The sequence below is a fragment of the Marinifilum flexuosum genome (assembly GCF_003610555.1).
In the GTDB taxonomy this organism is placed as follows: Bacteria; Bacteroidota; Bacteroidia; order Bacteroidales; family Marinifilaceae; genus Marinifilum; species Marinifilum flexuosum.
This window is the reverse complement of the sequence record NZ_RAPQ01000014.1, coordinates 57,672-110,226: the sequence shown is the minus strand read 5'-3', so window position 1 is coordinate 110,226 and position 52,555 is coordinate 57,672. Positions and strand designations below refer to the sequence as shown.

General features: G+C 36.0%; 44 protein-coding genes (1 of these 44 running past the window's edge). 31 read left to right on the top strand and 13 right to left on the bottom strand.

Annotated features, from left to right (window positions below; all coding sequences use genetic code 11):
- Nucleotides 1-165: 165 nt before the first annotated feature.
- The 5 genes from BXY64_RS20695 (at nucleotide 166) to BXY64_RS20675 (ending at nucleotide 5,253) form a co-directional block, all read left to right on the top strand.
- Complete coding sequence (locus BXY64_RS20695; protein ID WP_120241870.1) at nucleotides 166-1,353, top strand: toxin-antitoxin system YwqK family antitoxin; 1,188 nt, start codon at nucleotides 166-168, stop codon at nucleotides 1,351-1,353.
- Between the two features lie 229 nt (nucleotides 1,354-1,582).
- Nucleotides 1,583-2,584: a hypothetical protein gene (locus tag BXY64_RS20690; protein ID WP_120241869.1), complete on the top strand. Its 1,002-nt coding sequence runs from the start codon at nucleotides 1,583-1,585 to the stop codon at nucleotides 2,582-2,584.
- A gap of 154 nt (nucleotides 2,585-2,738) precedes the next feature.
- Nucleotides 2,739-3,311, top strand: a complete 573-nt coding sequence (locus BXY64_RS20685) for a hypothetical protein (RefSeq protein ID WP_120241868.1) — start codon at nucleotides 2,739-2,741, stop codon at nucleotides 3,309-3,311.
- 420 nt (nucleotides 3,312-3,731) lie between these two features.
- A complete protein-coding gene (locus tag BXY64_RS20680; protein ID WP_120241867.1) occupies nucleotides 3,732-4,856 on the top strand; it encodes a hypothetical protein in 1,125 nt (374 codons plus the stop codon).
- A gap of 4 nt (nucleotides 4,857-4,860) precedes the next feature.
- On the top strand, nucleotides 4,861-5,253 hold the full coding sequence (locus BXY64_RS20675; protein WP_120241866.1) for a DUF3795 domain-containing protein: 393 nt from the start codon (nucleotides 4,861-4,863) through the stop codon (nucleotides 5,251-5,253).
- 14 nt (nucleotides 5,254-5,267) lie between these two features.
- On the opposite strand, the gene BXY64_RS20670 is transcribed toward BXY64_RS20675, so the two are convergent.
- Nucleotides 5,268-6,161, bottom strand: a complete 894-nt coding sequence (locus BXY64_RS20670) for a LysR family transcriptional regulator (RefSeq protein WP_120241865.1) — start codon at nucleotides 6,159-6,161, stop codon at nucleotides 5,268-5,270.
- A 137-nt stretch (nucleotides 6,162-6,298) separates the two neighbouring features.
- On the opposite strand from BXY64_RS20670, the gene ftcD reads away from it, so the two are divergent.
- Nucleotides 6,299-7,999, top strand: a complete 1,701-nt coding sequence (gene ftcD, locus BXY64_RS20665) for a glutamate formimidoyltransferase (protein WP_120241864.1) — start codon at nucleotides 6,299-6,301, stop codon at nucleotides 7,997-7,999.
- A 255-nt stretch (nucleotides 8,000-8,254) separates the two neighbouring features.
- Here the strand turns inward: ftcD and BXY64_RS20655 are convergent, their stop codons facing one another.
- Nucleotides 8,255-9,577, bottom strand: coding sequence for a M48 family metalloprotease (locus tag BXY64_RS20655; RefSeq protein ID WP_120241862.1), 1,323 nt, complete (start codon nucleotides 9,575-9,577; stop codon nucleotides 8,255-8,257).
- 864 nt (nucleotides 9,578-10,441) lie between these two features.
- Between BXY64_RS20655 and hutH the strand changes: the two genes are divergently transcribed.
- Together hutH and BXY64_RS20645 are read left to right on the top strand one after the other, a co-directional pair.
- The gene (hutH, locus tag BXY64_RS20650; RefSeq protein ID WP_120241861.1) at nucleotides 10,442-11,932 is read left to right on the top strand and encodes a histidine ammonia-lyase; all 1,491 of its coding nucleotides are present in this window, start codon (nucleotides 10,442-10,444) and stop codon (nucleotides 11,930-11,932) included.
- A 10-nt stretch (nucleotides 11,933-11,942) separates the two neighbouring features.
- Nucleotides 11,943-13,940 (top strand): urocanate hydratase, encoded by a 1,998-nt coding sequence (locus tag BXY64_RS20645; protein WP_120241860.1) that lies wholly within the window; start codon nucleotides 11,943-11,945, stop codon nucleotides 13,938-13,940.
- Between the two features lie 711 nt (nucleotides 13,941-14,651).
- Here the strand turns inward: BXY64_RS20645 and BXY64_RS20640 are convergent.
- Nucleotides 14,652-15,737 carry an acyltransferase family protein gene (locus BXY64_RS20640; RefSeq protein ID WP_120241859.1) on the bottom strand — a complete coding sequence of 362 codons (1,086 nt, stop codon included), beginning with the start codon at nucleotides 15,735-15,737 and terminating at the stop codon, nucleotides 14,652-14,654.
- A gap of 81 nt (nucleotides 15,738-15,818) precedes the next feature.
- On the bottom strand, nucleotides 15,819-16,406 hold the full coding sequence (locus tag BXY64_RS20635; RefSeq protein WP_211334568.1) for an ankyrin repeat domain-containing protein: 588 nt from the start codon (nucleotides 16,404-16,406) through the stop codon (nucleotides 15,819-15,821).
- A gap of 257 nt (nucleotides 16,407-16,663) precedes the next feature.
- Here BXY64_RS20635 and BXY64_RS20630 point away from each other — a divergent pair, with 257 nt between their 5' ends.
- Entirely contained in the window at nucleotides 16,664-18,715 is a 2,052-nt protein-coding gene (locus tag BXY64_RS20630) for a helix-turn-helix domain-containing protein (protein ID WP_120241858.1), read from the top strand.
- 45 nt (nucleotides 18,716-18,760) lie between these two features.
- Here BXY64_RS20630 and BXY64_RS20625 read toward each other — a convergent pair whose 3' ends face one another.
- Nucleotides 18,761-19,456, bottom strand: a complete 696-nt coding sequence (locus BXY64_RS20625) for a Crp/Fnr family transcriptional regulator (RefSeq protein ID WP_120241857.1) — start codon at nucleotides 19,454-19,456, stop codon at nucleotides 18,761-18,763.
- 360 nt (nucleotides 19,457-19,816) lie between these two features.
- Between BXY64_RS20625 and BXY64_RS20620 the strand changes: the two genes are divergently transcribed.
- From BXY64_RS20620 to BXY64_RS20580, 10 genes are all read left to right on the top strand, one after another.
- Nucleotides 19,817-20,350: a rhodanese-like domain-containing protein gene (locus tag BXY64_RS20620; RefSeq protein WP_170150723.1), complete on the top strand. Its 534-nt coding sequence runs from the start codon at nucleotides 19,817-19,819 to the stop codon at nucleotides 20,348-20,350.
- Nucleotides 20,351-20,409: 59 nt separating this feature from the next.
- Nucleotides 20,410-22,287 (top strand): rhodanese-like domain-containing protein, encoded by a 1,878-nt coding sequence (locus tag BXY64_RS20615; RefSeq protein WP_120241855.1) that lies wholly within the window; start codon nucleotides 20,410-20,412, stop codon nucleotides 22,285-22,287.
- A gap of 90 nt (nucleotides 22,288-22,377) precedes the next feature.
- Nucleotides 22,378-23,418 (top strand): porin, encoded by a 1,041-nt coding sequence (locus tag BXY64_RS20610; RefSeq protein ID WP_120241854.1) that lies wholly within the window; start codon nucleotides 22,378-22,380, stop codon nucleotides 23,416-23,418.
- 64 nt (nucleotides 23,419-23,482) lie between these two features.
- Entirely contained in the window at nucleotides 23,483-24,328 is an 846-nt protein-coding gene (locus BXY64_RS20605; protein WP_120241853.1) for a sulfurtransferase, read from the top strand.
- A 188-nt stretch (nucleotides 24,329-24,516) separates the two neighbouring features.
- On the top strand, nucleotides 24,517-26,751 hold the full coding sequence (locus BXY64_RS20600) for a molybdopterin-containing oxidoreductase family protein (RefSeq protein ID WP_120241852.1): 2,235 nt from the start codon (nucleotides 24,517-24,519) through the stop codon (nucleotides 26,749-26,751).
- Nucleotides 26,748-27,281 carry a 4Fe-4S dicluster domain-containing protein gene (locus BXY64_RS20595; protein ID WP_120241851.1) on the top strand — a complete coding sequence of 178 codons (534 nt, stop codon included), beginning with the start codon at nucleotides 26,748-26,750 and terminating at the stop codon, nucleotides 27,279-27,281. The genes BXY64_RS20600 and BXY64_RS20595 overlap by 4 nt, the downstream gene beginning before the upstream one ends.
- Before the next feature lie 160 nt (nucleotides 27,282-27,441).
- On the top strand, nucleotides 27,442-28,383 hold the full coding sequence (gene nrfD, locus BXY64_RS20590) for an NrfD/PsrC family molybdoenzyme membrane anchor subunit (RefSeq protein ID WP_120241850.1): 942 nt from the start codon (nucleotides 27,442-27,444) through the stop codon (nucleotides 28,381-28,383).
- 99 nt (nucleotides 28,384-28,482) lie between these two features.
- Nucleotides 28,483-28,854 (top strand): hypothetical protein, encoded by a 372-nt coding sequence (locus tag BXY64_RS20585; RefSeq protein WP_120241849.1) that lies wholly within the window; start codon nucleotides 28,483-28,485, stop codon nucleotides 28,852-28,854.
- 250 nt (nucleotides 28,855-29,104) lie between these two features.
- Nucleotides 29,105-29,302 carry a hypothetical protein gene (locus tag BXY64_RS21495; protein ID WP_147376065.1) on the top strand — a complete coding sequence of 66 codons (198 nt, stop codon included), beginning with the start codon at nucleotides 29,105-29,107 and terminating at the stop codon, nucleotides 29,300-29,302.
- A gap of 93 nt (nucleotides 29,303-29,395) precedes the next feature.
- A complete protein-coding gene (locus tag BXY64_RS20580) occupies nucleotides 29,396-29,983 on the top strand; it encodes a TetR/AcrR family transcriptional regulator (RefSeq protein ID WP_170150722.1) in 588 nt (195 codons plus the stop codon).
- 91 nt (nucleotides 29,984-30,074) lie between these two features.
- Here BXY64_RS20580 and BXY64_RS20575 read toward each other — a convergent pair whose 3' ends face one another.
- From BXY64_RS20575 to BXY64_RS20550, 6 genes are all read right to left on the bottom strand, one after another.
- Nucleotides 30,075-32,189, bottom strand: a complete 2,115-nt coding sequence (locus BXY64_RS20575) for a M3 family metallopeptidase (protein ID WP_245996721.1) — start codon at nucleotides 32,187-32,189, stop codon at nucleotides 30,075-30,077.
- 209 nt (nucleotides 32,190-32,398) lie between these two features.
- On the bottom strand, nucleotides 32,399-34,372 hold the full coding sequence (locus BXY64_RS20570) for a peptidase U32 family protein (protein WP_120241846.1): 1,974 nt from the start codon (nucleotides 34,370-34,372) through the stop codon (nucleotides 32,399-32,401).
- A gap of 118 nt (nucleotides 34,373-34,490) precedes the next feature.
- Nucleotides 34,491-35,081 (bottom strand): DUF4251 domain-containing protein, encoded by a 591-nt coding sequence (locus tag BXY64_RS20565; RefSeq protein WP_120241845.1) that lies wholly within the window; start codon nucleotides 35,079-35,081, stop codon nucleotides 34,491-34,493.
- Nucleotides 35,082-35,212: 131 nt separating this feature from the next.
- Nucleotides 35,213-35,662: a DUF3592 domain-containing protein gene (locus BXY64_RS20560; RefSeq protein WP_120241844.1), complete on the bottom strand. Its 450-nt coding sequence runs from the start codon at nucleotides 35,660-35,662 to the stop codon at nucleotides 35,213-35,215.
- A 99-nt stretch (nucleotides 35,663-35,761) separates the two neighbouring features.
- Nucleotides 35,762-36,241 (bottom strand): S-ribosylhomocysteine lyase, encoded by a 480-nt coding sequence (locus tag BXY64_RS20555; RefSeq protein ID WP_120241843.1) that lies wholly within the window; start codon nucleotides 36,239-36,241, stop codon nucleotides 35,762-35,764.
- A gap of 15 nt (nucleotides 36,242-36,256) precedes the next feature.
- On the bottom strand, nucleotides 36,257-36,955 hold the full coding sequence (locus BXY64_RS20550) for a 5'-methylthioadenosine/adenosylhomocysteine nucleosidase (RefSeq protein ID WP_120241842.1): 699 nt from the start codon (nucleotides 36,953-36,955) through the stop codon (nucleotides 36,257-36,259).
- A 222-nt stretch (nucleotides 36,956-37,177) separates the two neighbouring features.
- Between BXY64_RS20550 and BXY64_RS20545 the strand changes: the two genes are divergently transcribed.
- Together BXY64_RS20545 and BXY64_RS20540 are read left to right on the top strand one after the other, a co-directional pair.
- The gene (locus BXY64_RS20545; protein WP_120241841.1) at nucleotides 37,178-38,125 is read left to right on the top strand and encodes a hydrogen peroxide-inducible genes activator; all 948 of its coding nucleotides are present in this window, start codon (nucleotides 37,178-37,180) and stop codon (nucleotides 38,123-38,125) included.
- Entirely contained in the window at nucleotides 38,122-38,439 is a 318-nt protein-coding gene (locus tag BXY64_RS20540; protein WP_120241840.1) for an antibiotic biosynthesis monooxygenase family protein, read from the top strand. Before BXY64_RS20545 ends, BXY64_RS20540 begins: the two co-directional genes overlap by 4 nt.
- Before the next feature lie 3 nt (nucleotides 38,440-38,442).
- Here BXY64_RS20540 and BXY64_RS20535 read toward each other — a convergent pair whose 3' ends face one another.
- Nucleotides 38,443-38,682 (bottom strand): GlsB/YeaQ/YmgE family stress response membrane protein, encoded by a 240-nt coding sequence (locus BXY64_RS20535; RefSeq protein ID WP_120241839.1) that lies wholly within the window; start codon nucleotides 38,680-38,682, stop codon nucleotides 38,443-38,445.
- Between the two features lie 403 nt (nucleotides 38,683-39,085).
- On the opposite strand from BXY64_RS20535, the gene ovoA reads away from it, so the two are divergent.
- Nucleotides 39,086-41,221: a 5-histidylcysteine sulfoxide synthase gene (ovoA, locus tag BXY64_RS20530; protein ID WP_120241875.1), complete on the top strand. Its 2,136-nt coding sequence runs from the start codon at nucleotides 39,086-39,088 to the stop codon at nucleotides 41,219-41,221.
- A 903-nt stretch (nucleotides 41,222-42,124) separates the two neighbouring features.
- Here ovoA and BXY64_RS20525 read toward each other — a convergent pair.
- The gene (locus BXY64_RS20525; RefSeq protein WP_120241838.1) at nucleotides 42,125-43,042 is read right to left on the bottom strand and encodes a carboxypeptidase-like regulatory domain-containing protein; all 918 of its coding nucleotides are present in this window, start codon (nucleotides 43,040-43,042) and stop codon (nucleotides 42,125-42,127) included.
- Nucleotides 43,043-44,505: 1,463 nt separating this feature from the next.
- Between BXY64_RS20525 and BXY64_RS20520 the strand changes: the two genes are divergently transcribed.
- From BXY64_RS20520 to BXY64_RS20480, 9 genes are all read left to right on the top strand, one after another.
- Nucleotides 44,506-46,233 (top strand): caspase family protein, encoded by a 1,728-nt coding sequence (locus BXY64_RS20520; protein ID WP_120241837.1) that lies wholly within the window; start codon nucleotides 44,506-44,508, stop codon nucleotides 46,231-46,233.
- Between the two features lie 185 nt (nucleotides 46,234-46,418).
- The gene (locus BXY64_RS20515) at nucleotides 46,419-47,489 is read left to right on the top strand and encodes a transglutaminase domain-containing protein (protein ID WP_120241836.1); all 1,071 of its coding nucleotides are present in this window, start codon (nucleotides 46,419-46,421) and stop codon (nucleotides 47,487-47,489) included.
- Between the two features lie 93 nt (nucleotides 47,490-47,582).
- A complete protein-coding gene (locus BXY64_RS20510) occupies nucleotides 47,583-48,290 on the top strand; it encodes a DUF4241 domain-containing protein (RefSeq protein WP_120241835.1) in 708 nt (235 codons plus the stop codon).
- 212 nt (nucleotides 48,291-48,502) lie between these two features.
- Nucleotides 48,503-48,958 carry a hypothetical protein gene (locus tag BXY64_RS20505; RefSeq protein WP_120241834.1) on the top strand — a complete coding sequence of 152 codons (456 nt, stop codon included), beginning with the start codon at nucleotides 48,503-48,505 and terminating at the stop codon, nucleotides 48,956-48,958.
- A gap of 63 nt (nucleotides 48,959-49,021) precedes the next feature.
- A complete protein-coding gene (locus BXY64_RS20500) occupies nucleotides 49,022-50,113 on the top strand; it encodes a hypothetical protein (RefSeq protein ID WP_120241833.1) in 1,092 nt (363 codons plus the stop codon).
- A 3-nt stretch (nucleotides 50,114-50,116) separates the two neighbouring features.
- A complete protein-coding gene (locus tag BXY64_RS20495) occupies nucleotides 50,117-50,461 on the top strand; it encodes a hypothetical protein (RefSeq protein WP_147376064.1) in 345 nt (114 codons plus the stop codon).
- Nucleotides 50,454-50,777: a hypothetical protein gene (locus tag BXY64_RS20490; protein WP_120241831.1), complete on the top strand. Its 324-nt coding sequence runs from the start codon at nucleotides 50,454-50,456 to the stop codon at nucleotides 50,775-50,777. The genes BXY64_RS20495 and BXY64_RS20490 overlap by 8 nt, the downstream gene beginning before the upstream one ends.
- Nucleotides 50,778-50,862: 85 nt before the next feature.
- Nucleotides 50,863-51,999 carry a hypothetical protein gene (locus BXY64_RS20485; protein WP_120241830.1) on the top strand — a complete coding sequence of 379 codons (1,137 nt, stop codon included), beginning with the start codon at nucleotides 50,863-50,865 and terminating at the stop codon, nucleotides 51,997-51,999.
- Between the two features lie 32 nt (nucleotides 52,000-52,031).
- Nucleotides 52,032-52,555, top strand: the 5' portion of a protein-coding gene (locus BXY64_RS20480; RefSeq protein WP_147376063.1) for a hypothetical protein. 247 nt of this gene lie beyond the right edge of the window; only the first 524 of its 771 coding nucleotides appear in the window; its start codon is at nucleotides 52,032-52,034; its stop codon lies beyond the right edge, outside the window.

Genomic DNA, 52,555 nt, shown 5'->3' with positions numbered 1-52,555 from the left:
ATCCTTTATTTGGAATTATTCTGCGAAGAAAATTCAACTCTCTTAATAATGTTTTGTTAATTTTATCAAACGAAAGGATAAAACACTTTTACGTTAGGGGCAATTTCGATATGTATTTCAATAAATATTGTCTAGTTAACTAAAGAATTAAAAAATACAACAAATATGAAGATGAAAATGAAATTTTGGATAACGCTTGGCTTTCTGATGTATTCAACTATAATCTTTTCACAAAACAATAGTAATCATATATTTTTCAAAGTTATTGATAATAAAATACATTTCTATTTAGATAATGTTGGAGATATCACAACAAAAGATAAAGCACAATATCATAGGATATCGCAACTGGATGACCAGTTTTCTTATATTGGAAAAATAGAAGACTATTTTTCAACTGGCAATCTAGCTTATGAATGCTACAAGGATTCTAATTGTATATTTTATAAAGCGAAAGCATATCATAATAATGGTAAATTGCGCTATGAAGGATTTTTAAACCAATCTTATCCTGATAGTTTATGGACTTATTTCTATGATAATGGAAATTTGCAAAAAAAAATCATATTTAAAAACAACCAACCTCTTGTTTTAGAGTTTTATAAGCGTAATGGGAAGAATGTTTTTACTAATGGAAATGGAAAATATAAGGATAAAATATTTGCGGTTAGAAAACAACCCATACAATATTATATTTGGGGGAAAATTAAAGATGGTAAGATTCATGGGAAATGGTCTTGGAAAGGAAACTCAACTGGTGGTTATGACTTTTTTAAAGATGGAAAATATGTAGAAAAAGAAGAAATATATGGACTTAAAGATTCGAGATTTATTTCATTATTGGGATTTGATATTCACGAAAATATTGATGTTTTTAAATTTATAGCTATTCCAACTAAAAATTACAAGAGCACAAAAAAAGCATCTCTTGTTCCACAAGTACCAATAGAATTTAGTAGCTCAACGTTTTCTTTTCACTCAAGAGATCTGAAAAATCAACTTAAGTATAAAAACTCATTAGATCTTGACTCATTATTTATTCAAGATATAAAAGAATGTCTTCATAGAAATATATCTGATAAGAGTAAATTAAACTTTGGCGCATTAATTCAATTTACAGTTAGTAAAGACAATACTATAACTAATATACAAGTACATTGTAATTCCGTTACTATCCAAAATTGCATGACTAATTTTATTTCTACTAACAGACATTTTCAGGCATGTAGAAACGAGAGTGAAACTATTGATTGTCATGTGTATATGTGTATTATAGGTGATAATGGGAAATTATACATTCCTCAATATAATTTTGATAATCAAAGAATAAATATTTCAAACATGCTAAATTAATAAAACTGCCCCTAACAATAAATATAGGTCATTTGGCAGATAGGCCTATATTTGAAATGAGTACAATTAATAAAATATATAGCGGTTTGACAGGTTGGTGTTTCAAAATGCCAAACGCCCCATATTCGAGTCGTTGTGTGTAATATCTTCAAAACAAGTGGTTAGGGAATGATATGAAAGCATAATCAATCACCTACCTCTAATTAAAATTATTGTATAAGGATTTAAGATGGAAATTAAAAAAAAAGAATTTTGGAAACTATTAAGCATTATTACACTAGCTTGTGTAATTGTAAGTTGTAGTTTTGTTGAAAGAAAAAAAGGACCTGAAATCCCTCCCCAAATTAGCAAACCAATATGGAAACTAACTTCTGATTTTTATGTGTCAATAATAAAAGGTGATTTTGCGAAATCAAAACATTTTCTGAATGAGTCAGTTTTTTGCACTAGTAACAATGAAGAATTACAGCCAATATTTTCTAAATTCCAGGCACTTTTGATAAGATTTGAATTTAATACACAGAATAGTTTTTATCAAAAAAGTTTTATTTCAAATTCAGTAGTTAGTACAAATTTTAATGATCCTGAAATAAGCCCCTTTTCAATCAAGTACGTTGCAAACTGTAATGAATCCGCTTTTACAACTGCAATTATAGGTCAGGAAGCTGTTCAAAATTGCTTGACTACTATTATGGGCAAATATGATAATGAGTGGAAAATAGATGCATTTCTTATTGGACTTCTTAAAGTAAATGATAAAGATGCAGATGACTGGTTAAACGAAGCAGAGTATTGGTTTGAACAGGGTGATTATATAATGGCTGATTATTGTTTAAAGCTATCCAGTTGGTTATTAAAGCCTGCAAATGAATTCTGGAAATATGAGAATGAAAAAGAAATTTTGGAATCTTCTCAGATTTTAAGAAGGAAAATTAACAGAAAATTTAAACTCCCTAGCTCTATTGAAGAACTAAGTTCAAAACCAAAGATAGTAAAGATATTTCCAACAATATCTTATAATAATGTATATCCTGCTATTACATATGTAACAAAATTTCCTCTAAACGATAGTATATCTCTTAGTAATGAATGTTCAGCACTAGAACCTACGATTAGTAATTATTTCAAGAATATAGAATCAGATTCTGTTATAATTAAAATCATTGATAAGTATGATCCTTGGTCAGAATCAGAAAAATATAAGCTTGCAATAAGAAAAATTGTAAAGTGAATGTAAAATTACTCCTGGTAGCGCGAGCTAGTAGCTCGTGTTCTGCGTAGCAGAATGCTTTTCTGCCCAATGGCAGAGGTATGGGCTACAAGTTCGAATTAGGGAAGGGATGATATAATAAACAAAACACATCACCCAGAATAAAACTGTAATAATGGAACAACTACTTAAAAAGATTATTGAATCAAGAACGTTAATAGCATTTCTATTTCTTTTTTTCCCTTTTATCATTGCAATGTTGGTAATGACAAATGGACAAAATATTGGGATTCCAAAGGAAATGAAATTCTCAATTATTGCCTTATTTTATCCATACCTTCAATTAGTATTGTGGATATATTGGATGCATTATTCTGCAAACCGATTAGGAACAGCAAATAACATTGATATGACTTCAATTAAAAAATACAATAAACTGATTGGTCATTCAAAAGTGATATTTATAATTCTTCTTTTTTGGATTATAATAAACTCAATAATTCCCCAAATGATTGAATATCCAAAAATTATTACTCAGATAATTAAGTATATTTCATATATACTTATTGTTGTTCAGTTATATCTTTTTTATTCGTGGATTTATGGTTTTTGGATTCTTACAAAGACACTCAACGACATTTATGAGAAAAATGGAAAAGAGAGAAGTATGACAATTATTTTGTTTTTCATTCTGCCCTTGACCTATGGATTGATACATAGAAAAATTAAAAATGAATTGGTATTATAAAATGCGATCCTATAACAAAAGTAACATTAGCACAAGCAAGTAATAGCTCTAAGAAAAAAGAGACAATAGCCTTAAAAGTATTTGGATTCACAAGCTTTTAAGGCTTTGTTTTTACAGTTGATTTTATTTCAAATTATTGAGTGCCTCAAACAAATATGAGTGAGCCAAATATGCTTTTTTAAACAGAAATGTGAGGTGTTTAATTAAGCTAAGGATCTTCCAATACATACACGCTGGCAAACGTATTCAATAATAAATTGAAGGATGAAAAATATTAATTACTTTTAAGATTAAACTGATTAATGTCCAATTAAAAGAATGGTGATAAAATGAAACGAACATGTAAATAACGATAAACACAGGAACATGACAGTCGTGCGAGTTACATGAGTCGCCAATAAAACAAATAATTCTAGACGAATGAAATACAAATTGATTACCATCCTACTTTTGATTATAAGCACAAACATTTGTTTGGCACAAAAAGATACGATAGACGTTGATTTTTCATCTAATGATTGGAAAACTTTAGGCTCTGTAGAGGTAAAAGAATTTGATTCGAAATTATCCACATGTGTTTCCAATGGAACTGGAATTGCATATTTGGATGGCATAGATTTTCAAAATGGAATAATTGAATGCGATTTATATTCCCCTTCACATAAAGCGTATTTAGGGATTGTTTTTCGGATTGGTTCACTTACCAACTTTGAGTACATCTATTTTCAACCTCATACAAGCGGAAAATGGGATGCAGTACAATATGACCCAATTTTTAACAGTTCAGCCACATGGCAACTTTATAATGGGAAAGCATATCAAGCGAGTGCGAATATTCCAACAAAAGAGTGGTTTCATGTAAAAATTGAGGTAGCAGACGACTCAGCAAAGGTTTATCTTGATAACAATCCAAAATCAGTTCTATCTGTAAAATTAAAACACGAATCTATTTCTGGTGGTGTTGGTGTTTGTAGCTACCATCCTGCCATTTTTACAAATCTTAAAATTACCAAACACGCTCCTACAAATATGCTTTTTATAAGACCTCTTCCAAATATCGAAGATGAAACTTATATTTCAAACTGGCTTGTATCTGAACCATACGACAATTACGATTTTGCAATTGAAAGACCATTTTTAAATAATGACTTAATAAGCAAATGGCATAAAATAAGTGTTGAAGAAAATTATTTAGTAAACCTGAACAGATATTTTACCAAAACTGAAACCAAAAATACTGTTCTCGCAAAAACGATTTTGAATTCAGAAAAGGCACAAAAGAAAATAATTCATTTTGGATATAGCGATAAAATAAAGGTTTACCTAAACTCGAAAGAATTGTTTACGGGAGACAATGGCTTCTATGAATCGGGGAAGTATGATGATAGAGGCTATGTTTTAGATAGGCATGAAACCATAGAATTGCCTCTGGAAAAAGGAGAGAATGAGTTAATTATTGAAATATCCGAAGATAAATTTGGTTGGGGCTTTATTGCTAAGGTCGAGGATTTAGATGAAATAGAGATTATTAATTTTAAACAATAATAGCATGGAAGAAAATGTTGCAAATCAAATTGATAGATCAACTCAGATTGGCTTAATTTCATACTGCGGATTTTATTGTGGTGCATGTCCAAAATATATAAAAGGAGATTGCCAGGGATGTAAAGGAGAAAGTCACAAATGTGCCATAGGATACAAAGCATGTAAAGTGAGACCATGTTGCATCGAGAAAGGAATCAACTCATGTGCAGATTGTGATGAATATACATCTATAAAAGATTGTAAAATCTATAATCCGCTTATGATTAGATTCGGTCAGTTTATAACACGTACAAATCGGAGAAAAGGGATTGAAATGATAAAGGAAAAAGGAGAATCCGAATTTGCAAAATACATGATCGACAAGAACTGGGTGACGATTAAACTTGGGAAACAATAAACAAATTATATTTGCTAGATATCAACCTCTTCCGCAATGTTCAGGAAATTCTCCAACAGGGGATTGGTGTTCACCGAATTCCATACCAGCTTTAAGGTAGTGCGCTGAGGAATTTCATCCAACTCAATAAACTTGATATTCATATCGAAACCCAGTTTTAAAGAGGTTGGAACAATGGATACCCCAAAATTGTTTTCGATTAATCGGAATATGGAACTTGCATTTACCGTATTGTGCGAGATAATTGGAGCAAATCCAGCATCATCGAAAATCTGCATCACCTTTTCGTAATAGGACTGACTATAGGAGGAATCAAACAGAATAAACGGTTCATCTTTAAATTGTGCTAAGCTTTCGAACTTGCTTGCATCCACCTTGTGATCAGCAGGCAGAACCAGTGAGAAAGTATCCTCGAAAAGAGGAAGAATATTCAAACCTCTGGGTACACGTTCCATTCTAACAAAACCAACATCAATTTCCTGTTTCAGCAAAGCTTTAATTTGCTTGTTGTTGTCCATTTCGTTGATGTCGAACAATACATTGGGATGTTCCTCTTTGAACTTTAGTAATAAATCAGGAATTACCCTTTGCATGGCCGAACCCACATAGCCCAGCTTTAAATGGCCATCCATACCATCGTTCAGCAATTTGGCATGCGAAATGATATCATCCAAGCGTTGAAAGTTGTTGATTAACTCTCGTTGCATGTATTCCCCAGCTTTGGTCAACTTTACTTTTCTATTGTGCCTTTCAAACAGATTAACTCCCAAAGCTTCCTCCATTTGCTTAATCTGTCTGCTCAAACCAGGTTGAGAGATGAACAATCTTTCCGAAGCTTTTCTAAAATGCAAGTCCTCGGCCAAAGCTAAAAAATACCTGAAATGCCTAAATTCCGTTTGATAACTCATAGTTATGAATCCCTAAATTAAATAGTATTGTTAGGTATCAAACTTAGTGATAACTTTACACAATTAGAAATTCTCTGATGCATTACTCAAGTGAGCTTGGAGAAAAATTTAAGCAACAAATTTAGATCTAAATCAATATGAAGCAATTAATCGAATGTGTTCCTAATTTTTCTGAAGGGAACGACATGAATATCATTAAGCAGATTACTAACGAAATTGAATCTGTAGAAGGCGTTAGCCTAATTGACGTTGATCCGGGAAAAGCTACTAACCGTACAGTTGTTACTATGGTTGGAACTCCTGATGAGGTTTGTGAAGCAGCTTTTCGTGCTGTTAAAAAAGCAGCTGAATTAATTGACATGAGCAAACACACTGGTGCTCATCCACGTTTTGGTGCTACCGATGTTTGTCCATTGGTTCCTGTAGCGAACATTACCATGGAAGAAACGGTTGAGTATGCACACAAATTGGCTCAGCGTATTGGTGAAGAAGCTGGCGTACCAGTTTACTGTTATGAGCATGCAGCTCGTAAGGCAGACCGCAAGAACCTTGCTGTTTGTCGTGAAGGTGAGTACGAAGCTGTAAAAGAAAGAATTGGAACAGAAGAGTGGAAGCCAGATTTTGGTCCTGCTGCATTTACTGATGAAGTAGCAAAATCAGGTGTTACTGCTGTTGGTGCTCGTAATTTCCTAATTGCATATAACTTCAACTTGAACACTACTTCTACTCGTCGTGCAAATGCAATTGCATTCGACGTACGTGAGCGTGGTCGTACCAAGCGTGAAGGACATCCTATCACAGGTAAAATTGTGAAAGATGAAAACGGTAAGCCGGTTATGACTCCTGGTACTTTGAAAGCCACCAAGGCAATCGGATGGTTTATTGAAGAATTCGGAGTGGCTCAGATCTCTATGAACATGACTGACATCTCTGTGACTTCTATTCACAAGGCATTTGATGAAGTATGTGCAAAAGCTCAAGCTCGCGGTATCCGTGTAACTGGATCAGAGTTGGTAGGTGTTGTGCCATTGAAAGCAATGTTGGATGCAGGTAAGCATTACCTACGCATGCAAGGTCGTTCTACTGGTATTGCTGATCGTGAAATCATTAAGATCGCTGTTAAATCTCTTGGTTTGGATGAACTGTATCCATTCGATGCAGATAAGAAAATCATTGAGTACATTTTAGAAAACGAAGCGAAGAAAGGTCAGAAGAAATTGGTTGACATGACCCTAACTGAATTCGTTGAAGAAACAGCTTCTGAGTCTATGGCTCCAGGTGGAGGATCAATCTCTGCTTATATGGGTGCTATGGGTGCTGCTCTTGGTTCAATGGTTGCGAACCTTTCTGCTCACAAACCAGGATGGGATGAGCGTTGGGAAGAGTTCTCTGATTGGGCTGAAAAAGGAAAAGAATACCACACCAAACTAACTTGGTTGGTAGATGAAGATACCAATGCATTCAACAAAATTATGGATGCGGTTCGTATGCCAAAAGGAAGCGAAGAAGAAAAAGCTGCTCGTGCTGAAGCAATGGAAGAGGCTACCAAGTTTGCAACTATGGTTCCTTTCCAAACCATGGAGCTTTGTTTAGGCTGTATGGATGTTTGCAAAGCAATGGCTGAAATCGGAAACCCTAACTCGGTTACCGATGCTGGAGTAGGAGCATTAGCTGCTCGTTCGGGTGTAATTGGTGCATTCATGAACGTGAAGATCAATGCTGCTGACCTTACTGATAAGGCTTGGGCTGAAGACATCATCGCTAAAGGACAAGCAATTGTAGACAAAGCAGTGGCTTACGAAAAAGAAATTGTTGATATAGTGAATGCTAAAATTTAATTAGTGAATTACTATGTTGTTGTTGAACCTGCCAGTTTTCTGGCAGGTTTTTTTGTTTCAAAACTACAGGCTTTTGATGATCTCACTTGTTGTGAGGGTATCAATACAGAATTAATTGAGAACTTCACTTTGAGTGAGACCCTCAAGAGGTTTCTAATAAATCCTTTTTTTGAAGTTTGGCTAACTTGTAAGTTGTACAAAAATAATGAGAGCCATACAACTGTATGGCTCTCATTGTTTTATCAAATAAATCGATTAATTTGTTACTTTATTTAACTTGGCAATCATTCTTCTGGCCCAAAACATGTTTTCCGATTGTTCCTGAGCAAAATATTCTTCGTATCTAATTAATGCATCTAGAGCTTTCTTCTTTTCATTCAATCTCAGGTGAATCAATGCTCGTTCAGACCAAACCCATGGTAAATCGGCAACAGCATTATTTTCTGCTTTGTCAAGAATTGTAAGAATGTTGTGGTTATCCTTCTCGCTATATTTGGTGTGTCGCAATGCAACAGCTTTTAGCAAGTAAGCTTCACCTTCAGTCCAATGTGATTGAATTGAGCGATTCAATAGTGGAAGAGCTTCTGCATAACACTCATTGGCTACCAATAATTTGGCATTGGTTTTTAAACAGTCTGAAATGTTGGTGTCGTATTCTTTATCAAGAATAGTCATTTTAATTCCAGTAGGATTTAAATGATACTTCTTTTTATTCAAGATGTTTTCAAATCTATTTTTAAGGAAAAAACGATTTTCTGAAAGTTCATTAATGGTTCCTCTGGATTGAGCTTCATAAAATTGTAACCTTCTTATGGCTTGAGGCAAAGCATAGGCGTTTCGATTGTTTTTCATCATCCACTCCTGAGCAATCTCATCAGCCTCATATATTCTTGAACGATTGTATCCTACACCTAAAGCACTTAAAATTCCATAAGAAAGAAGTTCAGAGCTTGCACTCATAAAGCTTCCCAGGTAATCCGCTTCCCAATAGCTATCACCTTTATCTATTCTATTTGCTGTACTTGCAACATAAATACCCGCACCAATTATAGCAGAAATGGTTTTTTTGGTTTGCATCGCAGTGTAAGTTTCTACATTATGATCTAAGGTTAAATGGGCAATTTCTCTGGCTAAAATTGCCATTAATTCATCTTCCGATTGCAATAATGATAGCATCCCAGTACTGGTAATAATAGTTCCATTGGCAAATGAAAATGTTTCTGGAATCGCAGATTTGATCACTTTAATATTCAAATTGATTTTTTGTTGGGCAGGAAAAGCTTTTGGACGAATTTGATTGATTAATTGATACAAATAATCTTCCAATTCAGGATCGATGTAAAAAGCATTTTGTTGCTCTAACTGGATAAGGTACTCTTGAGCTGCATCGTGCAGTAATTTACGATTCTTGTAATTCCAGGAATGATTATGAAGCGTTTGCTGATAATTCCCGGATTCTTTTTCATATGCACTTGCATTGTCCATCCATTTTTGTGTCCAAAAACTATACTTGGAATTGTTTGCTATTGCTGATAGGGAGCAAAAAGCAATAAGAATTAAGGTAAGTTTTACTTTCATTGTTGGTAAGTTTAGTTAAGGACTTTTATGTATCAAATATTATGCCAACTACTATGTTTTTAAATGCTATTTAAGTTATTTTTAGATAGGAGGTTGTAGGATTGTTAATGAGTAATTGTTCCTTTATTGTATATTTGATACTCCATTGAGTTAGACCCTCAAAGCACAAGGGAATTAATCCCAAAGGAATTACATATCTATAGCAAAATGTATTTTGTAAGTTTACGACTCCGAAAGAATCATATCTTATTTACATCTTAGTATCTATAAATATTAAAATCAGACTGATCCAAAAACAGGAACAATTCAATGCGCTGCATAACTTCTTTTCTTTGCTAGACTTACTATATCAAACCATTACAATAGCGAAAAAAGAAACTATAGATAAAAATCGACAAACCGAATTCAAAAACGATAATTAGGAAATAACAAGCATGCATTGAATATCTCAACGAATTACCAAGAAGAATGCAAACTTGTAATGAGTGGTTTAACTAAATTCTGTATTGTTTGGTTGAGTGCAAAGGATTCAGGAAAAAAGCAAAGTATAGAATACAGGCTTGCAATCACCACTTTAACAAATACATGGCAAGCTTTACACGCTTGCAAACAGTACAGGAAAACTTTTTTCTATTAATTGCATTCTTGTAATCACTTCGTCAATGTATTGTGGATACAAATGTTTGCTTGCAAAGGCTACTTTATCTATTACTCATTATTAATTGCTCATTGCTCAATAGCAATTGATAACTCTGGGTTATTATATCTTGATAAAACTAGTCTTGTTGGGTATTAAAATACCATTTACATTTGCAATAAATAAAACTGAGTGGTTTAGAATAAACGATATAAAATACTTAAACAATGTTTAAATACGGGATTGATCGACTAACAGTTGATAAAACAATACAGATTGCTCGTGGAGAGCTAAAAGCTGTCTTAACTGAAGAAGCTATTGCTAAAGTAAATGAATGTAGAGCTAAGGTTGAGACCATGGCAAATTCAGACAAAGCGGTTTACGGTGTAAATACTGGATTCGGACCTCTTTGTGATACTCAGATTTCACCGGAAGAAACAAGCAAACTTCAGGAGAACTTGATCATTACTCATGCCGTAGGTGTTGGTAATCCAATTGACAAAGAGTTATCGAAAATCATGATGATTTGTAAGGTGCAAGCTTTGTCGCAAGGATTCTCAGGTGTTCGTTTGGAAGTAATCGAGCGTATTTTATTCTTTATTGAAAATGATATTTTGCCTGTTGTTCCAGAGCAGGGTTCTGTAGGAGCATCGGGAGACTTGGCTCCATTGTCACACCTATTCTTACCATTACTGGGAGAAGGAGAATTTTGGGTGAATGATGAAATTAAACCTGCCAAAGAAGTATTGGCTAATCATGGTTTGGAGGCAATTAGTCTTGCAGCAAAAGAAGGTTTAGGACTGATTAATGGTACTCAGTTCATTTTGGCACATACCATTAAAGGTTTGCACAGAATGGAATACTTGCTTGACTTGGCAGATGTTGCCGGAGCAATGAGCTTGGAAGGATTTATGGGTAGTGCTGCTCCTTACAAATCGGCATTGCACGAAATTCGTCCATTCCCTGGAAATAAAAAAGTAGCAGAGCGCATGCGCATGTTATTGGATGAATCAGAAAATCTGGCATTGCATAGCAATTGTGAGCGTGTACAGGATCCTTATTCATTGCGTTGTATCCCTCAGGTTCACGGAGCATCAAGAAATGCATTTGCTCACGTAAATGAAATGGCAGAAATCGAAATGAACTCTGTTACTGATAACCCAATCGTATTGAGCGAAACAGAGGCAATTTCAGGTGGTAACTTCCACGGTCAGCCTTTGGCTATGGCAATTGATTACTGTGCATTGGCAGCATCGGAGCTAGGTAACATTGCAGATAGAAGATGTTACTTGCTATTGGAAGGTAAATATGGCTTACCACGTTTGTTGACAAACGGTGGAGGTTTGAACTCAGGTTTCATGATTCCTCAATATACAACTGCAGCATTGGTAACTGAAAACAAATCATTGTGTTTCCCTCCATCAGCTGATAGTGTTCCAACTTCATTGGGTCAGGAAGATCATGTTTCTATGGGATCTATCTCTGGACGTAAGTTCAACCAGATTTTGGGTAATATTGAGAAAATCTTTGCCATTGAGTTGATGTATGCTGCTCAAGCAATCGAATTCAGAAGACCAAACAGATTGTCTGATATCATCGAAAAGAACTTTGACATTATCAGATCTAAGGTTGACAAATTGGAAGACGACCGCGTGTTGAAAGATGATATCAACGCAATGGTTGAGTTTGTGAAAAACAGAGCTTTTATCGTAAAATAGGAGAAAAAAAATGACATTTCAAGAATTAATATTACAGGGAATTCCATCAGAATTGCCTGCAAAAAGAGAATATCCAAAGGATGCCAACAGAGCTCCTAAACGTAAAGACATTTTATCGGTAGAAGAAAAGCAATTGGCTATTCGCAACGCATTGCGTTACTTTCCGGTAGAGTGGCATGCCGAATTGGCTCCTGAATTTGCACAGGAACTATTGGATTTTGGTCGTATTTACATGTATCGCTTCAAGCCGGAATACAAGATGTATGCTCGTCCAATCGAAGAGTATCCAGCAAAATCGAAGCAAGCTGCAGGTATCATGCTAATGATGCAGAATAACCTTGACCCTGCTGTAGCTCAGCACCCGGAAGAGCTAATTACTTACGGGGGAAATGGTGCGGTTTTCCAAAACTGGGCGCAGTACTTGCTTTGTATGAAGTATTTGGCTACAATGACCGATGAGCAAACTTTGCACATGTATTCAGGTCACCCTATGGGATTGTTCCCATCTTCGAAAGGTGCTCCTCGTGTAATTGTTACCAACGGTATGGTCATTCCGAATTACTCGAAGCCTGATCATTGGGAGAAATTTAATGCACTAGGTGTATCACAATATGGTCAGATGACTGCAGGTTCATTCATGTACATCGGCCCACAGGGAATCGTTCACGGGACTACCATTACGGTAATGAACGCTTTCCGTAAAATGTTGAAAAAAGGTGAAACGCCATCAGGTAAGATTTTCCTAACCGCAGGTTTAGGTGGAATGAGTGGTGCTCAGCCTAAAGCGGGTAACATTTCAGGTTGTATTACCATTGCTGCTGAAGTAAATCCAAAAGCAGCAACCAAGCGTCACGAACAAGGATGGGTTGATGTTTTGGTAGACAATATGGACGATTTGGTAAGCCGTGTAAAAGAAGCTCAGGCTAATAACGAAGTGGTTTCTATCGCATACATTGGTAATGTTGTTGATGTTTGGGAACGTTTCGATAAAGAAGAGATCTTCATTCACGTAGGATCTGATCAAACTTCACTTCATATTCCATGGACAGGTGGTTACTATCCTGTTGATGTTACTTTCGAGGAATCGAACAGATTGATTCGTGAAGAACCAGAGGTATTCAAGGAAAAAGTACAAGCATCATTGCGTCGTCATGCTGCTGCAATCAATAATCACACAGCCAAAGGAACTTATTTTTTCGATTACGGAAATGCATTCCTTTTGGAAGCTTCAAGAGCTGGTGCTGATATCATGGCTGAAAATGGCATCGACTTCAGATACAAATCATACGTTCAGGATATCTTAGGTCCTATGTGTTTCGATTACGGATTTGGTCCATTCCGTTGGGTTTGTACTTCGGGTAAACCAGAAGATTTGGATATGACCGATGAGATTGCAATGAATGTATTGCAGGAAATCATGGAATCATCTCCAGAAGAAATTCAGTTGCAAATGCAGGATAACATTACCTGGATTAAGGATGCGAAGAAAAACAAAATGGTTGTTGGTTCTCAGGCTCGTATTCTATATGCTGATGCTGAAGGTAGAGCTAAAATTGCTGAAGCATTCAACAATGCCATTGCAGAAGGAAAGATTGGACCTGTAGTTCTTGGTCGCGATCATCATGATGTGAGTGGTACGGATTCTCCATTTAGAGAAACTTCGAACATTTACGATGGAAGTAAGTTTACTGCTGATATGGCCATCCATAATGTAATTGGTGATAGCTTTAGAGGTGCAACCTGGGTATCGATCCACAATGGTGGTGGTGTAGGTTGGGGAGAAGTAATCAACGGTGGTTTTGGTATGCTGCTTGATGGAACTCCTGAAGCTGATGCTCGCTTGAAGAACATGTTGTTCTACGATGTGAACAACGGTATTGCAAGAAGAAGTTGGGCCAGAAACGATGAGGCCATGTTCGCTATCAAACGCGAAATGGAACGTCGTCCAGACCTAAAAGTTACGCTTCCAAACTTGGTTGAAGATTCATTATTGGAAAACTTGTTCTAATACAAGCATTTCAATTTAAGATATAAAGGCTCGGGATTTTCCTGAGCTTTTTTCATTCTTAATATTCTCATTAGGGCGTTCCCTCCTTCGTCGGTCGGGCTTTCCGTTTCTACTCCTCGCTCGTTCCTCGCTGTGGGGTATCCACTTCAATCCCTAACGCAAAGTAGGCAAGCAGTACTTCGTATTCCGAATAAATAGCACTACAACTTGGTATTCTCACTCACAGTGAGATTACCAATAACACTGTGAGTGAGAGTATCAAGTAAAAAGGCGCGCTAGCCCTGTAATCTTAGTAGTAGCAAAATAGTTCATATGAATAGGATAGGGGCGTTAGCCCTGATATCTGAATGCAGAATAATTGGTATGGAATAAACAGATGTCAGGGCTAGCGCCCCTATATTGCAATTGGTAACAAAACAATTACGAAGATGTCGGGGCTAACGCCCCTATATATGGTTGGATTCGAATTTTAACTCTTGATTTATATCACTTCACTCATCATGGTGAAATTACTGATTGCATTGATTATAATATATTGCGGTACTCTGTACCTTTTCTTCATATAATAATTCTTTCTCTATAAAGATCATGGTGCTCTGCACCAAGATATAGAATCAAGCAACGGAGTTGCGTCATATTTATAGATGCTAAGATATTACCAAATCATTAGGTGCGGAGCACCGTAATATGATTCCATTATTCTTTTTGAGATTACGGAATTTGTTTTTGTAATTCTAATTTTGGTTTCAACTTTATTTTCAAACCAAACAAAGGTCTCAATACAATACTTCGTTTAATTACAAACTCATACAATGCAAAACATCCTGTAAATGTGATCAGATTGATAAATACAAACTGTAAGAATACCGGCATTTGCAAAGGAATTATCAGGTAAGATGCACCAAATAGCATCACCATGTGAAGAATATAAATCGGATAGGCAGCCTCACTTAGGTAAGTCAAAACTTTGCTCGCTTTGTTTAGGTATTGGAAAGCAAATCCAAATACAGCAAAAATCCATATGTTTGACTCTATTGCCATCAGGTAGTTTGGTGCTTGTAATTCGAAAGCTACCAAACGGCTTGTATACAAACCTACAGCAAGAAATAGGAAGAGCCATTTCCATTTGACCAAAGTTCTTCGAAGGGTTTCTCCAGCCAGAATGAATACAAAACCAAAGAAAAATGCTAACAGACCCAAAACAAATCCATGCACAGTCATTGCATACATTTCAAATGGATTCGGATTGATTAGGATGGCTTCCAATACAAAAGGGATTATTACTGCTAGTAATCCTAAAGGTGTTTTGAATATTTTATTCAACAAACTTTTTATCACGAAATGATTCTTTTTCATATAGAGGAACAGAGGCAATAATATCAATACATAGGCGAATATATTCCCCAGAAACCATAAGTGACTTGGGTTTGCCATATATTCTATATCCTGATTGTAATAATGCTGCCAAACTATAAAATGTAGTGGTACAACACAAAGCATCCCAAATAGAAAAGGAATTAATATTCGAATACTACGTTCCTGAAGCAATTGTACTCCAGATCTTTTGCGCATGGCAAAGCAAACGCCCATTCCCGAAACGAAAAATAGTAAAGGTATTCTCCAGATATTCAGTGCTGACATGGGAATCCAGATGCTTTCCATTGAGGTTTCACTTTTAATAAAACCTATAAATGGCGCCCAAGGTTGAAATACAATTGCTATGTGGTAAATCAATAACAATCCTATGGTAATCACTCTTAACCAATCTATATCGTATCTTCTTTCTGTCGTTGTCATGATTTGTGTTTTTAAATACCGATATAGAATCGAAGAATGATTCTATATCAGTATAATTTTCCAATTTAATTAATTCTAAGCTTAGCCCTGATTGCTTAATAATTCAGCAACTTCAGGTCTAGCCTTTTCAATTCTTTCAAAATCTAACCTTAAGCCTAGAGGACCTAATTCCTTATTAAAGAATTCATAAACACCTTTTACTTGAGCGAATGGAGCAGAAACACTTTCCAATGCAGTTGCACCAGCATTGTTTTTTATACTCTGATCAGCGCCCTTTTCAATAAGCGCCTTAACAATCTCGGTTCTACAAAAGAATGCAGCCACATGAAGTGCGGTTGAGCCGTCATTGTTTTTAATACTTAAATCTGCGTCAGCATTAATAAGAGCTTTTGCAACTTCAGTTTTGCCAAATAAACATGCAGTAATTAAAGGAGTAGATCCACCAATTGGTTCTTTGCTGTTTAAATTTGTTCCAGCTGCAATGTGTTGCTCTACCATTTCTAATTTACCCATGAATGTAGCTGCATGAATATCGGTTTTAGGAGCTTTTACTTTTACAGCAGTATTTGATTTACTGTCTGATGATTTAGAATTCTTGTTTTCGCATGAATAAACTGCCAATACAAATAGGAAATACATTCCAAATGCTAATAATTTATGTGCTTTCATTTTTACTGATTTTTAGTTCAACATTTATCTGATGTAAAGGTCTGGGAAATCGTGATGCAGGTCATATGATTTAAAAATCGAAGTGTATAAGCTTTTGACAACCAGTGTAAATTATGACGCACATGTATAAAATATGATGCAAGCCTTGCTTACTAAGCCCCAATTTGGTGGAATTACAGACGAATTATTTAAGTCAGGATGTTGATATTATTTGTATCTTTTTCACGAATTATTGATGACCCTTTTATCCCACTATAATGGCAACGAACCAATTTGAAGAGAATGATTTTTTATTGAAGCTAAAGGAAATTGTTGAAGAAAACTTATCCAATGAGAGTTTTGGTGTTTCCGAATTGGCTGATGCAATAGGAATGAGTCGTTCTAATCTCCTACGGAAAGTAAAAAAGCAATGCAATCTTTCCGTTAGTCAGTTTATCAGGCAAATCAGACTTGAAAATGCGAAGGATATTTTATTAGGCGGAGATTCTAATGTATCTGAAGTTGCCTATCAGGTTGGTTTTAGCAGCACATCATACTTTATAAAGTGCTATAGGGAATTGTATGGATATCCTCCAGGAGAAGAAGGCAAACATGAAACACCAGAGAATGAAATTGAAGTAGAGAAACCAAAAAAGCGCAAAGGTCGTGTAATTATTGCATTAGCTGTTATACTGAGTATTGTGTCAACTTATTTTATTATAAATCCATTTCAGTTTAATCACAAAGAGGAGGATAAGTCAATTGCAGTGCTTCCATTTAAGAACGATAGTAAAGATTCAGCCAATGTTTATATTGTAAATGGATTGATGGAATCTGTTTTGAATCATTTACAGAAAATTAAGGATGTTAGGGTAATTAGTAGAACATCGGTTGAGAAGTATAGAAATTCAAACCTGACGATTCCAGAAATTGCGGAGGAATTGGGTGTAAGTTATTTTGTAGAGGGAAGTGGTCAGAAAATTGGAGATCAGATCTTGTTGAATATTCAGCTGATTAAAGCCAGTAACGATAAGCATTTGTGGGCAGAACAGTACGATCGAAAGGCAAAAGATATATTTAATCTGCAAAGGGAAGTGGCCAAAAAGATTGCCACAAGCGTGGAAGCTATTATTACTCCTGAAGAGGAATCATTAATAGCCAAAACACCTACGGATAATCTCGAGGCATATGACGAGTATCTAAAAGCCCTGGAATTAATGCGACAGGAAAAGAGAGAAGTATTGCTTGAGGCAATTTCTCACCTTGATAAAGCAATTGAATTGGATGATAAATTTGCTCGTGCATATGCATTTAAGTCAATTGGTTATTACTATTTAGACATTTTTAAAGCTGAGAAAGTATACGTTGATAGGGTTGTTGTCAATGCTGATAAGGCCATGCTTTATGATTCCAAGGATTATCAGAGTTTGATATCAAAGGCTTTATCGTATTTGGCAAAGGGAGAAAATGAAGCAGCAGTGCCTTATTTTGAAAGAGCTTTAGAGTATAATCCCAATTCTGCTTACGTTTTAAATTACCTGTCGAATTTCTATGCGAATTATATGCCTAATTCTGAGAAATATCTGGAATATGCATTGAAAGGGATACAATTAAACATTGCGGCCAATGATTCTGTAACAGCCAGTTTCATTTACTTACATGTTAGTAATGCGTTAATACAATCTGGATTTATAGAGGAGTCAGAGATGTACATCAACAAATCTCTGAATCACAATCCGACTAATTTATTTTCTGAATATTTAAAGGCATATATATTGTTGGCAAAAAACAAAGATTTTAATGAAACGAAACAACTGCTTATTGCTGCCTGGAATAAAGATCAGACACGATTGGATATTTTGCAGGAAATAGGAAAAGTTTGTTACGCTCAACGAGACTATGAAGAAGCTTATAAGTACTACAGCATTTTTGTAAAAGCCAGAAAGGATCGGAAATTAGATATCTACCCAGGTGAGGATTCTAAAATTGCTCATGTATATGCAAAAGTGGGCAAATATCAAGAAGCCAAATTGCTATTTGATTCCTATCGGGAATTTGCGAACACACACAGTTCAATATACAAGCATTTAAGTTTGGCAGTTTGTGCAGTGCAAGAGGGAGATCAAGAAAGAGCCTTTAAAGAACTGAATCTATTTGCTGAAGAAGATCAGTATTCTTTGTGGGTGATCATGTTTTTGGAGGATGATCCGTTGTTTGATGATATTCTGGAAACGAAAGAGTATAGGCAGTTTATTGATATTTTAAAGGATAAATTTAACAAACGACACGAAAGGTTGAAGAAAACACTAAAAGATCAAAAGTTGATATAGAAGAAAAGGGTTCTTAACAGAACCCTTTTTGTATCTTGAAGAAGATTATCCTGTTTCACAAATTCGTTCTAATCTTTCTCGATCTAAAATTTCAAGATTTCTTCCTTCTAAGGATATGATTTTATCTTCTTTAAATTCTTTGATTACACGAGAAAGGCTTTCTACAGACATCACAGTAATTTCTGCCAAGTCTTTTCGTGATAAGGCCATTTCAAAATTATTGCTTTTGTAGAGGCGATCAGACAAGCAAAGAAGAATATCTGCCAATCGTCCACTTGCTTGTTTCTGGGTCAAACAGAACAATCGTCCGTAACCGCGAATGGTATTTTCGTTTAAGCGAGCAATTAATTTTGAAGCGAATCCAGAATTCTGTTCAATGATTTTACTAATGGTACTCATCTCGAATAAACATACGGAAGTATCTTCATAAGCCACCGTCGTGTAATGAAAAACACTATTACCGAAAAGAGACTGTAATCCGATCATGTAGCCATCCTTTTCGATAGTTAAAATGATGTTCTTGTTATGGCCTCCTTCGATGTATAATTTTACAAATCCCTTCTTAATATAGATCAAATGTGAGGCAAGCATTCCTTGCTTGCATACTACTTCTCCTTTTTTAAAAGTGACTTCGAAGCGTCCTTGGTCGATCAGAACTAGTTCTTCTTCAGATAGTTCTTTGAAGCAAGCAGATTTGCTGACGCATTCTTTGCAACAGGTTGTTTTTACTGGCATTGCCATAGGCCTAGGGGGTTTTGGTTTTTGTATCTAGTCCTGTAAATATATACAAATTTAGAGTATAAAAACATGTTATAAGTCAGAAAAAAACATGTAATAGATCAAGAAAACATCTTTCCGACGTCAAATTATTTGTTTCAAATTACCAATTCCGGGTTGAGGGATTGCGGTATGATTTTCTCGAATTGGATGTAGGAATCCTGTAATATTGTAATAGAGAAATAAATCTTTAATCAGCCAATTGTAACAGTATTTAATCTGGTAAAGATTTTTTTAACAAAATAATTGCAATCGTTTTAAAGGTGCACAAAATTAATAATTCTTATCAAAATGTTACAGTTTTTGAACTTAAATATTGAATCTATGAAAACAATCAAGGCTTTTTTCTTTATCTGCCTTATTGCTTTAGTTGGATGTAACAGCGATTCAAATGGTCCTGTTAAGTCTTACGAAAGTGTTGATGAAATGGTAGCTGATATCCGTAAAAATGTTACTGAGATATCTGTGAGTGATTTTCACAGCTTAATGAATGGTGAAGATCCATATGTACTATTGGATGTGCGACTCCCTAAGGAACACGATAAAGGTTATATACCTGGTTCGGTTTCTATTCCGCGTGGTGTTCTTGAATTCAGAATTGGAAGCGAAAAGGTATGGGATGAGGAAGGACTTTATGTGCCGGAAAAAGAGGAACTACTTATTCTTTATTGTAAGAAAAGTAACCGCAGTCCATTGGCAGCATTGCGCTTACAGCAATTGGGCTACAAAAATGTAAAGGTAATAAGTGGAGGTTGGCATGGCTGGCACGAAGCTTATCCCGAAATCAGCGAAGATAATATTGAAGAAGGTGGGATGGAATATGCTGCCTCCGAAGAAGAAGATTCCGGCGGATGCTAAACTTGAACTATCTAACCTGAATTATAACCTAAACTAATACAAATCTAAACTATTGAGTCATGAAAAAATTAATGAAGTATTTCTTTATTTTTACATTGGTGCCGACATTATTTCTGTCCTCTTGTAAGGAAGAAAATGATGTTTATACCCCTGAACCAGGTCCTGATCTATCGGAAAACTTTGAAACCTTAAAGGATTACATGGTTGCTAACGATCTTGATCTTCCAGATGTTTTAACTGGGTGGATTACAGCAGCTCCAGCGCAGGCTGATTTGGCTACTTTCCTTGATACTTATGATATTATTGATATTCGATCTGCAGATGCTTATGCTGCTGGTCATATTGAAGGTGCAGTTAATTCATCATTGGAGAATATTTTAAATACTGCAGGTAATACAACTAAGCCTATTTTGGTTGCCTGTTATACAGGACAAACAGCATCTCATGCAGTAGTTGCTCTTCGTTTGAGTGGTTACACAGATGCAAAAGTTTTAAAATGGGGGATGAGTGGTTGGAACTCAACATTATCAGGACCTTGGCAAGGAAAATCAGGTGCCGAAAATGGTGCTGTTGGTGAAGGTCATGCAAATTGGTTAACTACTCCTGCAATTGCAAACAACCAAACTTTCAACTATCCTGGATTCAATACAACAGCTACAAGTGGAGCTGCTATTCTTGAAGAGAGAGTGAATGCAATGATTTTGGGAGGTTTTAAAGGTGTTAATGCTTCTGATGTATTAACTACTCCATCTAATTATTTTATTAATAATTATTGGTCGCAAGATGATGTTGATCATTATGGACATATTGCCGGTGCATACAGAATTCAACCTTTAAGTCTTGAAAACAATGAGATAGCTAATCTTGATCCTGATGCTACAATTTGTACTTATTGCTGGACAGGTCAAACTTCATCAATGATTACAGCATACTTAAATGTTGTTGGGTATAATGCTGTTTCGTTGAAATTTGGTTCAAATAATATGATTTACCCAACATTAGAAAGCCATAAGTTTGTTACTCCTACCGTTGATTTACCGCTTGTTACATCTACACCAACAAATGTTTTTGGAACCTTAACCGATTACCTGGTAGCTAATGATCTTGATTTACCGGATGTTTTAACCGGATGGATTACAGGAGCTCCGGCACAGGCTGACTTAGCAACTTTCCTTTCAACTTATGATATTATAGATATTCGATCTGCAGATGCATACAATGCCGGCCATATCGAAGGTGCAATCAATTCTACTTTAGGAAATATTGTATCAGATGCAGCAAGTACAACAAAGCCAATATTGGTAGCTTGTTATACAGGACAAACAGCTTCTCATGCAGTAGTTGCACTTCGCTTAAGCGGATACACAGACGCTAAGGTATTAAAATGGGGAATGAGTGGATGGAATTCAACTTTATCAGGATCTTGGGAAAGTAATTCAGGTGCTACCAACGGTGCAGTTGCCGAAGGTCATTCAAATTGGGTTACCTCTGCTGTAGAAAGCAATCAATCTTTCGATTACCCAAGCGTAATGTCAACATATACTGATGGAGCTAATATTCTTCAGGAAAGAGTAACTGCTATGACAACGAATGGATTTAAAGGTGTTAATGCTACAGATGTTTTGACATCACCATCGAACTATTTCATAAACAACTATTGGGCGCAAACCGATGTTGACCATTACGGGCATATTGCTGGTGCATATAGAGTTCAACCATTAAGCATAGAAGGTGGTGAATTGGCTAATCTTGATGCAAGTGCTCAAATTTGTACCTATTGTTGGACAGGTCAAACTTCTTCTATGATTACGGCATATTTAAATGTACTTGGTTATGATGCTGTATCATTAAAGTTTGGTTCTAACAAAATGATTTATCCATCATTAGAGAGCCATAAGTTTGTTGCTCCAACAACTGATTTACCATTAGTAAACTAGTACAGGAACAAGATATATTCATACAACTAACCGAATATCGGGAATTGTATTTCACCGATATAATTCCCATAACCTAAAAAAAAGATAATCATGAAAAAATTATATGCATTACTATTTGCACTTGCTTTTTGTATTCCTATGCTGGTAAATGCGCAAGGATGTGATGAGCCATCAGATGAGGGAGTTAATGTTTTTGGTTTTATTCAACCTAAATATCAGTATAACGAAAATGCTGCAAATGATGATACCAATACTTTTGATTTTAATAGAGCTAGAATTGGTGTAATGGGGAAAATCCCTTATGATATCAGTTACTATGTAGTGCTGGAAGCAAGTCCTGATAACCAAAGACATGATGGAGATGCTTACCTGTTGGATGCATTTGTAACTTATTCACGCTACGATTTCGCTCGTATCTCTATGGGGTCTTTCAAGTCGCCTATTTCATTGGAATTAAACACTCCATGTCACAAATTGCACACAATTAACCGTTCAAGAGTAGTTGAGCAATTGGCAACTCCTGATCGCGACCGTGGTTTTATGGTTCTTGGTGGATCAGACACTACATTATTCCAATACAGTGTTGCCGTAACCAATGGTAACGGATTGTTTGATAAGGATGACAATAAAAAGAAAGATTATGCTGCACGTGTGGTGGTAAATCCTCACAAGAATTTCAAAATTGGTGCAAGTTATAAGTATGGAGAATCAGCTTCAGCAACAGCTGGCATGCCAGATGATGAAAGAACCAGATGGGGTGCTGACCTTCAGTACAAAACAGGAGCTTTTATGTTGCAAGCTGAATACTTGTATGGTAAAGATGTTGGATCTTATACAACCGGTGGTGGTTGTGGCGAAGAGCTAACACTGCATCAAGGTAGTGTTAAGCGCGATGGTGGATTTATCATGGCAATGTACAAGTTTAAAAACAACCTGCAGCCAGTATTTAAATGTGAATTTTTTGATTCAGATAAAGATATGGGTAACAATACAGAATTCTGTACTACTTATGGTTTAAACTACTTCTTAAACGATTGGACAAAAATTCAGGCAAACTATGTGTATCGTGCTGAAAGAGCCGATGAAATTGATAACGATATTTTCATGTTGCAGGTAACTGTTAAATTTTAAAAATTATTACAAGGGAGCCAATTTGGCTCCCAATAATTCATTGAACTGTTAAAAACTAAAGATTATGAAAAAGATATTATTACTTGTTTTTGTTTGCTTTTTAGGCATTCAAATGACATTTGCTCAAGATGTAATTTCAGTTAAGGAATTCTTGAAAATTAAAGGGAATGATAATGTAGTACTTGTGAGTACACGTAAAGCTACTGATTACGCTAAGGTTCATATTGATGGCGCAATTCATGTAAATCACAAGGATCTTTACAAAGCTGAACCCAAAAGTACATTAAAATCAACTGCTGAAATTGCTAAGATTCTAGGAGCGAAAGGTATTAGTAATACCAATACAATTGTTTTGTATGATAATGGATCTGGGAAATATTCAGGACGTGTATACTGGATTTTGAAATATTTAGGCGCAAAAGATGTGAAAATTCTTGACGGACATATGAAAGCCTGGAGAATGGCTCGTAAGCCGGTAACCAAAAATCCTGTTAAAAGAAAAGCAACAACTTTTAATGTAGCTCTTAATAAGGCTGCTATTGCTGATATCGTACAGGTGAAAAAAGCATCAAATTCTTCAGCTGCTGTTGTTGTAGATGTTCGTTCAGCTGATGAGTACAAGGGAATTAAGGAATCAAAATTGCCTAAAGGACACATACCAAATGCCATTAACCTTGAATTCAAAAAGGTTATGACTAGCAAAAGCAAGTTGAAGTCTAAAGAAGAATTACAGGCTTTATTCAATGCTGCTGGTATTACCAAGGATAAGGAAGTTATCTTATACTGTGAATCTAGCGTTCGTGCCGGTGTGGTTTACATGGCATTAAAATCGGCTTTAGCTTATCCTAAAGTAAAAGTATATGACGGTGCTCTATTTGAGTGGACCGCTACTGAAACTGTTCAAAAGTAGTTTCTTTTCATAAATTCAATTCATGCCCTTCGTACTCGGGGGGTATGAGTTTAAGCTATTCTGCTATTACACAAATTAATAGAAATTGTAGAGGCTTTAAGTCCTGTTGAAAGTTGAAAGACTCAACGAAATTGAATAAACAGGTGTTTGTTCTAACAGCATCAGTTCAATTATAAAACAACAATCTGATGAACAAATCGAGAAGAGAATTTATTAAGTTATCCGCAATTGGCGCAGGAGGATTGGTATTGGCCAATCCGCTTTTAAATGCCATGATAGGGCAAGTAAATGCTGCTGAACCAATGGATGCTTCGAAAATAAAGCGCTTCCCAACATACTGCGAAGTTTGTTTCTGGAAGTGTGCCGGTTGGGTTTACACCGACGAAAAAGGTGAAATCTGGAAAATAGAAGGAAATGAGGATGATCCGCATTCAAACGGAAGGTTCTGTCCTCGTGGTACTGGCGGTTTAGGAATGTACAACGATCCTGATCGTTTGAAGACTCCTTTAATGAGAGTTGAAGAAAATGGAAAACAAACTTTTAAGGAAGTTAGCTGGGATAAGGCTTTCCGCTTTATCGCAGAAAAAATGAATGAAATTAAGGAAGAAAGTGGGCCAGAGAGTCTTGCCTTGTTCAAACATGGATCAGGTGGTGCACATTTTGGAAAACTTTTTAAAGCTTTTGGTTCTAAAAACATTACAGCTCCTTCTTATGCACAATGTCGTGGTCCACGTGAAGTTGGGTTCAATACTACATTCGGATCAAATATCAACTCTCCTGAACCAGTCGATCTTGAGAATACCAAATGCCTGGTATTAATCGGAAATCATATTGGAGAGAACATGCACAACTCTCATGTGCAGGAAATGTCGAAAGCCATTGATCGTGGAGCTACAATTATTACTGTTGATCCAAGATTATCAACAGCAGCAAGTAAATCGAAGTATTGGTTGCCGATTAAACCAGCTACTGATATCGCTTTGCTTCTGGCATGGATGAACGTAATTGTTAGCGAAGAATTATACGATAAGAAATATATAGAGCAATATGCTTACGGCCTGGAAGATTTGCAGGCTCATGTTGCTGACAAAACGCCTGAGTGGGCAGAAAAAATTACAAGCATTAGTGCTGATGTAATTCGACAGACAGCACGAGAAATGGCATTCCATGCTCCAGCAACTTTAATTCATCCTGGACGACATGTAACATGGTACGGCGATGATACACAAAGATTGAGAGCAATGGCCATGCTTAATGCATTGTTAGGTTCCTGGGGAAGAAAGGGTGGTTTCTATTTCCCGGAAAAAGCAAAGGTAGCTTCTTATCCACACCCTGGATATCCACCTGTAAACTGGACCTGGAAAGATCATTTGGATGGTACATATGCATTGGCAGGATCATCGATAGCAAATGTATTTGTGGATATGTCTCATCCTAATAATGAATCTGATTATAAGATTAAAGGTTGGTTTGTTGTAGGTACGAATTTAATCTCAACAATTCCTGATACCAAGAGAACCTTAGAGGCAATTCAGAATCTTGATTTATTGGTAGTGGTAGATACAATGCCTATGGAAATTACAGGTTATGCAGATATTATTCTGCCTGAATGCACCTATTTGGAACGTTACGATGATATGCGAGTGTCTCCGAACAGGTTCCCAAATGTGGCGGTAAGAGTTCCTGCTGTTAAGCCAAAATATCTATCAAAACCATCAGATTGGATTGTTAGAAAATTAGCTAAGAAATTAAAACTATCGAAGCATTTCAATTATGAAAGCTATGGTGAAGTAATTGATTGGCAATTGAAGCAAATGGGTTCTTCATTAGCAGAAATGAAAGAAAAGGGAGTTCTTAAAATGGAACGTAAAACTCCAATGTTTATTGAAGCGGACGATTATCATGAGTTTGGTACATCTACAGGAATGATTGAACTGTATTCATTGGATTTGGAAATGGAAGGATTTGATCCGATTCCAAATTACACACCACACCCTGAGCCACCAACTGGATACTATCGTTTGAATTACGGTAGAGCACCAATGCATACTTTTGGCAGAACTGCCAATAACCCAAATTTGAATGAGTTGATGAGTGAGAATAGTCTTTGGGTAAATCCTTTTGTTGCTGCCGATAACAATTTGGAGAATGGTCAGGAAGTTTGGTTGAAGAATCAGGATGGTGTAGTTTCAGACTTTCCTATTAAAGTACGAGTAACGGAACGAATAGGTAAAGACAATGTCTATATGGTTCATGGATTTGGTAGAGCCAATAAGAAACTAAAGAGATCATTTGGTAAAGGAATAAGCGATTCTCAATTGATTACGAATGTAATGGTTGATCCAGTAATGGGAGGAACCGGAATGCGTGGTAACTTTGTAAGTTTTGTAACCGATAAACCAGAAAGCGAGGTAGTATCATGAGATATGCAATGGTAATTGATACAAAGAAATGTGTTGGCTGTAGCGACTGTGTTGTAGCTTGCCAAAACGAAAACCGTGTGCCAATTGGGTATTGTCGCGATTGGGTGATTGAACATGCAAAGGGTACATTTCCAAATGTAAGTATCGAATTAAGATCGGAGCGTTGTAATCATTGTGAAAACTCACCATGTGTAAGATGTTGTCCTACAGGGGCAAGTCATTACGAAGAGGGAGGATTGGTAAAAGTTACTCGCCATGAATGTATTGGTTGTGGTGCTTGTGTGCAGTCTTGTCCTTACGATGCTCGTTATTCTCATCCCGATGGATTTGTTGATAAGTGTACTTTCTGCCACCATAGGCTACAAGAAGGTAAACTTCCTTCATGTGTATCGGTTTGTCCAACTGAGTGTATGTACTTTGGCGACTTGGATGATAAGGAAAGCAAAGTATATCAATTGTTACAAAACAGAGATTGGAAAGTGTTGGCTCCCGAGGTTGGAACAAAGCCACATGTTTACTATCTGATTTAATGATATTCAAGATAATGTTGATCAGCCTATTCAAGTTGGTTTTTGTATGGTGGTTGGTTGGCAGGTTTTAACAAGTTCAAGTTTTATAACGGATTCCGTTTGTCAGAATTCTTTTGCGCTGGGGTAATTCTGATGAACGGAATCTAAAAACAATCAAATTATGAACGAAGAAATTATTATAAGTGGAAGAATGAATCCAAAAATTGATCCTGTTTTGGCAATTTGGGGATGGGAAATTCCATTGTATTTGTTTTTAGGTGGTTTGGCCGCAGGAATATTGTTTTTTGCAGCACTTTACACCATTTTGGGTAGAGAAAAAGAACTTCCAACAGCAGTTCGGAAAGCTACTTTCTTGGTGCCTGCAATTTTAGTAATTGGTTTATTTGCCTTATTCCTTGATTTAAAAAACAAGCTGTATTTCTGGCAATTGTATACTACTATCCGATTAGAATCCCCAATGTCATGGGGAGCATGGGTATTAATGCTCGTTACACCATTATCAATAGTTTGGTGTGTTGCCTACTGGAGAGATCTAGTACCAAATTGGAAATTCAAAGTAGAATGGTTGGAATTTATAGAAGAGCAAGTGAATAAATACCGTAAGCCATTGGCTTGGGTAATGATTGTATCATCAGTTATTCTTGGAATTTATACTGGAATATTGCTTTCAGCTTTTAATGCAAGACCATTGTGGAATACATCTATTTTAGGGCCTTTGTTCCTAGTGTCTGGGCTATCTACAGGAGCTGCGGTTATCATGTGTATGTCGAAAGATCATTTGGAAAGAACGCTGTTCAGTAAAATTGATTTGATATTGATTGGAATAGAAATCTTCTTTATTATTCACCTGTTTATGGGATTTTTAGCTAGTAATGCTGCTCAAATTGAAGCCGCTCAATTATTCCTTGGAGGAGCATACACCTTGCCTTTCTGGGGCGGAGTAGTTGTACTGGGATTACTGGTTCCAGCCATTTTGGAAATTATGGAATTGAGAGGGAAGAAAATCCCGGTTGCTTTTCCTGCTTTCCTTATTTTGCTTGGTGGAATGATATTCCGTTTTATCATGGTAGATGCAGGACAGTTAAGTAAATATCTATATTAAAGGTTAGGTTTTAATTGTAGTTTAGGAAACCTAAGCGGTTTAATCACGTAATGATCAGAGGGTACAAGTATTTGTATCCTCTTTTTTATATGTTGATTTATGGCAGATGTAGTATATGACAAAGTAGAAGTTAAAAACTCCTGTGTAATAATCAGAAGTTTTTATGGTTTTGTTGAGATTCATGAAGTGTTGGATTCATTTTTACACATGAGAGACAGTTTAATTTGTAAAAATGTAATTGGTATTGTTACTGATTTTGAATCAGCCAATTTGAATTTTAAACTAAGTGACCTGGAGATTGTTGTCAAACACATCAACAATGAAGGAATTTATAAGAATATTAAATTGGCAATTGTTGTTGATACACCTAAAAAGACTGTATTCCCTATAATAGCTCAAGCAAAATTGAAGGAAGCGAAATTAAAACCATTTGCAAGCCTTAAAGCTGCAATGAATTGGGTATGTAATTGAACTTTATAAGTTTTACAAAAGTTATTCGGCAACCAAATCAAGTGAACGAACCTAGTAAGTGCCATCCAAACTGAAAAATCTTTTATACTACACTCGTAAAGAGCTTCCGGTCGACCAAATGTTGTGTACGAGTCTGGTACAAGTTATCCGGTCAAAAAAATCCTTTGTGCTACTCTCGTACGGAAGTTCTGGTTCACCAAATGTAGTGTAAGAGTTTAGTACGATATATCTTCTGAACAAAATTGCTCGTATGAGTTCAGTATATGCCATCTGGTCAGCCGAAAGTGTTGTACGAGATTCGTATGGCACTTCCGGCCAACCAGAAATGCCGTACGGATGTCGTACGTTCCGTTTTGTGAAAAAAATACTTGTACGAGTTCAAGTATGTTACATTTTCTCAAAAAAATCAATAAAATACATGAGTTTTAAACCTATTGCAGAGGATTGAATGTCTTTTTGCGATTATAATTTTTTGGAAGTAAGCGAATTTCTGTTGTAACTTAGGTAAAAACCGATGTTTTTCATCTAAATGATTGTTGTTATGGCTTCTAAAAATATATTACCACAAGATGTTGAGAAAAGGAGGGAGATCCTAAATGCCGCCTTAGAGATTTTCGTGCAGGAGGGGTATTTTGCCGCAAAAGGAGCAAAAATTGCAAAAGCTGCCGAGATTTCAGAAGATCAATTATTCTCTTACTTTGAAACCAAGGAAGATTTGCTGCATACCATAGTGGACGAAGCTGTTCATGTATTATACGACGGTTTGGATCCAAATGAAGATGGAGATCTTCAGGAAGTAGAATTACTATTCTTTATTAATGATTACGTTGATTCTATCGAGAAGAATTTAAAATTCTTTAAGCTGTTTTATGCTTTAAGATTACAACCCGGAGTTTTGCCTTTGTATCAGCAAGAGTTAGATGAAATTGTAAGTATGAAATTTGATGTACTGAATGAATATTTCAGTAAAACTGGAGCTGCCGATCCGGAAATGGAAACAGAATTTTTGACTTCTATGTTGGATGGTATTGCTATGAATTTTGTATTAGAGCCAGAAGGATATCCGATTGAGGCCATGCAACAGAAGGTTTTGAATATGTATATCACCAAAGCAGAATACGAGGAATAAACCCATTAAAAATTATCATTGAATAATGGGTAACAAAAAAACGACTCACATTGTGAGTCGTTTTTATATTGAATATTGCTAAATGCGATTTTTATTTTAATCCTCTCTTCACCAATAGAGCATCTTCGTTTGGCTCTGCACCTCTGAATCGCTTGTACAATTCCATTGGGTCTTCAGTACCACCTTTAGACAATACATTGTCGCGGAATAATTTAGCTGTTTGCTTGTCGAATAAGCTAGTTTCTTTAAATGCCTGGAAAGCATCTGAATCAAGAACACCAGCCCAAATGTAAGCATAGTAACCAGCTGAATAACCACCAGCAAAAATGTGCTTGAAGTAAGTTGAACGATATCTTGAGTAGATTTCAGGAATCAAACCTAAACCTTCAAGGTAGTTCTTTTCGAAAGTCATTACATCTTCAGTCAATGGTTCAGTTAAAGTATGATATTTCATATCTAACATTGAAGCTGCCAAATACTCAACAGTAGCAAATCCTTGGTTGAATTTACCAGCATTTTGAATTTTCTTAACCAATTCAGCAGGAATTACTTCACCAGTTTTGTAATGCTTCGCGTAAATTGCTAACATTTCTGGTTCGAAACACCAGTTTTCCATTACCTGAGAAGGAAGCTCTACAAAATCACGAGATACAGAAGTTCCTGAAAGGTAGTTGTACTTACACTTCGAGAAGAATCCGTGTAAAGCGTGACCAAATTCGTGGAATAAAGTTTCAACTTCATCTGGAGTTAACAATGCAGGAGTATCGCCAACAGGCTTAGTAAAGTTACAGATGTTCATGATGATTGGAGTAACTTCTTTATCGGTACCAAAACCTGATTGTTTACGGAATGAACTCATCCAGGCACCACTACGTTTTGAAGCACGTGGGTGGAAATCCATATAGAAAATACCAATGTGAGTTCCATCAGCTTCCTGCATTTCGAATACCTGGTTTTCAGGGTTGAATTTCGCAATATCATTACGTTCAACAAATTTAACACCCCAAAGCTTATTAGCCAATGCAAATGCACCTTCACGAACGTTGTTAATTTCGAAATATGGACGCAATTCTTCTTCGTCAAGATCGTATTTTGCTTTCTTTACTTTGTCAGCATAGTACCACCAGTCCCAAGAAGCTAGCTTGAATTTACCACCTTCTTTGTTGATGATTTTTTGCATTTCCTTCACTTCTTTCTTCGCATTAGGAAGAGCAGCTTTCCAAAGCTTGTTCAATAATTTGAAAGCATTTTCAGGATTCTTAGCCATGTTCTTTTCAAGAACATATTCTGCATAGTTGTTGTATCCGAATAATTTAGCACGTTGAATACGCAGATTTACCAATTTCTTGGCAATCTCTTTGTTGTCGTACTCGTTGTTGTTGTTACCACGGTTTACATATCCCATGTAAAGCTTCTTACGAAGATCACGATTATCAGCATACTGTAGGAAAGGTAACATGCTTGGCTTTTGAGTAGTGAACAGCCATTTTCCTTCTTTGCCAGCAGCTTTTGCAGTTTCAGCAGCAGCAGCAACAACACCAGCAGGAAGACCAGCAAGATCTTTTTCATTATCGATAACCAATTCAAAATTATTGGTTTCTTTCAATACATTTTCACCAAATTGAAGAGTTAATGAAGCAAGTTCTTCATCGATCTTACGCAATTGATCTTTCTTGTCAGCTGGAAGATTAGCGCCACCACGAACAAATCCTTTGTAGATTTTATCTAGCATAGTTTGTTCTTCAACAGAAAGTTCAAGTTGATCTTTTTGTTCGTAAACTGCCTTAATTCTTTTGAATAAGTTTTCGTTTAAGCTAATATCACCATAATACTTAGTTGTAATTGGAGATAATCTTTTAGCTAATGCAGCAATAGAATCGTTGTTTTCCGATCCTTTAATATTGTAGAATACATTTCCTACTTTATCCAATAAAGCACCTGATTTTTCGTATGCTAAAATTGTGTTTTCGAAAGTTGGAGCTTCTTTGCTGTTTGCAATTGCATCAATTTCCGCACGACCTTCTTCCATACCTTTCATGAAAGCTGGCTCGAAATGTTCGAATTTAATTAAATCAAACGGAGGAGTTTGATATGGAGTGTTGTACTCAGCAAAAAACGGATTGTCAGTCTTTTGCTCGCTTTTTTTTCCATCGCAGGCTGTAAATGCCATACCTGCTACAAGTAAATAAAGGAACGTCTTTTTCACTTTGTTAGGTTTAGTGTTAATATTAAAATTGTTCGATCGCCAAAATAGTAAAAAAACTCTGTCTTTACTAAGGGTTTTTACCCATTTAGCAACATGTTTTATTTAATTACGAATTGGCAATTACGAATTACGATTGTAATAGAAATATTAGATCTAATGTCAAAGGTATTTGCAAAATTCGCAATTACTCATTCTTAATTTGTAATTAATTATTTCAGTCCTTTTTTCAAGTTAAAGCTGGTTGATGGCTGTACTTGTTTTGATTGCTGGAAGTTCTTCATCAGTCTTTTAAAAGTGTTTGATGATACTTTCTCATTGCTCAAGTCAATTAAAAATCTTCTGAATCCTTCCTTGTACAAGTTGTTTTTCTGTTGCATCCAGGTAACTGGGTGTTTTGGATAAACAATGGTCATTCCATCGCGAAGCTCCTTGTTGTATTCACCTTGCATATCATCAATTAACTCATCATTTACCGTTTTAACTGGCATACGTGAGTAGAATAATTGAGGGTAGAAGTACACGGGAACAATTCCAAAACGATCATTGCTCTTCAACAAGTTTTCCAGATCATTTTCCTGTGGATGACAGAATAGGTTGATTTTTTCATCTCGCAGGTGAGCTATTGCAGCATCGTTAAACAGGTAAACATTCTCGTTGCAAGAAATGCGAGCTTTGTTTGGAAGCAATAGCTTTTGAGAAAGATGACTCAGCATAAAGTTCTGATATCCATTTCGCATGGCTTTTTTGCAAAGCTGCTTGTAGAATTCCAAATCTTTTTCCTGAATGAATTTTGGCAATTCAATAATTAGTTTGTTTGCATTCTTTTGAAGAAAAGGAACATCCCATTTCAACTCTTCCCATTCCGATTTTTTAAGGTTAAGTGTTAAATAGTTTAGCTCGTTTAAGTTTACTTTACGCAACCAGGCTAAGGAATCAATGCGAACATAGATTTGCTCTTTTTGTGGAATATTCTTTTTTCCTAAAGAGTTTAAAATTTTAGCTTTCTCAGTTCTATGCATGTTAGCTTTGAGTGGTTTACCTTCCTCACGGAACTTGTTGGGAAATTTTTCCTGCATCATTCCAGCCAAATATACCTGGTCGCCTTTCTCAGCTACAACATTTCCAATTTCAAGTTGATAAGTACCATTGCTAAGTTCTTTAAATTCCTTTACTTTAACGGCTTTTTGAGGTTCACCATTCTTTTGCTTAAACCTGATTCTGTTTCCCATTTGTATTTCATGAGAGGAGGTGAAAATAACAGAGTTTCTAGATCTCTTTTCAACAGTACCAATCAAAATTCCAGTATTTGTATTTTCTGTAATGGCTTTGTTTACATTTCCGGCAAGAAAATAACCAGTCTTCTCACGTCCCATATCATAGGCGAGAATTTCCTTGGCTGTTTTTAAGTCGTTATTGTCAATTACTTTTCGATAAGCTCTTGAAACATTATATACAAACTCTGCTGGTTTTAATCTTCCTTCTACCTTAATGGATTCTACACCCATTTTCATAAGCTCAGGCAATACATCCACAGCCTGATTGTCTTTTAGACTAAAGACGTAGCTTTTCTCTTTTCCTGTTTCATAGAACCTGCGGCAAGGTTGGGCACACAAACCTCTGTTTGCACCACTTCCGCCAAGAAAGCTACTAAATAAGCACATGCCAGAGAAAGAGTAGCATAGAGCTCCATGCATGAATATCTCTAATTCAATATCAGATTTCTTACGAATTTCTTTTAATTCAGGAAGAGTCAATTCCCTTGCCATTACAACTCTTTCGAAATCCTTGCTTTTGCAGTAAATAGCTCCCAATGAATTGTGGTGAGCCATCTGTGTACTTGCATGTACCGTAATTTTAGGAAAATGCTTTTTTACCAGGTAGTATACGCCCCAATCCTGAATGATGATGGCATCAATTCCAGTTTTCTGAATTAAATTTAAAGTATCCAACAAGTCGGGTAATTCTTCATTTTTAATTACCGTATTTAAAGTAAGATAAACCTTGATGTTATTTTTCTTTGCAATTTTAATGAGTGCTAGCAGTTGTGAGCTTGTAAAGTTTGATGCTCTTCCACGTGCATTAAATTGACGCAATCCCAGGTATACAGCATCAGCTCCACCTTTAACGGCAGCATGAAACATTTCAGGATTTCCAACAGGTAGTAATAGTTCAGGTTTATTCATTCTTTAAAAATTTGTTCTGTTGCAAAGATAGAATTGAAAATTGGGCTTAACGATTTTTGTACACAAAAAAACCGCTGCTTTATAAAAGAACGGTTTTAAAGTTGTAAACTAATGTCAATTAAATATCGAATCCACTTTTGTAGGTTCTGGTATCAACTTTTGGTACCAGGCTTCCGCGAAATTGGATCTTACCACTTGATGTATTAGCATTTACATATGCATCGGCTGTATTGCCTGATGCATTAAGGGTAATTCTAACTTCCGCGTTTAGAGCTGCTCCCAATACATTAAATTTCAAAAACTGATTTCCATGTTTGTCTGTGGAATATTCTTTGTTGGAAACTCTTCCGTTAAGTGTTATACCTCCTAATCCATTGGGACCTCTATAACCCATAAAAGCCAATTGTAATACTGCTTTATCCTTATCTACAGAGATGAAATTCAAGTGGTCTGAAACCATTATTGTTTTCCCTCTTTTTCCATATAAAGTATTTGCTTCCAGTACAAAATCCAGATCTTTTAATGCTTGATAGGCTATTTTATGCATTTCGCTGTTATACATTTTTCTTTCGGCCTTTCGAGCCGCTCTTTTTTCTTTCCTAAGTTCTTTCTTTTCTTGCTTGGTTAATTCTTTTCCTTCTGCAAAACTTGAAAATGAGATTGCTCCCAATATTAAAATCGCTATTAATGTTAATGTATTTCGTTTCATAACTATTAAATAATATTTCTAACCCAAATAATTTTACTGCAGTCGATCACAGAATTGCAAGATGCGTGCCAATTAAATGTCAACAAATCTTAAAAAGATTGAAAATTAGTTATCTGATGAAATGCAAGGGCTTAGTTTAATTTGTGATGGGAGAGTTTTCCATTGGAGTTGAACTTCTCTCTTTGAGATCTTCTTTTATCACTTTTGGGACTAAAGCTTAAATAAAAAGCTACCCACAAAACGAACATGACAATGGCAACAGAGGTCGAGCGATTAAAGTAAATGCCTTTGAAATTATATAGAATTGCATCATTAGGATTATTAGGATCAAATAGTATGGTAAAATTTTTCCCAAGCGGGTATTCAACATTTTCCAATCCTTTTAATTGGTAGTTTTTACCTTTAACTTCATATTGAATGATGGAATAAATGGAATAGAGTTGCCCCATATTGTCCTTACTGGTTTTAATAACGATTCCTTCCGTTTTATCACCATTCAATAACAATCTCCAATTGCTGTAAATAGGAATAAGTAGTATTAAAGCAGTAATAATAAAGAATCGAAAACCTGTAATTTTCATGGATTAATGCAATTTCATTTTCCATAAATTTAATGAAAATTAGGAAATAAAAAAGGTCGTCAGTGAATGACGACCTTAGCTTTTTTTATGTGGTTTGAATTATTGTGGGTAATTCAAATTTTCTTCAGTAAGATTAGAAAGCACTTCTTTTCTGTACTTATCCGATTCCCATTTTGCAACTGTTAGATCGTGGCTTACATAGTTACCACATTCAATTTTGTTGGTTCCTGGTATCTCACCTTGGAAATCAGCCATAAAATCGAACATTTCTTTGGTAACATCAATAATATCTTCTGATTTTAGATCTCCATGGAAGATAATGTAAAATCCAGTTCTACATCCCATTGGGCCAAAGTAAACTGTTTTGTCTGCCCACTCTTTGCTGTTTCTTAAAAAGGTTGCACCAAGATGTTCCATGGTATGCATTGCAGGAATATCCATAGCAGGTTCCTGGTTGGCCAATTTGGTTCTGATGTCGAATGTTGTAATGGTTTCGTCACCAAACTGATCTTTTCTTGATACGTAAATTCCTCTTTTTAATTTATTGTGATCAACCGTAAAGCTATCTATCTTTTCCATATTCTTTTATTTAAACTATTTTGCTAATTCTTTGGTCATTTCAACAACCATATTTGCTGAGTTTACAGCAGCGGTTTCAACAAATTCTTCATACTCAACTGCATTCTCTTGTCCTGCAATATCCGAAATTGATCGGATAACAACAAAAGGAACTTTGAATTGAAAGCAAGTTTGAGCGATTGCAGCACCTTCCATTTCCACAGCTTCGGCAGATGGGAAGGTATCTTTAATATTTTTAGTGGCTTCAGGATTATTCATAAACTGATCGCCGGTAAGAATTGTTGCTGTCTTGGTTTTTACATCAATCAATTTGTGAATGCACTTATCAGCCAAATCGATTAATTTTTCATCAGCAACAAAGCTCGCAGGCATCCCAGGAACTTGACCGGTTTTGTATCCAAAAACAGTACAGTCCATGTCGTGATGAATCAATTCTTTCGAAATTACAATATCGCCAACTTTTAAATCACCAGGAAATCCTCCGGCTGCACCTGTGTTAATTACAAAATCAGGAGAGTAGTTATCGATCATGATTGCCGCACCAATTGCAGCATTTACTTTTCCAATGCCTGATTGTAACAGAACAATATCATTTCCGTTTAGCTTTCCAGTATAGAAAACAAAACCGCCTTTTTTTTGTTCATTTTTATCCGACAATAATGCTCGAAGTCTTACAACCTCAATTTCCATTGCCCCTATAATACCTATTTTCATGGATACAGTATAATGTTCAAAGTTTGAAGAATAAAGTTCTAATGCCTTTATTGTTCGATTTATTTAGAGCCCTCAAAGTTATAAACAATTCGTGTTTTTTTATCTTTTACCATTTAATAAAAGTAGATTTTGCTTGAAATTATGGACATTGTCGATAATTGGTTAGTGGTATTAGATAATTTAATTAAATTTAGGTTTGTAATTAAAAATAATTATTAAAGAATGACCTTAAAACAGCTTGAATATGCTTTGGCTTTGCAAAAACTAGGAGGATATGGTAAGGTGGCCAAGTTTATGGGAGTGTCGCAACCTGCGGTTAGCTTGCAAATACAAGCATTGGAAGATGAACTGGGAATAAAGCTTTTCGACAGAAGCAGAAAGCAGGTGGAACCCACCACAAATGGAAATCTTTTTCTGGAGAAAGCACAGTTGCTGATTACAGAATCGAAGCATTTGGAAGATTTTGCTGTGAATTTATCTGAAGACATTCAGGGAGAGCTTTGTTTGGGAATTATTCCAACCCTTGCGCCATATTTGGTGCCTTTGTTTGTGGATGAACTCAATCAGCGCTATCCGAAATTGAAACTCACCGTTAAGGAGATGATTACCGAAGAGGTTTTACAAGGAGTGAAAGATGGTAGTTTGCATGGAGGAATCATATCAACCCCAATTCAACTGAAGAGCAATTTGGAAGTTTGTTCGATTTTTTACGAGAAGTTCTATCTCTATGTATCTGATAAGCACGATTTGTTTGAAGAAGATGAAATTGGCATTGATGAGATAGATCATAACAGCATATGGATGCTTAAGGAAGGGAATTGTTTTATGGATCAGGTAAGCAATATCTGTTCTTTAAACAAAAAAGAGGAGAGTGAACTGGTTTATGAAAGCAATAATATAGATGCTTTGCGAAGAATTGTGGAATACAAAGGCGGAATTACTTTTGTTCCTGAACTGGCAACATTAATGATTCCTGCGGATCAGGAGGATTTGTTGAAAGAGATCAAAGGAAGTGATAAGGTAAGGGAGATTAGTTTGATTCAACTGAAAAGCGAGGTGAGAAAGAATCTTCTGACCTCTGTGATTGGTACCATTAAGGATTGTATTCCCAAGCAAATGCTGAATAAAGAGAATAAGGAAGTGGTTAAAACAAATTTTACAGAACAATGATTGCCAAGACATTTAAAACGCCATATTACGCTGTGATTTTCTCATCGGTAAGGGCAGAAGGAGACAATGGGTATTCGGAAATGGCTGATACAATGATAGATCTGGCTCAAACACAGGCAGGGTTCCTGGGAGTGGAATCGGCACGAAATGAATTGGGTATAACGGTTTCGTATTGGGAGGGTTTGGAGGCAATTAAGAAATGGCAGGAGCATCCGGCGCATAAAATTGCACAGAAACGAGGAAAGGAAGATTGGTATGAGAAATATGCCGTTCGGATCTGTAAGGTAGATTCGGATTACTTTTTTGAGAAATGAGGCTTACCTTCGAATTAAGCTGATGAGCCAAATTAAAACAACGGCCCCTAGTGTTGATGCGACCAGAACTCCAAAAAAGCCAGGCATGTTGATGTTGAGAAGATCCAAAATGCTTCCACCAATGAAGGCTCCGATGATTCCTACGATCATGTTGATGAGAAGTCCCTGGCCTTTTCCTTTAACAATGATGCTGCCCAGCCAGCCGGCAATGATTCCAATGATAATGAAGAGAATGTAGGTCATGTTGTTTTGTGTTGGTTTTTATTAAGATACGAAAAAATATGTGGTTTTTGTCTTCAAGCCAGACGGGCTGTTCTTTACGACTTTCTCGTCTATGGGTCCCAACAAATTTTTGAATGTCACTGTTGGTGCAATAAATAAACGTTGTTTAAACGGGTTTTGCCTGAAGGGCAAATATCTTAATGGCCTAGGGTAAAGGAGGTCACCTTGGGTTAATGTGTTTTAAATGGAATCGTCGCAACTGGGATTGTTGTTTTGTGTGTGTTGTTTGGTGCGATGGATAATGGATTGCTTTGTTTTCGAACTGTTAATTTTCTCTTAAATGAGTAGGGGTTTGTGAGTTTGATTTGCGATGGCTTGTTTTTTCATTAACTTCAGATGAGTATTAAGCTTAATGAAATTTGTAATGGAAAATAAGAAAGATATTCTACTAAATAATGACATCCTTGTAAACAAATCTCCAATTTTAAACGAGGGAAGGCCTGAGGAAAAGAGGGCGGAGATTTTAAAATATTTTCAAGTCACCTGGGAGTTGGATGATAGATTGTACGATAGCCTGAAAACAGAGGAGGCTTTCTACATGAGAGCTGATCCGCTTCGCCATCCATTGATATTTTACATTGGACATACGGCTACCTTTTACATTAACAAGTTGATTCTGGCGGGAATTCTAAACGAGAGGCTGAATCCCAAATTTGAATCGATGTTTGCGGTTGGTGTGGATGAAATGTCGTGGGACGATTTGAATGAACAGCATTACGACTGGCCTAAGCTGGAGGATGTGAAGCAATATCGCATGCAAGTGAGGCAAATCATCGAGAATCTGATTCTTGAACTTCCCCTGCAAATGCCTATCAACTGGGAATCTCAATTTTGGGTAATTTTAATGGGGATTGAGCATCAACGTATTCACATCGAGACATCATCGGTATTGATCAGGCAGCTGTCTATTGATGAGGTTCAACAAATTGATTTGTTTGAAAGCTGCACAGAGAGTGCTGTGGCTCCTGAAAATATATTGCAAAAAATAGAGGCAGGGAAGGTGAGCATTGGAAAGGATCGCGATGATGCCCTTTATGGTTGGGACAATGAATTTGGAAGCTTTACATCTGAAATCAAATCTTTTAATGCCTCGAAGTACTTGGTTTCGAATCAGGAGTTTAAAGCATTTGTGGATGATGATGGCTATGGAAACAAAAAATGGTGGACCGAAGAGGGCTGGAATTGGGTGCAATACAAGCAGTGCAGCTATCCGTTTTTTTGGTTGAAGGATGGAGAACATTGGAAGCTTCGTTTGATGAGTGAGGAGGTTGAAATGCCATGGAATTGGCCAGTGGAAGTAAATTATTTAGAGGCCAAGGCTTTTTGCAATTGGAAATCGGCGCAAGTGGGAAAGAAACTGAGAATGCCGACCGAAGCGGAGTATTACCGTCTTTACGATAGGGTGCAAATTCCGGATCAACCGGAATGGGAGCAAGCGCCTGGAAACATCAATCTGGAGTATTATGCATCACCATGCCCTGTAGATCAATTCGAAGCGGCTGGTTTTTACGATGTGGTGGGGAATGTGTGGCAATGGACCGAAATGCCGATTTCAGGTTTAGATGGTTTTGAGGTGCATCCTTTCTATGATGATTTTTCGACTCCTACTTTTGATGCCAAGCACAACCTGATAAAAGGAGGATCGTGGATTTCAACGGGGAATCTTGCGATTCGGGATTCGCGGTACGCATTTCGTCGTCACTTCTTTCAGCATGCCGGGTTCCGATATATCGAATCGGAAGAGGAGGTAGAAATCAAATCGGATTATTATGAAACGGATGAGTTGGTATCGCAATATTGTGAGTTCCAGTACGGACAAAAATACTTTGGAGTAGAAAATTATGCGCTTTCGTGTATTGGTTTGATCAAAAGTCATATAAAGGATGTAAAGAGAAGTAATGCTTTGGATTTGGGATGTGCAACCGGACGCATGACCTTCGAACTGGCAAAGTATTTCGACCATGTTACGGGACTTGATTTTTCAGCTCGTTTCATCCGAATTGGTACGCAGCTTAAAGAGAGCGGGAAATTAAATTACATCCGACAAGAGGAGGGGCAACTGAATTCGTACCAGGAGTTTAAATTGAGTGATTTTGGTTTGGACCAATATCGAGATAAGGTAGAGTTTTATCAAGCCGATGCTTGTAACTTGAAGACTTTGTATTCGGGTTACGACTTGGTTTTTGCAGGAAACTTGCTGGACAGACTTTATGATCCGAAGAAATTCCTGAAAGAGATTGCCAAAAGAATCAATAAGGATGGTTTGTTGGTATTGACTTCACCGTATACCTGGTTAGAGGAGTTTACAGAAGTTGAAAACTGGATTGGTGGCTTCAGAAAAGATGGTGAGCCTTACTCTACGCTTCTGGGCTTGAAGGATATCTTATCTGATCAGTTTGAAATGGTGGAAGAACCCAAAGATGTGCCTTTCGTGATAAGGGAAACATCGCGTAAGTTTCAGCATACGGTAGCGGAAATAACGGTTTGGAGAAAGAAATAATTATTCTTTGAGTATTGGTTTTGCCTGAAGGGCAAAGAACATATAGCCCAGGGGAAGGGAGTGATAATGACGGCCGCCCTGGGTTAATGTGTTTTAAATGGAATCGTCGCAATTGGGAATGTTGTTTTGTGTGGTGTGTTTATTGCGACGGTAATGTGATTTGTTTTTGTCTTCAAGCCAGACGGGCTCTTACTTTTTTATTCATTCATAATTTTCATGGGTATTCATGAGCTCGCATAGCTCGGTTCCTTAGATGAGAAAAGTAAGCAAAAGAATCAAGCCAATCGGATACTGCTCGCCATTCCATGGTTACGGTGTGCCCCGACTCGCGTCCGATTGGCGGCTCCCGATCGAGAATTATCTTTTTATTTGATATTTTTATTGCTTTTGCCTGAAGGGTAAAGATCATATAGCCCAGGGGAAGGGAGTGATAATGACGGCCGCCCTGGGTTAATGTGTTTTAAATGGAATCGTCGCAATTGGGAATGTTGTTTTGTGTGGTGTGTTTATTGCGACGGTAATGTGATTTGTTTTTGTCTTCAAGCCAGACGGGCTCTTACTTTTTTATTCATTCATAATTTTCATGGGTATTCATGAGCTCGCATAGCTCGGTTCCTTAGATGAGAAAAGTAAGCAAAAAGGTCAAGCCAATCGGATACTGCTCGCCCTTCCATGGTTACGGTGTTCCCCGACTCGCGTCCGATTGGCGGCTCCCGATTGAGAATTATCTTTTTATTTGATAAATGCCCGAAGGTGACATTAAAGTTTGTAAAGAGGGTGCAAATGCTATGTTTATCATTTTTAGAGCTTAGCTTATTCATTTACAAATTATTTTACTGAAAAAGCCAAGGGGATGCCTTGGCTTTACAATTATTAATTTTAATATCAGTAAGGATATTTGCTTTATGCTGGATGCGGAACCGGTTGTGGCTGCATCTCTACTTTAATGTTAAGGTATTGGTTGCTGTAACGACGAATGGTAATCATTGTAGTTTCGAAATTGATGTTTTCTATCTTAAGCGTGAATTCACCTTCAGGGAAATTCTTGAACGTGAAGTTTCCTTTCTCGGTGATTTTGGTTTGCATTTCGTTCTCAACAACACTTACCTTACCATAGGAAACGGCCGATCCTGTTACCTTGTCTACAATAAATCCCCGTACATCGATGTGGGAGGTGTTAGCCTTTTGTAGTTTGCGAGCGCTAAAGTAGGCATTTACCATATCGGGATGAGAAACACGATAGCTTTCGATAGACCAGTCGAGCTTTTCTTTCAGAAAGATATCGGTAGTTCGAATCAAGTCTTCAAACTCCTTTTTGTTGAGCTTATTCTGTTCTTTGATGCGAATTCTCTCTGCATTTTTGTCCTCGATATCATCTATGCACTTCTTGTATGCAGTGATGAATTCGGCTGTAATAGAGTAGTTGGCCAATTCGGTTTGGTTTTCAAGTGCCAAATCGTGCAATTGTCCTGCAGCATCGAGACGTATGCTTTGAGAGGTTCTTAATAATTTTTCCTGTATGGTATCCAGCTTATTGATCAGCTCCTGGTTGTTGGTATCGTTGGCGAAACGTATTAGCGCTACGATTACCAGCTTGGAATTGTCTGAAAGTTCTTCGAACAATTCTCGCTTTGCCTTGGTGATCCACTGTGTTGGCTCATTCAAATCGTTACGTAATGTGCGCAATCTGGTATGATAGCCTGTAAATACCATGATTTGAGCTTTTGTAGATTCATCGGTTTCGAATACCGATTGGTTGTCGTTCAACGCCTCTTCGAGGTGTTGATAGCTTGCTAGCTTACTTGATTGTCTTGCGATCATTTATTTAAAATTTGTCCAATAAGTGATCTGTTGTTTTTAGCACTTACCGGAAATTAAGAAAGTAAATTGGTATTCAACTCACAAAAGTGTGAGGAGGGTAGTAGTTTGATACAGTTGCCTGTATCCTTATGGAAGCAGTGGTTGCCTAAGGTTTAAAGGGAGAATATATATGGAATGCCAGTTCCGATTTGCAAATTAGATATGCCTGAACTTCGTGTAAGGCTAGTTGTAAACTGATTAAGAGCATCTGTACTAACATTAAAAGGATCAATTGTATTATTTAATGGATCTGTACCACGATGAAGGGGACTGATTTACAAGTTAAGAGTACCTGGATTCCCTGTAAATGTGCTTGTATACTGATCAGGATTATCTGTAGTAAAAGCAAGAGTACCAATTGTTAGATCATATGGATCTGTACAATGATGAAGCAGGCGGATTTACAAATTCATTGGATTTGGACCATGTGTAAGTGTACCTGTAAACTGATTAAGGGTATCTGGAGTACCGTTAAGAGGACTAATTGTCAGATTAAATGGATCTGGACAATGATGAAGAGGACTGATTGTCAGGTTAAGTGTACCTGTAGCACGTGTAAGTGTACTTGTAAATTGATTTAATGTATCTAAAACATGAGTAAGAGGTCTAAATGACTGTGTAATTTGTTTTGGATCAATTTTAAATTGATCTGTCAGTCATGTAAGGGGTCGCAATTAATTATGCATTCATTTCCTTCTCACAAATCCTTCTCTTGTTCTTCGCTAATGCAGTAAATTGATAATATATATCGTATTGTTTAGCTAAACTCATATCGAATGTATGAAAGAATAATTAACAATACAAAATAAATTTGGAGTGTGAGGTTTTAAAAGGTTGAGATGTTTAACCTGCATTTATTGAATTTACTGCTGTTCTAGATAATATTAAGAAAACTTAAACAAATGCTGTTTAGAATCATTCAAAATATGATAATTGATGGATTGGGTGTGTTTTTACCAAAAATGAACTCTTGGTCATCCTAAAGTTCAATTAATCATGATGAAAGTGTATTTGGTTGGTGTGAATGTATTTTCTCTGTTTGTCAACTTACTTGTTGTTTTTTGTATTTTGTTTGCAATTAGGGGGCGTTTGTGGGTATTTTAATTGGGATTGTTTTGGATTGATTTGGTTTAACTGGATAATTTGAATGGGCAATAGATTTGTGAGTGAAATTAGTTGAGCATAAGTTTTGAATTGAGGGTGGGGTTTGGTAGATTTGGGGGAGTTCGGCAGTTTTGAGAAAAGAAAATCTAGAAAGGATTTGTTCCTTGCACGAACAAAAGGGATATGAGAATATACCGAAGGAAAGGTGCATGATGCTGACCGATTTGGTATTTGTTTTCAGCTTTTTAAGTTGAGATGAGAAAAATAAGTGCGCTGGTGCACATTTTAGAAGTTAGTGTCTATGTTAATAAAGAATCACAATGGAAAAAGACAAACGATTAGCATTGTTAATAGGAATCTCTGATTATCAATTTGCCTCAAAATTGAAAAACCCTGTAAATGATGCTATCTCTATGGACAATGTTTTGTCAAAATTGGGGTTTGAAACAGTTGTGCTTAAGAATCCTACTTATAAAGAGCTTAAACTGGCACTTAATGAGTTTGGTGAGAATCTTAATGAATATGACTCTGGTTTATTTTATTATGCAGGACATGGAATACAAGTAAAAGGATTAAATTATTTAATTCCAACTGATGCAAATCCTTTAAGTGAGAATCAAGTTGAATTTGATTGTATTAATGCGAATCAGATTCTTTCTTTAATGAGTGATTCAATAAATGAAACTAATTTTATCATACTTGATGCATGTAGAAATAATCCATTTGAAAGGTCTTGGAATCGGTCACAAACAGTTGAAGGATTATCATATATGAGTGCACCATATGGAACTTTAATAGCATATTCAACAGCTCCAGATAAAACTGCATCTGACGGTGAAGGAGAGAATGGTCTTTATACTTCTGTTCTAATCGATGAAATTCTTACACCAAATCTAACGATAATACAAGTGCTGCAAAACGTTAGAAATAAACTAATTAGATTGTCTGGCGGACAGCAAGTACCGTGGGAATCGACGTCATTACTAAATGACTACGTTTTTAATGACGATAGATATATTTCGATTTCAACATTCTGTCAAGCTATTTTATATAATCACGAAAGAGATGTAGTACTAAATCAGCTTAAATTAAAACTGTGGGATATTCAAAAAATAACAAAGCTTGGAATTCCAATTTCAAAAGAAGATAAAGAAGCTGGTGTTATTGAAGTTTACTATAAAAATAAAGTGAATTATTTTGAGACCTTTAAGGAGTTAGAAATTCACATATATGAAAATGGTGAACGTGATTACAACCTTTTCACCACTACTCGTGATGCAAATCAAGTGCAATTTATTTACAATAGTTTATGTAAAAAGCTTGGAGGTGGTAATTACGACGATGAGAGACGTAAACCTTTTTTTGATTTAAATAATATCAAAAGAATTGCCAAAGGAAAATCGAAAGTTATATCAGAACAATGCTTTAATATGTGGTATTTTGATAATGTGTCATTCCATCTCAATTATCTAGTTTCACCTAAAAGACAATTAGTTTTTAAGGTAAATATCAAACCACTCAAACAAATAATAGAAAAATCAATTGCGGAACTTATTGTGAATGATTTTTATGACTTGTTACCATATGCTTTAAAAGAATATCCAGAAGGCGAGTATGAAGGTAAATTTATTGACCATCATATCATCTTAGAAAAACCAGAGTTTGATTTTTTTGACAAAGCAGTGGTAAGAATTTTTACCTCAACAAAAGAGTCTAAGTCTACAAGTAGTGTGTTTTTAAGTAGTTCCAAAATAAATAACCCGAGTGTTACTGTATTAAATAATCTTGTATTTAAACTCACCTCAATTTATGGAACTGATAGGGCAGGAGAAGGATATTTATCTGGTATTGAAGAACAAGACATAAAAGAAGATTACTATTGGACTGGAAGAAGTTGGGATTTAAACATTCAACATCAAATATACGATATGGATAGCAATGGAGAGGAAATGCTTTATGGGATCCATCTAAATTATGACAAAGAGGATAAAGGAATTGAGCTAGATATTATCGGGTATGAAAGACTATTGGATTATTCAAATAAATAAAATACGAAACGCTAACATTTTGTTTAAAGAATGATAGGCAATGTAGTAAATATCATGGTTTGTAGCCCACTCAAACTGCATTGGGATTCGATAGAAAAATACCACGCAATTTGCCACTACTTATACAATTTACCGTTGGCAAACATTAAAAACACAACCTAATAAAAACAATAGATTTAAAATAAATGACAGAAAAAAAAGTAGTTAGTTGCCCAAAGTGTTCAAAGAAAGTTAACGTACCAACTGGTAAACGTGTGAAATTCACATGTCCTTCTTGCAACGAAGAACTAGAATATAACGATAGACTAGAGTGTGATATACAGGATAAATCAGAAAATGAGACAATTATTGAGGAGAACAAAAATGGTATAGGTTGTTTCGGACATGTTGTTCTGCTTTTAATAGCCTTAGTTATAGCTATTCCTTTAGTCGTTGGTTATTACCAATATCTAATGTGGATACCTATTGAATCGATAGAGACCAGAATGATTGTGATTGCTATTATTTTTGCTTTAGTATTATACTTCATTGTTTATAAGTTTAAAAGGTTTGCATTTGGTTTATTAGTTTTCATGCTTTTGAAAATGGGATATAATCAATATTTTAACAAAAGAGGATTAACTTATGAGAAAGCTTTTAGAAGTTATTTATCATTAGTAGAAAAGAAATTTGAGAACAATCCAAATCTGATTAAGGATGTTAATGAAGCTATTGTTTTAAGTGTCGAAAGTGACTTAGTAAGTTCAGTTGACTATAATAGTTCTGAAATTAAACAGTTTTCGAATAAGGCATCGATTGAATATTTTTCTGAGAATGAAGATGAATTGTTTAAAAACTATGGAGATATTATAAGGTATTTTTCTGTATTTAAAACAATTAATGGTTCATGGAAATATGTTTCAGACCCATCAGAGGTAGAGCATTACGCAAAAGCTTCCGAAAGTTTAAATTCAATGGCTGGAGATTGTGATGACTATTCAATTTTAATGTCAGCGTGTATAAAAGCAGTAGGTGGAAAAACAAGGATAGTTTGGGTTGAACAACACGCTTTTCCTGTGGTTCTTGTTGCTGAAAATAAATACGATTTCAATTTGAAAGTTAAACCTCTTTTAAATAAGCTTTTCACTGATATTTATGACGATGATTTTGGTGTAGTACAAAATGAAGATGGTATTTGGTTAAGTTTTGACTATACAAAAAATTACCCAGGAGGACCATTTATTAACAAAGACGTGATTAAACTAATTAAAATATAAAGCTTGCCTATAATGTATATAACCAATATGCCTGCCGCAGGTGCAACAAAGGCATACTGTGCATATACGCAGTGTTAGTCCTAATCAGAAAACATGGGATTATTCGATTTATTTAAAAAACAGAAGTTAGCACATCGCGACTTGGAGATTCGTTATGAATTGTCTGATTCGAATTCGGATGAGCTGAAGGAAATAGAGATTGGAAATATTCATTTGCCTACAGGTAGAATTATAGCAAGCGATCCTTTTTTTACTCATAGCATAAAGCCGTTTTCTCGTACGGTTCATCCGGGTACATATCCTGTGTGTATTTATATTGCTGAAGTTGAACCTGAACATTACAGAGTGGCTTTTGCTAAAATTAAGTTCCGAGCAGAGAAAGCTACAAGCTGGATACTTGCTGTGACTGATGATATGAAGATTGATGATTTAAGCAGTATAAAGGATGGTGAATACTTTGGCTTTCCTGTTGATGCTGGCTTGGCTTGTTTTCTTGATGAGGAAACCAATGTAAGGTATCTGAATAAGATGGATGAGTTCTATGAAAAGAATCCGGATCAAAACTATTACGATGATTTATTGGCTCAGGAGTTTGAGAAGTACTCTGCTTCGCATCAATATTCAAGAGATTTAGGAGATTGGAACAACCATGTTCTTAGCGGTGAATCAGAAATGAATGTTATGATGTTTGCATCAGGTTGGGGTGATGGTTACTATCCAACTTATTGGGGGTATAATGACCAAAAAGAAACAGTTGAGCTTTGCATCGACTTTTTAATTGATTTGGATGAAGAAGAGTAGTTGTTTGATTTTGTGTTGGGAAAATACCTCAACCCCCAGCCCCTTCTCCTCGAGGAGAAGGGGAGTTGACCGCAACAAATTGAGTTAGGGTTAGAAGGGGATGAGATGTTAAAGTGGCATGAGAAGAGTGCTTTGTGATTTTATTGCAAAGAGGGTTGTGAGTAATAAGGCACAGGTTTTAACCGAGCAGAATGATTGAAAATAATTAGCATATGAATTTTACGAAACAAGTTTACACGATTTTATTTTTGTTTGTATCCGTTATTGCATATTCGCAAGAAGTGCCGATTGTGGCTGTTGATGGATATTTTATCAATCTATCGAAAGAAGAATTCCTGAAAGATTTTAATGAAAGTGATATTGTAGAAAGCTTTTTTATTGAACCAGATTCGGCTTGTGTGTTCATGGGCGATTATGGCAAGGGGGGATTGTATGTGATTCAAACAAGATTGCCTAAGAAAGTGATTATGAAACAAGTTTTTCCTATTCTTTATTTTAAAGCCAATCCTGATGTGTTTATTAATGATAAAGCAAGTGGACCAAATGGTTTTAATGCTGTTAATCCAGAATTGGTTGATTCAATAATTGTTGTTCCTCCGCTTAAAGCAGTGATGAAGCATGGCATGAAAAAAGTTGGAGGAATGATTAGAATCTATGCAAAGGAATGAGCTAATGTTTATGTCAGAGTTTGAAGGAATATTCACCGCTAATTAAAAAAACAGATATCACAAATGGATAAGAAGTATAAAGATTTTGAAGCTGATATAAAGGGAAAGCATTCGTTTGCTTTTACGCCGAAGTATAAAGAAGAGTTTAGGATAGGGATAAAAGCAAGGGTTTTTGTTGAGATTGCGAAAATGGCTTTTGAAGCTTTGGACTGGGAGCTTGTTTATTTTGATGACCATCAGATTGAAGCCAAAAGGGCTAATAGCTTTGGAAGTTCGACACATAGTATTGTTGCCAAAGCCAATCATTCGGGCGAAGTAGAGGTAAAGAGTGAATCGCTTGGGAATGAAATGTGGGATATGGGTAAAAACTCAAAAAGAGTGAAGCTGTTTATTTTCGCCTTTAATGAAGTTTTGAAAGACTACGATGCTGACAAACTTGTTGAGCTTGAGAAAGAGGTTGAGAGAAAGGACAATTGGGATGATTATGAAGTGCCTGAATCTTTGCCTGTTCCTGAAAAATACAAAGAGCCACAGTTATGGGTGCCTTTGCTTGGAGTTGGTGTTGTATCGTTATTCCTGGCATTTGTGATTGCGCTGTTGTCGCTTGAAGGAATGTACGTGATCTTTTTATTTGAATTGGGCGTGGGCGTTAGTCTTGCATTTGTTTTGAAGCTTTTAATGAAACAGGGTAATTATACTGATTGGGGCAAAATTAAATATGTGTTGATCGGTGGGATTGTTCTTACCTTTTTGATGAATCAGGTGTTTCAGTATCAGCTTGTACTGACAAGGTATGGAAATGATCCGATTGGATTCTTTGAATTTATAAAATTGCGCATGGAACAAGGTTTAACAATCAAAAGTATGAATGTTGGTGCTATTGGTCTTGTTGTTTCGTGGGCTATTCAGATTGGCCTATCATACTTGATTGGATTTTTAAGAACAGTTGCTGCTATCGTAAACATTTCTATCGAGAGAGTACCTGTTGAGGTGATTGATTATGCAATGTATCATTTTGTGAAAGGAAAAAATGAACTGGCTGTAAAGCATGAATTGTCGAAAATGGGCTGGAAAAGTGATTTGGAACAAGAAATGGTGATGGAGGCGATTGGCGGAATTCAAGGCGGACAAGAATATAGACGAAATTTAAGCTAAAATATGATACCATACATTAAAAAGTATGCCATTTTATTGGTGTCTGCGTTGATTCTATCTCATTTATTGCCCAACGTTATAATGACGATTTGGCCAGATCTATTGTCAAGGGAATTGCCAGGGGGAATAGTGAAAAGTTTAGGAACGGGATTCTTGTTTTCGACAATAGAGTATTTAATCAATATTGCCTTTGTGGTTTTGTTGTATAAGGAAATGAAAAAAGAAAATATCAAATCCATTCCTATTCTGGTATTGACTTTCTTTTCATCCTTAATGGGAGTGTTGTTCTTTCTGTTTGTTGTGGCCTATGAGAAAATGGGTTTGGTTAAATATAATCGTTATGAGTAAGTTATTGAAAGTATTGAATAAGTATATCATTTTATTAATCATTTCATCTCTATTTGTAATACCGTGGATCTATGTTAATGTTTTCATATTGGATTCTTTAGATCGTGCAACTTATGACTTGCTTCAAAGCATTCCTAATTTCGTTAATTATTTAATTCGCCTGATTGTGATTGTTTTGTTGATTGTAGACTTTAGAAAGGAGAATTTGAAGCATGTGGTCTTGGCTTGTGTTGCTGCACTGTTTTATCCGCTCTTGGGTGTTGTAGTATTTGCTCTTTTGATGTTGGAGAAAGAGAAAGTAATAAGGAGAAAGTAATAAGGAGAAAGTAATAAGGAGAAAGGAGAAGGGGAGGTAACTGCAAGAATTTGAGTAATGGGATGAGTTGATAATTTTAAATAGAATGAAATATAATTTAATGCTAATGGTTTTGTTGTGTTATTCTGCTGTAGGTATTGCACAATTGAAAGTGGAGAAGGTTTATCGTAAGCAAAATGCTTATAATCGAATGACATCATCCTTTCCTGTTTTTGGGGCTTCGGAAGATTCAAAGGTGTCGAATGCTGTTAATCAGTTTCTTCAGATGAATAGACTTGGTCTGCTTGTTGGGAAAGAGAAAGAGCATGTGTTTGAAAAGGATTGGCCACAAGAAGATCGTTTTCATGGGAGGCAATCGGTTGATTATAGAATTATTGAGAATAATAAGGCGTTCTTGTCAGTTGAATTGAATGAAGAGTTTATGGGGGCTTATAGCTCTTATTCTACTGATCATGAGAATTTTGATTTGCGCAATGGAGAGGTGGTTTATCTGCCGGATCTTTTTACTGTAGATGGTTATGAAATTTTTAAGAAGATGATCAATAATGAGAGGAAGTTGAGTCTTCAGGCTGCTATTGCATCTTCTTACCAGGGGATTTCGGAAATCTATAAAGAAATTCAAGCATCAAATGATGAAAGCTTAATTGAGAGTTTAAAAAGTGATCTTGAAGACTCTTATGATGAAGTTTCCATTTATGAGGATTGTATAAAGACAATTGAAGAATATAGCTTCTCAAAAGAGTTTTGTTTAAAGAAAGAGGAGTTGGTTGTTTATCGTGGAAGATGTTCGAACCATGCCATGAGAGCCTTGGATGCTATTGGAGATTTTGAAAATACAATGAAATATTCACTGATTAAGCCGCTTTTGTCGAAGTATGGTTTGAATCTTCTTTTCGATGAAAAGCCTGGGGATTTTGAAACGCATTACTCTGATAAAATATTCTACGGTCATATTGCTGGAAAGTATCCTATTACATTGGTGCTTGATAAGTATTCGGATGAATATGTGAGTGGGGTTTATTTGTACAATAATGTAGGCAGAACAATTCACTTGAGCGGAGAAGCGAAAGATAATGGGCTTGTTTTAAGTGAGTACAATGAGAATGATGATAATACAGGAGAGTTTAGTTTAAGTGTATCGGATGACAACAAAAGTATTGTAGGGGTTTGGACCAATACTGAAGGAAAATCCTTAAAGGTTGAATTGAAGAGAAGGGAATAAGGAGAAAGGAAGAAATGCAAAAAGTGAAGCAATTGAATAAAATTCCATTTGGATTAAAAGTGAAGACATTGTTTTCAGGAAAGTTGGTTACAATGGGATTGTTTGTATTATTTGTACCAACGATCATATTAATGGCTTTTTTGCCTAGTGTTGATTTTCAAGATTCAAAGTATGATGCTGAATCGGTATCTGAAACAAAAGGAGTTGTGTTGGCTGTGCAGGAAACGAATTCTTCGCTGAATGGTAAAAGGGCTTTGAAATACAAGTATGAGTTTTACCTAGAGGATGCTAGAGTTACAGGAGAATCGTTTGGCTACGAAGAATCGATTGGTGTGGGGGATACGGTTGCTGTTGTGTATGTAAAGGATGAGTTGGATATATCAAGAATTAATGGAACAAAGAATGGTGCTTTTGGAATTGATATTATCAGTCTTTTGTTTGTTTTGATAGCGCCTGGTTTTGTGATTGTTAGTGTTCCAATCTATAAAAAGGTGATGTTGTTAAAAACGCTAAAGTCTGGATTCAAAATACTACCTGCAAAGATTCAGTCGGAGAT

Coding starts and splice junctions, on each gene's coding strand:
- BXY64_RS20560 (WP_120241844.1), bottom strand. CDS start 35,662: ATGAAAATTACAGGTTTTCGATTCTTTATTATTACTGCTTTAATACTA.
- BXY64_RS20485 (WP_120241830.1), top strand. CDS start 50,863: ATGAAATATAATTTAATGCTAATGGTTTTGTTGTGTTATTCTGCTGTA.
- BXY64_RS20565 (WP_120241845.1), bottom strand. CDS start 35,081: ATGAAACGAAATACATTAACATTAATAGCGATTTTAATATTGGGAGCA.
- nrfD (WP_120241850.1), top strand. CDS start 27,442: ATGAACGAAGAAATTATTATAAGTGGAAGAATGAATCCAAAAATTGAT.
- BXY64_RS20610 (WP_120241854.1), top strand. CDS start 22,378: ATGAAAAAATTATATGCATTACTATTTGCACTTGCTTTTTGTATTCCT.
- BXY64_RS20495 (WP_147376064.1), top strand. CDS start 50,117: ATGATACCATACATTAAAAAGTATGCCATTTTATTGGTGTCTGCGTTG.
- BXY64_RS20680 (WP_120241867.1), top strand. CDS start 3,732: ATGAAATACAAATTGATTACCATCCTACTTTTGATTATAAGCACAAAC.
- hutH (WP_120241861.1), top strand. CDS start 10,442: ATGTTTAAATACGGGATTGATCGACTAACAGTTGATAAAACAATACAG.
- BXY64_RS20625 (WP_120241857.1), bottom strand. CDS start 19,456: ATGGCAATGCCAGTAAAAACAACCTGTTGCAAAGAATGCGTCAGCAAA.
- BXY64_RS20585 (WP_120241849.1), top strand. CDS start 28,483: ATGGCAGATGTAGTATATGACAAAGTAGAAGTTAAAAACTCCTGTGTA.
- BXY64_RS20655 (WP_120241862.1), bottom strand. CDS start 9,577: ATGAAAGTAAAACTTACCTTAATTCTTATTGCTTTTTGCTCCCTATCA.
- BXY64_RS20515 (WP_120241836.1), top strand. CDS start 46,419: ATGACAGAAAAAAAAGTAGTTAGTTGCCCAAAGTGTTCAAAGAAAGTT.
- BXY64_RS20690 (WP_120241869.1), top strand. CDS start 1,583: ATGGAAATTAAAAAAAAAGAATTTTGGAAACTATTAAGCATTATTACA.
- BXY64_RS20635 (WP_211334568.1), bottom strand. CDS start 16,406: ATGAAAGCACATAAATTATTAGCATTTGGAATGTATTTCCTATTTGTA.
- BXY64_RS20605 (WP_120241853.1), top strand. CDS start 23,483: ATGAAAAAGATATTATTACTTGTTTTTGTTTGCTTTTTAGGCATTCAA.
- BXY64_RS20545 (WP_120241841.1), top strand. CDS start 37,178: ATGACCTTAAAACAGCTTGAATATGCTTTGGCTTTGCAAAAACTAGGA.
- BXY64_RS20675 (WP_120241866.1), top strand. CDS start 4,861: ATGGAAGAAAATGTTGCAAATCAAATTGATAGATCAACTCAGATTGGC.
- BXY64_RS21495 (WP_147376065.1), top strand. CDS start 29,105: ATGAGTTCAGTATATGCCATCTGGTCAGCCGAAAGTGTTGTACGAGAT.
- BXY64_RS20550 (WP_120241842.1), bottom strand. CDS start 36,955: ATGAAAATAGGTATTATAGGGGCAATGGAAATTGAGGTTGTAAGACTT.
- BXY64_RS20630 (WP_120241858.1), top strand. CDS start 16,664: ATGGCAACGAACCAATTTGAAGAGAATGATTTTTTATTGAAGCTAAAG.
- BXY64_RS20645 (WP_120241860.1), top strand. CDS start 11,943: ATGACATTTCAAGAATTAATATTACAGGGAATTCCATCAGAATTGCCT.
- BXY64_RS20595 (WP_120241851.1), top strand. CDS start 26,748: ATGAGATATGCAATGGTAATTGATACAAAGAAATGTGTTGGCTGTAGC.
- BXY64_RS20535 (WP_120241839.1), bottom strand. CDS start 38,682: ATGACCTACATTCTCTTCATTATCATTGGAATCATTGCCGGCTGGCTG.
- BXY64_RS20695 (WP_120241870.1), top strand. CDS start 166: ATGAAGATGAAAATGAAATTTTGGATAACGCTTGGCTTTCTGATGTAT.
- BXY64_RS20600 (WP_120241852.1), top strand. CDS start 24,517: ATGAACAAATCGAGAAGAGAATTTATTAAGTTATCCGCAATTGGCGCA.
- BXY64_RS20490 (WP_120241831.1), top strand. CDS start 50,454: ATGAGTAAGTTATTGAAAGTATTGAATAAGTATATCATTTTATTAATC.
- ovoA (WP_120241875.1), top strand. CDS start 39,086: ATGGAAAATAAGAAAGATATTCTACTAAATAATGACATCCTTGTAAAC.
- BXY64_RS20620 (WP_170150723.1), top strand. CDS start 19,817: ATGAAAACAATCAAGGCTTTTTTCTTTATCTGCCTTATTGCTTTAGTT.
- BXY64_RS20540 (WP_120241840.1), top strand. CDS start 38,122: ATGATTGCCAAGACATTTAAAACGCCATATTACGCTGTGATTTTCTCA.
- BXY64_RS20670 (WP_120241865.1), bottom strand. CDS start 6,161: ATGAGTTATCAAACGGAATTTAGGCATTTCAGGTATTTTTTAGCTTTG.
- BXY64_RS20500 (WP_120241833.1), top strand. CDS start 49,022: ATGGATAAGAAGTATAAAGATTTTGAAGCTGATATAAAGGGAAAGCAT.
- BXY64_RS20510 (WP_120241835.1), top strand. CDS start 47,583: ATGGGATTATTCGATTTATTTAAAAAACAGAAGTTAGCACATCGCGAC.
- BXY64_RS20520 (WP_120241837.1), top strand. CDS start 44,506: ATGGAAAAAGACAAACGATTAGCATTGTTAATAGGAATCTCTGATTAT.
- BXY64_RS20570 (WP_120241846.1), bottom strand. CDS start 34,372: ATGAATAAACCTGAACTATTACTACCTGTTGGAAATCCTGAAATGTTT.
- BXY64_RS20640 (WP_120241859.1), bottom strand. CDS start 15,737: ATGACAACGACAGAAAGAAGATACGATATAGATTGGTTAAGAGTGATT.
- BXY64_RS20525 (WP_120241838.1), bottom strand. CDS start 43,042: ATGATCGCAAGACAATCAAGTAAGCTAGCAAGCTATCAACACCTCGAA.
- BXY64_RS20505 (WP_120241834.1), top strand. CDS start 48,503: ATGAATTTTACGAAACAAGTTTACACGATTTTATTTTTGTTTGTATCC.
- ftcD (WP_120241864.1), top strand. CDS start 6,299: ATGAAGCAATTAATCGAATGTGTTCCTAATTTTTCTGAAGGGAACGAC.
- BXY64_RS20685 (WP_120241868.1), top strand. CDS start 2,739: ATGGAACAACTACTTAAAAAGATTATTGAATCAAGAACGTTAATAGCA.
- BXY64_RS20580 (WP_170150722.1), top strand. CDS start 29,396: ATGGCTTCTAAAAATATATTACCACAAGATGTTGAGAAAAGGAGGGAG.
- BXY64_RS20555 (WP_120241843.1), bottom strand. CDS start 36,241: ATGGAAAAGATAGATAGCTTTACGGTTGATCACAATAAATTAAAAAGA.
- BXY64_RS20615 (WP_120241855.1), top strand. CDS start 20,410: ATGAAAAAATTAATGAAGTATTTCTTTATTTTTACATTGGTGCCGACA.